The sequence below is a fragment of the Pseudomonas sp. Sample_11 genome, assembly GCF_004307505.1.
Lineage (GTDB): Bacteria > Pseudomonadota > Gammaproteobacteria > Pseudomonadales > Pseudomonadaceae > Aquipseudomonas > Aquipseudomonas atacamensis.
Genome location: NZ_RCOD01000081.1, coordinates 1 through 43,090, shown reverse-complemented (window position 1 = coordinate 43,090; position 43,090 = coordinate 1). Strand labels below are relative to the sequence as shown.

Sequence of the window (43,090 nt, the reverse complement as noted above, 5' to 3'; positions counted from 1 at the left end):
GCAATTCAGCGACCAAAGCAATCCGTTTGCTCTTGGCTCCCGATTGGGAGGGTCACGAAGGAAACACTTCGTGACGAGGGCACTCAACAAAAACAAGAAGCCCGAATCAATAATAAAAAGAGCACGCAACTACTTCTTGGGGAGCTTCGGCTCCCCTTGTAGTTTCTCCCTTCCGTGAAATCCCCCCGTTTTCCTCGCTCGACCCTTGTAGCTTGGGGCTTGCAGCTCATATCTGCCGCGTCCTACACCATCCCCCGACTAAATGCTAGAATCTGCGCCCATCATGCGGTCATTCTTTTGGTATGGCCGAACATTCCTTCAAACAGTGCATCCCATGCTGAAGAAGCTGTTCCAGTCATTCCGAACTCCCGTGCGTCGTACGCAACACATCCGCAGCACCCCTGAAGTGCTCAACAGCGGCCAACATTCGCTGCAGAAAACGCAGTTCAGCCGCTATGCGGTGAATATCGTCGAACGCCTGCAAGGTGCCGGTTACCAGGCTTATCTGGTCGGTGGTTGCGTGCGTGACATGCTGCTGGGCATCACGCCCAAGGACTTCGACGTCGCCACCAGTGCCACCCCCGAGCAGGTGCGTGCCGAATTCCGCAATGCGCGGATCATCGGCCGCCGGTTCAAGCTGGTGCACATCCATTTCGGTCGCGAAATCATTGAAGTCGCGACCTTCCGCGCCAATCACCCGGTCAACGAAGACGACGAAGACAGCAACCAGTCTTCGCGCAACGAGAGCGGGCGCATTCTGCGCGACAACGTCTACGGCACCCTGGAAGAGGACGCGCAACGTCGCGACTTCACCATCAACGCCCTGTATTACGACCCGGTCAGCGAGCGCATTCTCGATTACGCCAATGGCGTGCACGACATCCGCAATCACCTGATCCGCCTGATCGGCGACCCCAAGCAGCGTTACCAGGAAGACCCGGTGCGCATGCTGCGGGCCGTGCGTTTCGCCGCCAAGCTCAATTTCGGCATCGAGAAGCACACCGTGCAGCCGATCCGCGAACTGGCGCCGATGCTGCGCGAGATACCGTCGGCGCGGCTGTTCGAAGAAGTGCTCAAGCTGTTCCTCTCCGGCCACGGCGCGATCACCTTCGAAATGCTGGTCGACCTGCAACTGTTCGCGCCACTGTTCCCGGCCAGTGCCGAGGCGCTGGAATACAACCCCGAATATACGCACACGCTGATCAGCGAAGCACTGACCAACACCGACCTGCGCATCAAGCAGAACAAACCGGTAACTCCGGCGTTCCTCTTTGCCGCCCTGCTCTGGCCGGCGCTGCCGGCGCGCGTGTTGCGTCTGCAGGAACGTGGCATGCCGCCGATTCCGGCGATGCAGGAAGCCGCTCACGAACTGATTGCCGAGCAGTGCCAGCGCATCGCGATTCCGAAGCGCTTCACCATGCCGATCCGCGAAATCTGGGACATGCAGGAACGCCTGCCACGGCGCAGCGGCAAACGCGCCGATCTGTTGCTGGACAACCCGCGCTTCCGTGCCGGTTACGATTTCCTCCTGCTGCGTGAAAGCGCCGGCGAGGAGACCGATGGCCTCGGCGAATGGTGGACCGATTATCAGGACGCCAACGACAGCGAGCGTCGCGACATGATCCGCGACCTCAGCGGCAAGGGTGACGATGCCAGCGGTGCGCCACGCAAACGTCGCCGCAGCGGCGGTTCCAAGCGCAAGCGCGCCGGTGCTTCGAGCGCGACGGGCGAGTAAGCGATGGAACGCATCTACATCGGCCTGGGCAGCAACCTCGCTGACCCGGCCGACCAGTTGCGCAGCGCCATCGCGGCGCTGGGCCAATTGCCGCAGACACGTCTTGCCGGCGTTTCAGCCTTTTATCAAAGCGATTCGCTGCTGCCGGGCCAGCCGCGTTACACCAATGCCGTCGCCGCCCTCGACAGTTCGCTCGCACCGATCGAGCTGCTCGACGCTTTGCAAGCGATCGAAAACGCTCAGGGCCGCGAGCGTCTTGAGCGCTGGGGGCCTCGCACGCTGGATCTGGATATTCTGCTGTTCGGCGATCGCCTGATCGATGAGCCACGGCTGAAGGTCCCGCATTACCAGATTCAGGAGCGGGCGTTCGTTCTTTATCCCCTCGCTGAACTGGCACCGCAGGATCTGCGTCTCGCCGATGGCCGCACGCTGACAGACCTGCTGGCTGCCTGCGCGTTCGTCGGCCTTGAACGCCTCTCCCAGCCCTGACAAAAATCTTCTGTGAAATGTGGCTGTGTGGCGAGGGGATTTATCCCCGTTGGGTCGCGGAGCGGCCCCATGTTGTGTACAGCTTGGTCAGATTTAAGCCTGCTTCGCAGTCCAACGGGGATAAATCCCCTCGCCACAGGTCACCTGCCAATTTCCAGTTTTTGTCAGACAAAAATCCCCCGAATCAGGCCCGCCGCGCCGCTGAATCGCATCAGTAACGCCGGTAACACCGCCCGCGTAACAATGCGGTAACACACGCAATTGACTTCCTGTTGGCTCATCACGACTATAGGCGTCCCGCTGCCGCCAACCCGGCATGAACGGGCGCAATCCAGGCCTTTCAAAGCACGACACAAGACCGTGCGCCTGAGTAGATGAAGAATCACGCGCGTGACTCGCAGCAGTTTCCAGAGCGCCTGAACGAGGATTTTTTACATGCCAGCCATCACCCTGACCACGCTCCAGAGCCTCAAGCAGAAAGGTGAAAAAATCACCATGCTGACCTGCTATGACGCGACCTTCGCCCACGCCTGCAACGAGGCCGGTGTCGAAGTGCTGCTGGTCGGCGACTCCCTCGGCATGGTTCTGCAGGGTCATGACAGCACCCTGCCGGTGACCACGGCGGAAATGGCCTATCACGTCGCCAGCGTCAAGCGTGGCAATGGCGATGCCCTGATCCTCGCCGACCTGCCGTTCATGGCCAACGCCACCCTCGAACAGACTATGACCAACAGCGCCATGCTGATGCAGGCCGGCGCGCACATGGTCAAGGTCGAAGGTCAGCTGTGGCTGGCGGAGTCGATCCGTCTGCTCGCCGAGCGCGGTGTGCCGGTGTGTGCGCACATGGGCCTGACGCCGCAAGCGGTGAACATTCTCGGTGGCTATAAAGTGCAGGGCCGCAATGAGAACCAGGCGCGGCAGATGCGTGCCGATGCGATCGCGCTGGAGCAGGCCGGTGCGGCCATGCTGTTGCTTGAGTGCGTGCCGAGCGAACTGGCGGCAGAAATCAGCCAGGCCGTGGGCATTCCGGTGATCGGTATCGGTGCCGGCAACGCCACCGACGGCCAGGTACTGGTATTGCACGACATGCTCGGCCTGTCGATCACCGGCCGCGTACCCAAGTTCGTCAAGAACTTCATGCAAGGTCAGGACAGCATCCAGTCCGCGCTGAAGGCTTACGTCAGCGAAGTCAAAGCCACCACGTTTCCCGGCATCGAACACGGATTCTCTGCATGAACACCGTCAAAACCGTACGCGAACTGCGTGCCGCCGTCGCCCGCGCGCGCAGTGAAGGCAAGCGCATCGGCTTCGTGCCGACCATGGGCAACCTGCACAGCGGCCACGTCGCACTGATCACCAAAGCTACCCAGCGAGTCGATTTCGTGGTTGCGAGTATTTTCGTCAACCCGCTGCAATTCGGCGCCGGCGAAGACCTCGACAAATACCCGCGCACCCTCGCCGCCGATCAGGAAAAGCTCCTCGAAGCCGGTTGCGACCTGCTGTTTGCGCCGACGGTTGAAGAGATGTACCCGGACGGCATGGCCGGGCAAACCCGGGTCAGCGTGCCGCAATTGTCCGAAGGCCTGTGTGGCGCCAGCCGTCCGGGGCACTTCGAAGGTGTGGCGACGGTGGTCAGCAAGCTGTTCAACATGGTCCAGCCGGACCTGGCGATCTTCGGCCAGAAGGATTACCAGCAACTGGCGGTGATCCGCGCACTGGTGCATGACCTGAACATGCCGATCCAGATCATCGGCGAGCCGACCGTACGTGCTGCGGACGGCCTGGCGTTGTCATCGCGCAACGGCTTCCTCAATGAAGATCAGCGCGCCGTGGCGCCGGTGGTCTACCGCGTGCTGAGCACTATCGCCGAAGCGATCAAGCAAGGTGAGCGTGATTACCCGGCGTTGATCACTGCACAGTTGCAGGTGCTGGAAGCGGCGGGGCTGCGTCCGGACTATCTTGAAATCCGTCATGGCCTGACCTTGCGTCCGGCGACGGCGGAGGATCGCGATCTGGTGATTCTGGCAGCGGCGTTCCTCGGCACCACGCGGCTGATCGACAATCTGCACCTGAATCTCGATAGCCCGATTTAAGCAGCAACGAATTTTCCCTGTGGGAGCGAGCCTGCTCGCCAAGGCGGTGTATCAGCGACTTGTAAGTTGCCTGACACCACGCCTTCGCGAGCAGGCTCGCTCCCACAGGTGTTTTCGGCGCATGACGGTTGGGCGAAAGTGTTCCGGGCACCTCCGTTTGTCGGCCAGATTCCTCTGCGGATGTTAAAAAAGTACAGGGATCTGGTCAGACAAAGTCAAGACAGAACGCAGCGCGAGGTTTACTGTATTCGCCCTGTGTCCAGATCTCGTGTCGACGCAGTTGATCCCATGCGCTAAAAACCCGTGGTTGATCTGTACCGTGTTCAAAAGGCCGTTCAAGTAAAAAGGAAAACCGCAGCGATGGCGTACTACCGCACTCCTCACGACGTTACCGCTCTGCCCGCCTGGCAAGCGTTGAAAGATCACCGCCAAGCCATGCAGGATTTCAGCATGCGCGAAGCCTTCAACGCCGATCCGCAGCGTTTCAATCAGTTCACCCTCAGCAGCTGCGGTCTGTTTCTCGATTATTCGAAGAATTTGATCAACGCCGAGACCCGCAACCTGCTCGTGGGCCTGGCCAACGAAGTCGATCTGAAGGGCGCGATCAAAGCGCTGTTCGACGGCGAAATCGTCAACGCCTCCGAAGGCCGCCCGGCACTGCACACCGCCCTGCGCCGCCCGGTCGGCGACAAATTGTCGGTCAACGGCGTCAACGTGATGCCGGAAGTGCACAAGGTGCTGAACCAGATCACCGATCTGGTCGGCCGCATCCACGATGGCTTGTGGCGCGGTTACACCGAGAAGCCAATCACTGACGTGGTCAACATCGGCATCGGTGGTTCGTTCCTCGGTCCTGAGCTGGTCTCCGAAGCACTGCTGTCCTACGCGCAGAAAGGCGTACGTTGCCACTATCTGGCAAACATCGACGGCAGCGAATTCCACGAGCTGACGCAGAAACTGCGCGCCGAGACCACGTTGTTCATCGTTTCGTCGAAATCGTTCAACACCCTCGAAACCCTGAAGAACGCGCAGGCCGCCCGCGCCTGGTACCTGGCGCAGGGCGGCTCGGAAGCCGAGCTGTATCGCCACTTCATCGCTGTGTCAAGCAACAACGCCGCCGCTGTGGCTTTCGGGATTCGCGAAGAAAACATCTTCCCGATGTGGGACTGGGTCGGCGGGCGCTACTCGCTGTGGTCGGCGATCGGTTTGCCGATTGCGCTGGCCATCGGCATGTCCAACTTCAAGGAACTGCTGTCCGGTGCCTACACCATGGACCAGCATTTCCAGACCGCGCCGTTCGAACAGAACATGCCGGTGCTGCTGGCTCTGCTGGGCGTGTGGTACGGCAACTTCTGGGGTGCGCAGAGCCACGCGATCCTGCCGTACGACCACTACCTGCGCAACATCACCAAGCACTTGCAACAGCTGGACATGGAGTCCAATGGCAAGAGCGTGCGTCAGGACGGCACCTCGGTGTCGACCGATACCGGCCCGGTGATCTGGGGCGGCGTCGGCTGCAACGGTCAGCACGCTTATCACCAGTTGCTGCACCAGGGCACCCAACTGATCCCGGCCGACTTCATCGTGCCGATCGTCAGCTTCAACCCGGTTTCCGACCACCACCAGTGGCTGTACGCCAACTGCCTGTCGCAGAGCCAGGCGCTGATGCTCGGCAAGACCCTGCCGGAAGCTGAAGCCGAACTGCGCGACAAAGGCATCGGCGAAGACGACGTGCGCAAACTTGCGCCGCACAAGGTGATCCCGGGCAATCGTCCGAGCAACACCCTGGTGGTCGAACGCATCAGCCCGCGTCGCCTCGGCGCGCTGGTTGCGATGTATGAGCACAAAGTGTTCGTGCAAAGCGTGGTCTGGGGCATCAACGCCTTCGACCAGTGGGGTGTGGAACTGGGCAAGGAATTGGGCAAAGGCGTCTACAATCGCCTGGTCGGCAGCGACGAGACCGTGGCTGACGATGCCTCGACTCAAGGCCTGATCAACTACTTCCGTGGGCGTCATCGCGGCTGATAAAAGCCTTCGGGCACAACGCTGTTCCCCTGTGGGAGCGAGCCTGCTCGCGAAATCGGTGCGTCATTCAACACTGTGTTGACTGATCCGCCGCCTTCGCGAGCAAGCTCGCTCCCACAGTTGTTTTGGCGCATGACTTGAACCTGTGCAGCGCTCGGCGCATCTTTATTCGTGTCGCACCACAAGAATAAGGAACCGTCATGTTCGATATCAGCACGTTCCCCAAAGCCGATGCCGTGCGCCAGGCCGCTCAGTTGAGCCAGGACGAGTATCGGCGCCTGTACCGCGAATCGATTGAACACCCCAGCGCCTTCTGGGCCGAGCAGGCCACGCGTTTCCTCGATTGGAGCACGCCGTGGCAGACCGTTCAGCGCTATGACCTGAAGACCGGTGAAGCGGCCTGGTTTGCCGGCGGCAAGCTCAACGTCAGCTACAACTGCATCGACCGTCACCTCAAGCTCCGTGGCGAGCAGACCGCCCTGCTCTGGGAAGGCGACGATCCTGCCGAATCGGCGCAGATCACTTACAACAAACTCCATCACCACGTCTGCCGTCTGGCCAACGTACTGAAAAGCCGTGGCGTGAAGAAAGGCGATCGGGTGTGCATCTACATGCCGATGATCCCCGAAGCCGCCTACGCCATGCTCGCCTGCGCGCGAATCGGTGCGATCCATTCGGTAGTGTTTGGCGGATTTTCCCCGGATTCCTTGCGTGATCGAATCCTCGACGCCGACTGCCGTACCGTGATCACGGCCGATGAAGGCGTGCGCGGCGGCCGCTTCGTGCCGCTGAAAAACAACGTCGACAAAGCCCTGCAAAGTTGCCCGAACGTCAGCACCGTGGTGGTGGTCGAGCGCACTCAGGGCCAGGTCGATTGGGTCGAGGGCCGCGACCTGTGGTATCACCACGCGGTGCGCGAGGTCAGAGACGACTGCCCGCCGGAACCGATGGACGCTGAAGACCCGCTGTTCATCCTCTACACCTCCGGCAGCACCGGCAAACCCAAAGGCGTGCTGCACACCACCGGCGGCTATCTGCTGCAAGCAGCAATGACCTTCAAGTACGTGCTGGATTACCGCGACGGCGAAGTGTTCTGGTGCACCGCCGACGTCGGCTGGGTCACCGGCCACAGTTACATCGTCTACGGGCCGCTGGCCAACGGTGCGACCACACTGATGTTCGAAGGCGTGCCGAGCTACCCGAGCAGTTCGCGCTTCTGGCAGGTCATCGACAAGCACAAGGTCAACATTTTCTACACCGCACCGACCGCCCTGCGCGCGCTGATGCGCGAAGGTACCGGACCATTGAAGGAAACGTCGCGCGCCAGCCTCAGATTGCTCGGCAGCGTCGGTGAGCCGATCAACCCGGAAGCGTGGGAATGGTATTTTAATGCTGTCGGTGAACAGCGCTGCCCGATCGTCGACACCTGGTGGCAGACCGAAACCGGCGGCATCATGCTCAGCCCGCTGGTCAGCGCGCAACGGATCAAACCCGGCTGCGCGACGCAACCGATGTTTGGCGTGCAACCGGTGTTGCTTGACGAAGCCGGCAAGGAAATCAAAGGCGCCGGCAGTGGCGTGCTGGCGATCAAATCGAGCTGGCCGGCGCAGATTCGCAGCGTCTACGGCGATCCGCAGCGGATGATCGACACCTACTTCAAACCCTATCCCGGCTACTACTTCACCGGCGACGGCGCCCGCCGCGACGAGGACGGCGATTACTGGATCACCGGACGCATCGACGACGTGATCAACGTCTCCGGCCACCGCATCGGCACCGCCGAAGTGGAAAGCGCCCTGGTGCTGCACGACAGCATCGCCGAGGCCGCCGTGGTCGGTTATCCCCACGACGTCAAAGGCCAGGGCATCTACGCGTTCGTCACGCCAATGAACGGCACCGAGGCCAACGAAGAGCTGAAGAAAGACCTGCTGGCGCATGTCAGCAAGGAGATCGGCAGCTTCGCCAAACCGGACCTGATCCAGTGGGCGCCGGCATTGCCGAAGACCCGTTCGGGCAAGATCATGCGGCGGATTTTGCGCAAGATTGCCTGCAATGAGCTCGACAGCCTCGGCGATACTTCGACCCTGGCTGATCCGAGTGTGGTGCAGGACCTCGTCGACAAGCGGCTCAATACTTGAGAGCTACAAGTTTCTAGCTACAAGCTGCAAGCTAAAGCGGTCTGCGCAGCTTTTCGCTTTTAGCTTGCAGCTAGAAACTTGCCGCTTGTAGCGCCCCGACTGCTAAGCTTCGCGTTTTTTCAGCAAGGCGCCCGCATGTCTTCCTTGAATCAGGCGCTGCGCGCCGCCCTCGATCAACGCCAGGACCTGCTCGCTGCGCTGCACAGCCAGGGCACCGATTGCTATCGGCTGTTCCACGGTAGCCAGGAAGGTGCCGGCGGCCTGACCATCGACCGCTACGGCCCGCAACTGCTGGTGCAGAGTTTTCATCAGACGCTCGAACGTGATGATCTGCTGCAACTGCACGCCATGGTCAACCAGACCCTGGGCTTCGACAGCCTGCTGGTCTACAACGACCGCTCCCGTGGCAACTCGCGGATCGATCGCGAGGACAGCGTCTATAAAGCCGATGACGCCGCACTGGCGGATCTGGTCGGGCATGAATGGGGCCTGAACTACCGCGTGCGTGGGCGTCATGCCGGGCAGGATCCGCTGCTGTTCCTCGACCTGCGCAACACCCGTGGCTGGGTCAAGGATCATGCGCAAGGCAAAAGCGTGCTCAACCTGTTTGCCTACACCTGCGGCGTTGGCCTCAGTGCGGCGGCCGGCGGTGCACGTGAGGTGTGCAACCTCGATTTTGCCGAGGGCAATCTGGCGGTCGGTCGCGAGAATGGTTTGCTCAACCCGCAACTGCCGCCGATGCAATTCATTCAGTCCGATTACTTCCCGGCGATCCGTCAGCTTGCTGGCCTGCCGATCAGCGTGCGGCGCGGGCAGAAGTTGCCGAGCTATCAGCGCCTCGAACAGCGCCAATACGATCTGGTCCTGCTCGATCCGCCGGCGTGGGCCAAAAGTGCGTTCGGCACCGTCGATTTGCTGCGCGATTATCAGAGCCTGCTCAAACCGGCCCTGCTGACCACGGCTGACAACGGCGTGCTGATCTGCTGCAACAACCTGGCGAAAGTCAGCATGGACGACTGGCGCGAACAAGTGCTGCGCTGCGCTGAAAAGGCCGGCCGCCCGGTGCGCGAATGGAGCGTGATGACCCCGGGTGCCGACTTCCCCTCGCGGGACCAGCAGCCACCGTTGAAGACGCTGATCTTGCAGCTGTGATCCCTCCGGCATGAGCGATTACATTCCCCTGTGCGAGCGAGCCTGCTCGCGAAGGCGCAGTGTCAGTCGACTTGTTTTTCACTGAACCAGCGCATTCGCGAGCAGGCTCGCTCCCACAAGGGAGATCTGTTCCTACAGAAATTTCTGAACAATCCTGTCCCACATCAAGCACTTCGGAACCAGAATCGCGTGCCATACTCCAAGGCACTCCGATTCAGACAGATGAAGCCGCACATGCCCAAAGGATTGATTCGCGCGATTGGCGCACTGCTGACAGCCCTGGCCCTCTACAGCCTGCTGGGGTTTCTGATCCTGCCGGGCATTGCCTTGCGCGTGGCCAACCAGCAACTGGCCAACTACGCCACGGTGCCGGCGCATCTGCAGCGTATCGAACTCAACCCCTTCAGCCTTGAGGTCACCCTGTGGGGCCTGATCATCGGCGAACCGGGCAAGGAGCAGGTCGGCTTCGATCGCCTCTATGCCAACCTGCAAATCGACAGCCTGTGGACCAAAGCGCTGCATCTGTCCGACATCGAACTGGACAAACCCAAAAGCGAAATCCTCTTCGCCAAGGACGGCAAGCTCAACCTGCTCGGCCTGTTCAACCTGCCGCCGAGCGAGCCGACACCCGCCGATCTCGACGCCAAGCCATTCCCGCTGCGTATCGACAACATCAAACTGGCCGGCGGCGTGGTGCATTTCGAGGATATGCGGCCCAGTGAGCCGATCGAATTTCTTTACGACGACCTCAGTTTCGAGCTGAAAAACCTCAGCACCCTGCCCGAGGACAGCGCCGACATGACCCTCGTCGCCATCGGCCCCGCTGGCGGGCGGATCGACTGGACCGGCAATTTCAGCCTGATCCCGTTCACCTCCGAAGGCACTCTGAAAGTCACCGATGGCCAGATGAAATCCTTCTGGCCCTACGTGCGCGACGCCGTGCCGCTGGTGCTGGAAAACGGCGTGGTCAGCCTCAGCACCGAGTACAAACTCAACCTGTCGAAACAGACCGAACTGCTGCTGAACAACGTCGCGGTGAGCATTGCGCCATTCGCCATCAAGGCTCCGGACGGACGTCCGCTGGCCAGGCTCGAACGCCTCGACGTCAGCGACACCTCGCTGGACCTGGCCAAGCAGCAAGTGGTGGTCGGCAAGATCCGCAGCAACAAACTGGAAACTTGGGCGGCGCTGGAAGCCGACGGCCAACTGGACTGGCAGAAGCTGTTCGCCAGCCAACCGTCGAAACCGGCGGCCAAAGCCGCTGCCGAACCTACGGATACACCGGCCGCCGCCGACTCGCCGAAACCTGAGCCAAGCGCCCCGAGCAAGCCATGGCAGGTGCTGGTCAAGGATGTGCAACTGCGCAACTACACGGTCCATCTCGCCGACCGCTCGGCGCAACCGGCGGTGGCGCTGGACATCACCCCGCTGAACGTCGACCTGCAGGATTTCGACAGCCTCAACGGCTCGCCTTTCAAGCTCAAGCTCGACAGCGGTCTGGGCAAGCAAGGCAAGATCAGCGCAGACGGCACGGTCAATCTGGCCCCGGTCAACGCGCAGCTCAACGTGAAAACCGAGGACGTCGACCTGCGTGTCGCGCAGTCCTACATCAACCCGTTCATTCGCCTGGAACTGCGCAGCGGCATGCTCGGCAGTGACCTCAAGGTCAACCTGAAGAGCACCGAGCCACTGGCCCTCAGCGTCACCGGCCGCGCGCAGATCGATCAACTGCACACCCTCGATACGCTGAAGACCCGCGACTTCCTCAAATGGCAGCAAGTCGTGGTCGACGGCATCAATTATCAGCACGGCGACAGCCTGTCGATCGACAAGGTCAACCTGTTGCAGCCGTATGTGCGCTTCATGATCAACGACGATCGCACCACCAACGTCGACGACCTGCTGATCCCGCAACCGGCCGACAGCGGTGCAAAAAGCACCGCAGCCAAACCGGCCGGCAAGGACAAACCACTGGGCATTCACATCGGTGCGATTGCGATCAACGACGGCTCGGCCAACTTCGCCGACTTCAGCCTGACACCGAATTTCGCCACCGCCGTGCAGCAGCTCAACGGTCAGATCGGCACCATCGACAGCCGTCAGGCAAAACCGGCCAGCGTCGACATCAAAGGCAAGGTCGACCGTTATGCGCCGGTGACCATCAAGGGGGCGGTCAATCCGTTCGACCCGAGGGCCAGCCTCGACATCGCCACCAGTTTCAAGCGCGTCGAGCTAACCACCCTGACGCCCTACTCCGGCAAGTTCGCCGGCTACCGCATCCGCAAGGGCCGGCTCAACCTTGATCTGCACTACCTGATCACCAAAGGCCAACTGAAAGCCGAGAACAAAGTCGTCGTCGAGCAGCTGCAACTGGGCGAGAAGGTCGACAGCCCTGATGCAGTAAGTTTGCCGCTGAAACTGGCGATCGCCCTGCTCAAGGACGTCGACGGCAAGATTTCCATCGAATTGCCAGTGACCGGCGACCTGAATAATCCACAGTTCAGCGTGATGCCGATCGTCTGGCAGACCCTGCGCAATTTGATCGTCAAAGCGGCCGCCGCACCGTTCAAGATGATCGGCGGGCTGGTCAGTGGCGGCGGCTCCGAAGACCTCGGCACGGTGTCCTTCGCGCCGGGCTCCAGCGATCTGAGCAAAGACGCCGAAGCGGCGCTGGTGAAACTGTCGCAGGCACTCAAGGAACGTCCGGCGCTGCGCCTGGAAATCGAAGGCACTGCCGCGAAGAGCAGTGATGGGCCACTGCTCGCCGAGCAACGTCTGGAACGCGAATATCAGTACAACTACTACAAGATGCTCCAGCGCCGTGGCGACAAGGTCCCGGCCCAGGCCTCGCTGCTGCAAGTGCCCGAAGGCGAGAAAGGCGCGTTGCTCGAAGGCATCTACCGCACCCGCCTGAAAACCCAGCCACCGGCAGAATGGAAAGACCTCGGCAAGGAAGAACGCACGGCGAAAATGCGCCAGGGCGTGATCGCGTTCTGGAGTGGCAGCGAGGTGCTGTTGCGCCAGTTGGGCCAGGATCGCGCCAGCAACATCAAGGATTACCTGGTCGACAAGGGCAAGCTCGAGGATGACCGCGTGTATTTCATCGACGCCAACCTCGGCGAGGCCGAAAGCGATGGCCGCGTGGTCACGCAAATGCACCTGGATGCAGAATGACCGTGCGTAACTGGCTGGCTGTGCTCGCGCTGACGTGCGCCGCCGGCCACGCGTCGGCTTCGGATACATTGCGCTGCGGCAGCCAGTTGATCAGCCTCGGCGACCGCGCCAGCGAAGTGCTGCAAAAATGTGGCGAGCCGGTCAGTCGCGATGTGCTCGGCTACAAGCGCAGCGCCAATCGCCGCGAAGAGTTTCAGGTCGAGGAATGGACCTACGGCCCGAACAACGGCATGTACCAGTACCTGCGCTTCGAAGGTAATCGCCTGCGGCAGATCAACAGCAAACGCGGTAACTGAGAAGAGCAAAAGATCGCAGCCTTCGGCAGCTCCTACATTTGGAATGCATTTCCCTGTAGGAGCTGCCGAAGGCTGCGATCTTTTGATTCTCCAAATAGAACAGGCCCCGACACAAGTGCCGGGGCCTGTAATGGTCACATCCGTGTGACCGTTCGCATGAACTCTAAAGTTGCGGCAGACGTATTGCTCGGCCCGTCTGTCGCGTCTTCTCCCGGTTCAGGCGAGAAGTCTTGCCTTACTCGGCTTTCAGGCCGTCAGCGGAGACCGCTTTAACGCCTTTGATTTTCTTGGCAATGCCTACGGCGACTTCTTTCTGCGACTCGGTTACCGCAGTGGTCGACGACAGGGAAACTACACCCTTGTTGGTTTCAACTTTGATGTCGGTGCCTGGAATGCCTTTTTCGGTAACCAGGTCAGCTTTGACCTTGGTGGTGATCCAGGTGTCGCTGGTATCTTGTTTCATTTCGGTAACTTCACCGGCAGCCAGAACCATTGGCGCTTGGGTAGCCTGAGCGGACTGGGCGAAAGCGCCACCAGCCATGGTCAGGGTCAGAGCGGTAGCAGCGGCAGTGATAGCGAACTTCTTCATACGAGTAACTCCTGTTTTTACTGGAAGTCTGCTGTAACGCTTGTCAGCAGGGTTACCGGAGATATTGCGAACGCTGTGCCAACTTTTTCTGGCATGCAAATTCGTTTAAAAACAACGAGTTAAGAAAACAGGCTATTTTCGTTTTCATGCAAAATGCATGACGTGCGTGAAAATCACATGCAAGTTGCGGTTTTTTGGAAAGTTCATAAGCTGCTGAAATTATTGGAGCTTTTAAAAACCGTTGCGTAATAAAAAGCTCCGCAATTGCGGAGCTTTTTAAGTTGCAGGTGCGTGTCAAACGCCCGGGCAGCTCGTAGTTGTATATTCTTTCGAGCCGGAGAACTTACAGGTCCAGCCAGTGGTAGGACTGCGTGTCAGCGTTACGGTCTGGCCGAGAACAGGCGCTGGAGCGTTGAGCAGCGTACAAGTAATAGTACCCGTCCCATCGGCGACTTTTCCGGATGCCGCCAACGTGCAATTCTGCGTGGCCGCTGTGCCGCCGTTCACGTTGGTAATGCTCGGGTCAGTCGATCCGGCATTGATCACGTCTTCAAAATTGACCTTAAGAGCTGATGCTTCCGCAATCCCAGCGGTCACCTTCGACCGCGCCTGATACTTCGAATACTGAGGCAGGGCGATAGTCGCCAGAATGCCGATGATCGCCACGACGATCAGCAGCTCGATCAATGTGAAACCTTGTTGTTTTTTCATAGACACGCTCCATGCATGAGTCGAAATCTCATGATCTGAACAAGGCTCAGCACAGCCCATGCCAACGCCTTTCAGGCCCCGCCTGCTGGGCGCGCGCAATTTTCTGCGCCGTTTCCTACAACCCGCAACCGCACTATCTGACACTTTTTGTCACCTGCACCGGCCGTGTTTGGCGCTGTCACTTGACTAGGCTATAAGTCATGAACGGCAAGCGTGCGGAATCCCCATGAATGACATCGCTCTGAGCGGTCTGGCCAAGCAATTGGTCCAGGCCGAACTGCTCACGGAAACAAGTGCCCGGCAATCCTGGGCGCAGGCCCAGCGCAATCGCGTCTCGCTGGTCAATTACCTGGTACACAACAAACTGGTCAACAGCCGGCAGATCGCCGAGATCGCTTCCGAACATTTCGGCATGGCCCTGCTCGATCTGCATTGCCTCGACAAGGAGACTCAGCCCAAGGGGCTGGTCAGTGAAAAACTGGTTCGTCAGCACTGCGCCCTGCCCTTGTGGCGGCGCGGTAACAAATTGTTCGTGGGCCTTTCCGACCCGAGCAATCAGCAGGCGATCAGCGACATCCAGTTCAGCACCGGCCTGAGCACCGAAGCGATTCTGGTCGAGGACGACAAACTCAGCGACGCCATCGACAAGTTCTTCGACAGCCACGCCTCGGGTCTGGAAGAAATGGCCGATGTCGATCTCGACGGCCTCGACGTCGAGTCCATTGATGACAACAAACAGGACGTGATCGGCGGCCTCGATGCCGACGATGCCCCGGTCGTGCGCTTCGTGCACAAGATGCTGCTCGATGCGATCAAGAGTGGCTCTTCCGACCTGCATTTCGAGCCGTACGAAAAAAACTACCGGGTGCGCATGCGCACCGACGGCATGCTGCGCGAGGTGGCCAAGCCGCCGATCCAGTTGGCCGGGCGTATTGCCGCACGTTTGAAGGTCATGGCCAGTCTGGATATTTCCGAACGACGCAAACCCCAGGACGGGCGGATCAAGATGCGCCTGTCGAAAAGCAAATCCATCGATTTTCGCGTCAACACCTTGCCGACCCTGTGGGGCGAAAAAGTGGTGATCCGGATCCTCGACCCGTCCAGTGCGCAGATGGGCATCGATGCGCTGGGCTACGAGGCCGAACAAAAAGCCTTGTACCTCGCCGCGCTGAAACAGCCGCAAGGGATGATTCTGGTCACCGGCCCCACCGGCTCCGGTAAAACCGTGTCGCTGTACACCGGGCTGAACATCCTCAACACCGTCGACATCAATATTTCCACCGCCGAAGACCCGGTGGAAATCAACATGGAAGGCATCAATCAGGTCAACGTCAATCCCCGCCAAGGGCTGGACTTTGCCCAGGCGCTGCGCTCGTTTCTGCGTCAGGACCCGGACGTCATCATGGTCGGCGAGATCCGCGATCTGGAAACCGCCGAGATCGCGATCAAGGCCGCGCAGACCGGCCACCTGGTGCTGTCGACCCTGCACACCAACAGCGCGGCGGAAACCCTCACGCGCCTGCACAACATGGGCATTCCCGGTTTCAACATTGCCACCTCGGTCAGCCTGATCATCGCCCAGCGTCTGGCGCGCAAATTGTGCGCGCACTGCAAGCGGCCGCTGGAAATCCCGCACGAAACCTTGCTCAAGGAAGGCTTCCCCGAGGAACGCATCGGCCATTTCACGATCTACGAGCCGGTCGGTTGCGATCACTGCAACGGCGGTTACAAAGGACGCGTGGGGATTTATGAAGTGGTAAAGAACACACCGGACCTGCAACGGTTGATCATGGCCGAAGGCAATTCGCTGGAAATCGACATTCAGATGCGCCGCGACGGTTTCGCCGATCTGCGCACCTCCGGGCTGCACAAGGCCATGCAAGGCATCACCAGCCTTGAGGAAATCAACCGGGTCACCAAGGATTGAACATGGCGGTCAAGGCAGCGAAAGTCAGCGTTTACGCCTGGGAAGGCACGGACCGCAAAGGCAGTAAAGTCAGCGGCGAGTTGAGCGGGCAGAACCCCGCACTGATCAAGGCGCAGCTGCGCAAACAAGGGATCAACCCGGGCAAGGTGCGCAAGAAATCCGCGTCCCTGCTGAGCTGGGGCAAACGCATCAAACCGCAGGACATCGCCCTGTTCACCCGGCAGATGGCAACGATGATGAAGGCCGGCGTGCCGCTGTTGCAGTCCTTCGACATCATCGGCGAGGGCTTCGAAAACCCGGCCATGCGCAAGCTGGTCGACGAGGTCAAACAGGAGGTCGCCGCCGGTAACAGCTTCGCCACGGCCCTGCGCAAGAAGCCGCAATACTTCGACGAGTTGTACTGCAACCTGGTCGACGCCGGCGAACAGTCTGGTGCCCTCGACACTTTGCTCGAACGGGTCGCGACCTATAAGGAAAAAAGCGAAGCGCTCAAGGCCAAGATCAAGAAGGCCATGACCTACCCCACCGCCGTGGTGCTGGTGGCGGCGGTGGTGACCGGCATTCTGCTGGTCAAGGTGGTGCCGCAGTTCCAGTCGGTATTCTCCGGGTTCGGCGCCGAACTGCCGGGCTTCACCCTGATGATCATCAGCCTGTCGGAATTCATGCAGCAGTGGTGGTGGGCGATTCTGTTTGCACTGGTGGCAGCGTTTTTCGGCACTCGTCACGCGCTGAAGACCTCGCAGGCCCTGCGCGACCGGCGCGATGCCTGGCTGCTGAAGCTGCCGCTGGTAGGCACCTTGATGTACAAGTCCGCCGTCGCCCGCTTTGCCCGCACCCTGTCGACCACTTTCGCCGCCGGGGTGCCATTGGTGGAAGCGCTGGATTCGGTCGCCGGCGCCACCGGCAACGTGGTGTTCAAGCGCGCGGTGCTGCGCGTGCGGCAGGACGTCTCGACCGGCATGCAGCTCAATTTCTCCATGCGCAGCACCGGTGTGTTTCCCAATATGGCGGTGCAGATGACCGCCATCGGCGAGGAATCGGGCGCGCTGGATGACATGCTCGACAAGGTCGCCGGTTTTTATGAAGCGGAAGTCGATAACATGGTCGACAACCTCACCAGCCTGATGGAGCCGTTCATCATGGTGGTGCTGGGGGTCATCGTCGGTGGACTGGTGGTGGCCATGTACCTGCCGATCTTCCAACTCGGCTCAGCGATCTGACATGCCTATCGATGAACTGTTTGCCGTGTATCCGCTGGCCTTTGTGGTCAGCGCGCTGCTGCTCGGGCTGGTGGTCGGCAGCTTCCTCAATGTTGTGGTGTGGCGCCTGCCGAAGATGCTTGAGCGTGACTGGCGCCAGCAAGCCCATGATGTGCTCGGCCTGCCCACTGAAACGCCCGTGCCGACCTACAACCTGATGCTGCCGCACTCCGCGTGCCCGCATTGCGGACACCGGATCCGCCCGTGGGAAAACATTCCGCTGCTCAGTTATCTGCTGCTGCGCGGGCGCTGCTCGGCCTGTTCGGCGCCGATCAGTAAACGCTACCCGCTGACCGAACTGGCCTGCGGCCTGCTGTCGGCATTCATCGCCTGGCATCTGGGCTTCGGCTGGCCGGCGGGCTTGCTGATTTTGCTGACGTGGGGCTTGCTGGCGATGAGTCTGATCGACTGCGAACATCAGTTGCTGCCCGATGTGCTGGTGCTGCCGCTGCTGTGGCTGGGGCTGATCGTCAACAGCTTCGGCGTGTTCGTGGCGTTGCCCGATGCATTGTGGGGCGCAGTCGCGGGTTATCTGGCGCTGTGGTCGGTGTTCTGGCTGTTCAAACTGCTCACCGGCAAGGACGGCATCGGTCACGGCGATTTCAAACTATTGGCCTTGCTTGGCGCTTGGGGTGGCTGGCAGATTCTGCCGCTGACGATTCTTCTATCGTCCTTGGTGGGGGCGATTTTGGGCGTTGTCATGCTGCGTCTGCGCGCCCAGGCAACCTCGACGCCGATCCCCTTCGGGCCCTTTCTGGCAATTGCCGGCTGGATTGCCTTGCTCTGGGGTGGTCAAATAACCGACTTCTATTGGCAGTCTGTCGGTTTGAAATGAATACCCCTGTGGAAAAACCCTGGATCCTCGGCCTGACCGGCGGCATCGGCAGCGGCAAAAGCGCGGCGGCGCAGCACTTCATCGACCTCGGCGTGCATGTGGTGGATGCCGATCATGCGGCGCGCTGGGTAGTCGAGCCGGGGCGTCCGGCGCTGGCGAAAATCGCCGAGCATTTCGGTTCCGGCGTGTTGCAGGCCGATGGCACGCTGGACCGTGCCGCCCTGCGCAAACTGATTTTTGAAGACCCCGAACAGCGACGTTGGCTCGAAGCGCTGCTGCATCCGTTGATCGGCGAGGAAATCGCTCATCATCTGGCGCAGGCAAAATCGCCGTACGCGATTCTGGTGTCACCGTTGCTGATCGAGTCCGGGCAATACGCGATGACCCAGCGCATTCTGGTCATCGATGCGCCGCAACAACTGCAGATCGAACGCACCTTGCAGCGTGACCAGACCAGCGAACAACAAGTGCAGGCGATCCTCAAGGCGCAATCGAGCCGTGAAGACCGCGTGAGCCGTGCCGACGATGTGATCGTCAACGACCGCGACCTCGCCTGGCTGCACAGCGAGGTCGAGCGTCTGCATCACTTTTATCTGACTTTATCCGGAGGCCAAGCATGAGCCAGATTCCAACCGTTGAATGCCCAACCTGCGGCGCCCCCGTCGAATTCACCCCGGCGAACAAATTCCGTCCGTTCTGCTCCGATCGCTGCAAACTGATCGACCTGGGCGCCTGGGCCTCGGAAGAGCACAAGATTCCGGTCGCCCCGGATGCCGAAGACGAGCTGTTTTCCGGCGATTTCGATCCGCGTCACTGATCGCTGATCAGGGCCGCATAAAGCCGTAGTCCTGACTGTCGTCGAGGTTCTCCGCGAGAAAGCGCAACTCGTCGGCCAGGTCTTCGACATTGCGCACTGCCTTGCTCTGCTGCACCACGGCGCTGAGCAGGGCGCGCAAACTCAGGCCCGGGTCAAAGCCCACCTCCTGCGCCAGCTCCAGACTCTGCCGGGTTTCCTGCCGCGCCCATTCGTACACGCCCATGCCACTGCTCCTGAAGGGATTTGCGTGAGCATGAAATCTCTGCGGCATGGCCGGTTTGATGTGGATCAAGACTTCGGATCGTCGTCCTTCCACGGCGCTGAAAGGTAACGGGTGCGGTTGAAGGTCTCCAACCATTCCGGGCAGAACACCACCAACGCGCTGACAACCATGCCGTTGATAAAGGCCTCGGGAAACAGCAGCAACCACAGGTAGCCGACGAAATCTTCCAGCCATTCCGGCATGGCGAAGAGGCCGTCGTACCACAGCAGCGTCAGGCTCAGAATCAGGCACAACAGGCCGGATAACGCAGCGGCGAAGAAACCGGAACAGAAGATGTAAACGAATGGATTGCGTGGCTGCGCACGCTCGACCAGAATCGCCACGCACTCGGTGATCAGCACTGGCAGCAGAATCAGCAACGCGCCATTGACGCCCACCGCCGCCAGGTCCTGACGCCCCAGCAGCACCAGCCCCATCTGCGCAACCAGCCCGCCGACGATCGCCAGCGGCCAATCAAGCAGCAGCGTCACCGCGGTCATGCCGATGAAGTGATAAGACACGCCGGTGTCGAAATCCCTGCGCACCAGCCACAGCAGAAACAGCGCGAACACCGTGCCGAACAGCAAGTGCTGCCGGCGACTGTCGCTGAACAGCTCGACCCATGGCGCACGCATGATCGCCCAGAGCAGCACCGGCAGATAAATCAGCCAGCCGAGCGTCAGGCTTGCCGAGGATAGCAGTTCAGTTCCAATCATGACCCTTCACCTTTCCAACGACACGTCCTCTGTAGGAGCTGCCGAAGGCTGCGATCTTCTGGCTTTGAAAGAACAAGAGCAAAAGATCGCAGCCTTCGGCAGCTCCTACAAGGGCGAAATTGCACGACGTTTCTATGTGGGCCGATGCAAAGCTATCTGCTTGTCGCATTTGGACGCTAAGCTTGGGCTTATGGATGATTCAGATTATTTACGCCTGCTGACCATCGCGGCCGAGCAGGCCAATGCGTTCCTGTCCAATGCCCGCAAATGGGAGCGTGAGCGTTGGGTCTGCCAGCGCCTGCTGCAAGGTCTGAACATCCCCTACCGCGCCGACGAATTCGCCCCGGCCGGTGAGCCGCCGGACGTGTTGTTCCGCGATGCCAATTTCGAAGTTTTTTTCGTCCTCGACGAAGGCCGCCGTCTCAATGATGAATGGCGCGACGAGTTGCAGCGTCGGCGCAGTGCGTTCTCCCTGAGCCAACTGGTGCGCCGCGAAGCCAAGCCCAAACGCATCCCGGCCAATGAATTTCTCCTGCGTCTGGCGCCAACGCTGCGCAAGAAGGCGCACAACTACAAGGAACGCGGCATGGATCTGGGTGAGCTGGACATCATCGCCTTCGCCAGCCTCAAACGCGAAGTGCTGGATCTCAACAGTCACTTCCCGCCACCGACCGAATATCTGCGTCAGGGCTGGCGCTCGCTGTCGCTGGTCGGCCCGACATTCGCCCGTGTGCTGTTCGCCCACCCCGACGCACCAGACTTTCTGCGCAGCAACCTCGGCCGCAGCATTGTGTTCGACGTGGGCATAAGCCTGTGACGCCGCTGCAGCAGTTGATCGCCGAGGTTCCGCAAACCGGTCGTGTGCGCTGGATCGGTGTGCGTCCAGAATCCCGTGGGCCGATGCTTGAGCTGGACGCGGTCGAGGCGCGGCTGGAAGCGGGGCTCACCGGCGACCACGCCCGCCCGGGCGTTCGCAATGCGCGACAGGTGACGCTGATTCAGTGGGAGCACCTGGCGGTGATCAACGCACTGATGGGCCGCCCCGCTGACCAGCCGGTCCGGCCTGAAGATCTGCGGCGCAATCTCGTTATAAGCGGAATCAATTTGTTTAGCCTGAAGGGGCGGCGCTTTCGCATCGGGCAAGCGATACTCGAAACCACTGGCTGGTGTCAGCCCTGCGCACGCTTGCAGAACAACCTCGGCCCGGGCACTTTTCAAGCCGTGCGCGGGCATGGCGGGATCACCGCCCGGGTGTTACAAAGCGGCATCATTCGCCTCGACGATAGCGTGTGCGTCGAACCGGTTCCGGACAGTGGCTACGCTGCGTTCAATCCGGGCTGAAAACCGCTGTAGCCTGTGCTCATTCAGTAACGTCTACCTGACGAGGCAAATATGACCAGCCGCCTGAACCCCGAAGACCAAAAGCATGTCGAAGAGTACCTGCAACTGTCCCAACACCGTGTCGAGCGCCGGCCTTTCCGGCCTTGGATGCTCCTGGTGCTGGTGCTGGCAGTGACCATTGGTCTGGGCCTGTTGAGCCGATTTATCAGTTACCTGACGTTATGAGCTGCCTTGCGCTCCCTCGGGTAACCGCACCGATTTCCTTTAAAAACCTTGCGAGTTATCCCTATGTCCCATCGTATTGTCATTGTCGGCGGCGGCGCCGGCGGTCTGGAGTTGGCTACCCGTCTGGGTAAGACTCTGGGCAAGCGCGGCACGGCCAGCGTGATGCTGGTCGACGCGAACCTGACCCACATCTGGAAACCGCTGCTGCACGAAGTGGCCGCCGGTTCCCTGAACTCTTCCGAAGACGAACTCAACTATGTCGCCCAGGCGAAATGGAACCACTTCGAGTTCCAGCTCGGGCGCATGAGCGGGCTCGATCGCGCGCAGAAGAAAATCCAGTTGGCCGCGACCTATGACGAAAACGGCGTCGAGCTGGTACCGGCGCGTGAAGTGGCTTATGACTCGCTGGTGATCAGCGTCGGCAGCACCACCAACGATTTCGGCACCCAGGGCGCGGCGCAGCATTGTCTGTTCCTCGATACGCGCAAACAGGCCGAGCGCTTTCATCAACAATTGCTCAATCACTATCTGCGCGCCCACGCCGGGCAGACCGATGTGGTCGAGCAGATCAGCGTGGCCATCGTCGGCGCTGGCGCTACTGGCGTCGAACTGGCGGCAGAGCTGCACAACGCCGCCCATGAATTGGCCGCGTATGGTCTGGACCGGATCAAACCGGAAAACATGCACATCACGCTGATCGAAGCCGGCCCACGAGTGCTGCCTGCCCTGCCGGAGCGCATCAGCGGGCCGGTGCACAAAACCCTGGAGAAGCTCGGGGTCAATGTGATGACCAACGCAGCAGTCAGCGAAGTGACTGCCGACAGCCTGATCACCGCCGATGGCAACGAGATCAAGGCCAGCCTGAAAGTCTGGGCTGCCGGCATTCGCGCACCGGGCTTCCTCAAGGACATCGACGGTCTGGAAACCAACCGCATCAATCAGCTGCAAGTGCTGCCGACTCTGCAAACCACGCGCGACGAAAACATCTTTGCCTTCGGCGACTGTGCGGCCTGTCCGCAACCGGGCACTGATCGCAACGTCCCACCACGGGCACAAGCGGCGCATCAACAGGCGTCGCTGCTGGCCAAGTCGCTGAAACTGCGCATCGAAGGCAAGACCCTGCCGGAGTACAAATACACCGACTACGGCTCGCTGATCTCGCTGTCGCGTTTTTCTGCTGTGGGTAACTTGATGGGTAACCTGACCGGCAGCGTGATGCTCGAAGGCTGGCTGGCGCGGATGTTCTATGTGTCGCTGTACCGTATGCACCAGATGGCGCTGTACGGGCCGTTCCGCACGGCGATGCTGATGCTGGGCAGCAAGATTGGTCGTGGCACCGAGCCGCGTCTGAAACTGCACTAGGGCCAACTTCTGTGGGAGCTGGCTTGCCAGCGATGGCGCCGGGTCAGTTGATATTTCTGTTGCCTGACCCACCGCTATCGCGGGCAAGCCCGGCTCCCACAGGTTTTCGTACTGCTCGAAGATCCGGCGCATTCGCGAGCAGCCTCGCTCCCACCTTTGATCTTTATTCCAAGCCCCGCATCGCGCGGGGCTTTTTATTGGCTGTCGATCACAGCTGGAAGCGCCGCACCATGCCCTGTAGCGCATTGGCCAGTTGCGACAGTTCGTGGCTCGATGCGCTGGTCTGATCAGCCCCCGCAGCCGAACGCACCGACAGGTCGCGAATGTTCACCAGATTGCGATCCACTTCCCGCGCCACCTGCGCCTGCTCCTCGGCAGCGCTGGCGATCACCAGGTTGCGCTCGTGAATCTCGTGCACCGACGCCGTGATCGTCACCAACGCCTCACCCGCCCGCTCTGCCAGAACCAGCGTGCTCGCCGCACGAGATGCGCTGGCCTGCATTGATTCCAGCGCCTGGCTCGAACCGCTGCGCATGCCTTGCACCATCTGTTCGATTTCCTGCGTCGATTGCTGGGTGCGATACGCCAGCGCGCGCACCTCATCGGCTACCACCGCAAAGCCGCGACCGCTTTCGCCCGCACGCGCTGCTTCGATGGCAGCGTTGAGCGCCAGCAGATTGGTCTGCTCGGCGATGGCGCGAATCACGTCCAGAACCTTACCGATGTCTTGCGATTGATTGGCCAGCGACTGCACCAGTTCACCGGTGTTCTGCACATCACTGGCCAGCGCATTGATCGCGCTGGCGGTTTCGCTGACGCGCTCCTGGCCCAATTGCGCCGACTGACTGGACTGGCGCGTGGCATCGGACGTCGACACCGCGTTGCGCGCGACCTCCTCCACCGCAGCGGTCATCTGGTTGACCGCAGTGGCGGCCTGTTCGATTTCGTTGTTCTGCTCTTGCAGGCCTTGGGTGCTGTCGACGGTAACGGCGCTCAGTTCATCCGCGGCGGTGGCCAGTTGCGTAGCTGAGCCGCTGATACCTTGCAGGGTCTCGCGCAGGTTCTGTTGCATCGTCGCCAAGGCGTTGAGCAAGCGGCTGACTTCGTCATTGCCATGGGTTTCGATCGGTCGGGTTAGATCGCCCTTAGCGACACTTTCAGCGGCATCCACGGCGCTGCTCAGCGGGCGCACGATACTGCGCGTGAGCAACATCGCCAGCGCCACCGTGGCCAGCGCTGCCAAGGCAATGAAAAGAGTAACGATGGTGCGCGAGGTTTCATAATGCGCGGCGGACTTCTCGCTTTCGGCAGCGACCTGGCGGGCGAACAGATCGGCGAGATCATTGAGCTGTTTGCCGGAGCCGTCGACCACGGTCTTCATGTCAACCAGCAGCAATTTGGTCAGCTCGTCACGCTTGCCTTGCTCGGCAAGGGTGAATGACTGGGCAATGCCAGTGCGATAGGCGGCGAAGGTTTTCTTGAACTGGTCATACAGCTGCTGACCTTCGGCAGTGTCGACCAGTTTGTCGTAGGCGGCGATCTTCTCGCTCAGTTCATTGTCGCGGGTGTCCATCTGGCCGCGATAGGTGGCGATATTGGCCGGATCCTGATCGAGCGCCATGCGCAGGGAGATGGTGCGGATGCGCAGCATCAGTTCGCGGATCTCGTCGCCGCCACGGATGCTCGGCAACCAACGGTTCTCCACCGCCACCTCACTGTCGCGAATGCTCGACATCTGTCCCAGCGCAAACACGCCGAGCAAGGCCACCAACACCGCGATCAGGGCAAATCCCAGGGCAGCCCGGGGAGCAATATTCAACTGACGAAGCAACATGACGAACGCCCTTATTCTTGTAATGGCCAGATCAAGGGGCGAAGCGTTGGCAGTCCCCTCGTGTTAGCGGGCTATCGGCAGGTTGTATGACGACTTGAAGGGATTCAGCTTTCGGCAGGCAAAAAAAATCCCCGTATCTTTCGATACGAGGATTTTCAATATGGTCGGGGTAAGGGGATTCGAACTCCTGACATCCTGCTCCCAAAGCAGGCGCGCTACCGGACTGCGCTATACCCCGGTAAAAAAAAGGCGACCTTTCAAAGATCGCCTTCTTCGATCAGCGCTTTTGGCCTCTGATCTTAAGATTCGATCCCAGCGCAAACTGGTTTCAAAAATGGTGGGTCGTGTGGGATTCGAACCTACGACCAATTGGTTAAAAGCCAACTGCTCTACCAACTGAGCTAACGACCCAAATATGGTCGGGGTAAGGGGATTCGAACTCCTGACATCCTGCTCCCAAAGCAGGCGCGCTACCGGACTGCGCTATACCCCGGTTTGAAATTGGCTCCGTGACCAGGACTCGAACCTGGGACCCAATGATTAACAGTCATTTGCTCTACCGACTGAGCTATCACGGAACTACATATTTCAATTTACAACGGTGAAGCTTTGTTGCATCTCGCCACCCGTTCGCATCGCTGCGTTCGTGTGTCTGAGGCGCGCTATTCTACAACCTAGAACACCTCTGTCAACCCCCTAAATTGCTTTCAAGTTAATGATTTGCAACTTATTTCAGATTCCAACCCGGTGGGTTGAAACGCTGCCGGTGACTGACTGCGGGGCGCACTTTACAAGCCTTTTCCTTTGAGTTCAACAGCCTGGCGAAAAAAAGGCCTCGCAATGCGAGGCCTTCCCGGTTTCATTGCCGCTGAGGCTTAGCCGAAAACGATTTCGTCGTTCTCGACCTTGCCGGTGGCGGTGTCGCCAGGCATGAAATGCCCCGACAGGATCAACTGTGCCAGCGGGTTTTCGATCCAGCGCTGGATCGCCCGTTTCAAAGGACGTGCGCCATACACCGGGTCGTAACCGACGGCGATCAGCTTGTCCATCGCCTCCGGGCTCAGCTCCAGCTTCAGCTCGCGCTCGGCCAGGCGGCTGCGCAGGCGGCCCAACTGGATCTCGGTAATCCCGGCGATCTGATCCCGCGCCAACGGCTCGAAGATCACCACCTCGTCGACCCGGTTGATGAACTCAGGACGGAAGTGCGAGGTCAGCGCGTCCATCACAGCAGCACGCTGCGCCTCACGATCACCGACCAGCTCCTGGATCTGCATCGACCCGAGGTTGGACGTCATCACGATCACCGTGTTGCGGAAGTCCACCGTACGCCCGTGACTGTCGGTCAGCCGGCCATCCTCAAGCACTTGCAGAAGGATGTTGAACACATCCGGATGGGCCTTCTCGACTTCGTCCATGAGGATCACCGAGTACGGCTTGCGACGCACCGCTTCGGTCAGATAACCGCCCTCTTCGTAGCCGACGTAGCCCGGTGGCGCACCGATCAGACGAGCCACGGAATGTTTCTCCATGAACTCGGACATGTCGATCCGCACCATCGCCTCTTCGGTATCGAAGAGGAACTCGGCCAAGGCCTTGCACAGCTCGGTTTTACCAACACCGGTCGGGCCGAGGAACATGAACGAGCCGCTCGGACGATTCGGGTCGGACAGCCCGGCGCGGGAACGCCGCACGGCGTTGGCCACAGCCACGACCGCTTCTTCCTGACCGATGACCCGTTTGTGCAACAGGCTCTCCATCTTCATCAGCTTGTCGCGCTCGCCTTCGAGCATCTTCGACACCGGGATGCCGGTCCACTTCGACACGACTTCGGCAATCTCTTCTTCAGTCACCTTGCTGCGCAGCAACTGGTTTTCGCTCTTGCCGTGCTGGTCGACCATTTGCAGGCTGCGCTCCAGATCGGGGATCACCCCGTACTGCAACTCCGCCATGCGATTCAGGTCGCCTTTGCGGCGTGCGGCTTCCAGTTCCTGGCGCGACTGTTCGATCTTCTGCTGGATCTGCGCAGAACCCTGCACCTCGGCTTTTTCCGAGTTCCAGATTTCTTCCAGATCCGAATACTCACGTTCGTGACGCTCGATTTCTTCCTGGAGTTTTTCCAGGCGTTTCTTCGCTGCGTCGTCGCTTTCTTTCTTCAGCGCTTGGGATTCCACCTTCAGCTGAATCAGGCGCCGCTCCAGACGATCAAGCACTTCCGGCTTGGAGTCGATTTCCATGCGGATACGGCTGGCGGCCTCGTCGATCAGATCGATGGCCTTGTCCGGCAACTGCCGGTCCGTGATGTAGCGATGGCTGAGTTTCGCCGCGGCAATGATCGCGCCGTCGGTGATCGCCACCTTGTGGTGGACCTCGTAACGCTCCTTGAGGCCACGCAGAATGGCGATGGTGTCTTCTTCGCTCGGCTCGTCCACCAGGACTTTCTGGAAACGCCGCTCGAGCGCCGCGTCCTTCTCTATATATTGGCGATACTCGTTGAGCGTGGTCGCGCCGACGCAGTGCAACTCGCCGCGAGCCAGCGCAGGCTTGAGCATGTTGCCGGCATCCATCGAGCCTTCGCCCTTACCAGCGCCGACCATGGTGTGCAGTTCGTCGATGAACAGAATGATCTGCCCTTCCTGCTTCGACAGTTCGTTGAGCAACGATTTCAGGCGCTCTTCGAACTCACCGCGATACTTGGCGCCGGCAATCAGCGCGCCCATGTCCAGCGACAGCAGGCGCTTGCCTTTAAGGCCATCCGGCACTTCGCCGTTGATGATGCGCTGCGCCAGCCCTTCGGCGATCGCGGTTTTACCCACGCCAGGCTCACCGATCAGCACCGGGTTGTTCTTGGTGCGGCGTTGCAGAACCTGAATGGTGCGGCGGATCTCGTCGTCACGGCCGATCACCGGATCAAGCTTGCCGTCTTCGGCGCGCTTGGTCAGGTCGACGGTGTATTTGTCCAAGGCCTGACGCGATTCTTCGTGGTTGGCGTCATTTACCGCTTCGCCACCACGCAGGTTGTTGATCGCGTTTTCCAGGGCTTTTTTGCTCACGCCTTGGCCGAGCAGCAACTTGCCAAGCTTGCTGTTCTCGTCCATCGCGGCGAGCAGCACCAGTTCGCTGGAAATGAACTGGTCGCCCTTCTGCTGAGCCAGACGGTCGGCCTGATTGAGCAGGCGCGCCAGATCCTGCGACATGTTGACGTCGCCGGTCGGATTCTGGATTTTCGGTAGTTGATCGAGCTCTTTGGTCAGCTCTTTACGCAAGCTGTTGACGTCGAAGCCTACTTGCATCAGCAACGGCTTGATCGAACCGCCCTGCTGTTCAAGCATGGCCTGCATCAAATGCGACGGCTCGATGGCCGGATGATCGTGGCCAACCGCCAACGACTGGGCGTCGGACAGGGCCAACTGTAATTTACTGGTTAAACGGTCAATACGCATGGGTCACCTTCCTTTTGAGCAGGCCGGACCTAAGAAACCATCCTGAATAAAGAAACCTGCCAGATACCACTGTAGATGCGGTCGATTCTGGGAGATTCAAGCGTCGGAGAGTTGATGCAGATCAGAGAGTTTAGCGGGTGAGCCAAACAAGGGAGGCGAAACGACCGGTGCGCGACGCACGGCGGTAAGAGAAGAAGCGCGGGTCGGTCACGGTGCAGAAACCGCCACCATAAACAGCCGTGACACCCCGTTCAGCCAGACGCAGGCGCGCCAGCAGATAGATATCAGCCATGAACTTGCCGGCATTGTTGCTCGGTACGAACGCTTCTGCTGCTTCAGGCAGTTGATTGATGAAGACTTCGCGAACTTCCGGACCGACCTCGAAAGCCTTTGGGCCAATCGCCGGGCCGAGCCAGACCAGAATCTCTTCAGGCGCAACATTGAGGCTATCGAGGGTCGCTTCAAGCACCCCCGCCGCCAAACCACGCCAACCGGCATGGGCCGCCGCTACGCGAGTGCCCGCACGATCGCAGAACAACGCCGGCAGGCAGTCCGCCGTCATCGCTGCGCAGGCAATACCCGGCGTTGCGGTCCAGCTGGCATCTGCAGTCGCAACGATGCCCGGATCAGCATGGGCAACGGTGATCCCGTGCACTTGCTGCAACCAGGCAGGCTGTATAGAGAAGTGCTCGGTCAGACGCCGACGGTTCTCGGCGACGGCTTCAGGACGATCATCAACGTGATCGCCCAGATTCAGGCTGTCGAACGGCGCCTCGCTGACACCACCCTCGCGGGTGGTGACACAGGCCCTGACGCTGGCCGGCGCAGGCCAGTCCGGCGTCAGCCAGTTCATCCGACGAAGGCCTCGCGATCCTGCTTGAGCAGGGTCAGCAGCCAGACGAAATCTTCCGGCAGCGGCGATTCCCAGCTCATGCGCTCACCGCTCGTCGGGTGATCGAGTTCAAGGAAGCGCGCGTGCAGCGCCTGACGCGGGAAGTGCTTGAGCGATTCCACCATGGTCGGGTTGGCCGCAGGCGGAATGCGGAAACGCCCGCCGTAGGCCGGATCGCCGACCAACGGGAAGTTGATGTGCGCCATGTGCACGCGGATCTGGTGGGTCCGACCGGTTTCCAGCTTCACTCGCACATGAGTGTGGGAACGGAAACGCTCGAGCACGCGGTAATGGCTGACGGCAGGCTTGCCGCCTTCCATCACTGCCATGCGCTGGCGTTGCTGGCCGTGACGACCGATCGGCGCATTGATCTTGCCACCGGCGGTGACCACGCCGATCACAATGCACTCGTAGATACGGCTGACGCTGCGGCTCTGCAATTGTGCGACCAGCTTAGTCTGCGCCTGAATGGTCTTGGCCACCACCATCAGACCGGTGGTGTCCTTGTCCAGACGATGCACGATGCCGGCGCGCGGGACATTGATGATGTCCGGCACATGGTGCAACAAAGCGTTGAGCAGGGTGCCATCGGCATGACCGGCAGCCGGGTGCACCACCAGGCCCGCAGGCTTGTTGATCACCAGGATGTCGTCGTCTTCATAGACGATGTCGAGCTCGATGTCCTGGGCGATCCACTCGCCCTGGGCTTCCTGCTCGGCAGTCAGCTCAAGGACGGCACCGCCATGCACAATGTCGCGCGGGCGGATCACCGCCCCGTCCACAGTCAGGCGACCTTCTTTGATCCAGGCGGAAAGGCGCGAGCGTGAGTGCTCAGCGAAGAGTTGGGCGGCGACTTGATCGAGGCGTTGGCCGCCCAATTCGGACGGCACCTCTGCGCGAAGTTCAATTTTATCGGACATGCTCGGACTGGGCGTCGGCACAGCCTTTGGTTTCGGCTGCGCGCTTGTGGTTAAATACGGCGTCTTTTGCCCCGAGGCTTTTCAACGGGGCGCTCATCATAACAGGACGGCCCCGCCCAAGACAGCGGCCGTCATAGGGACGCAAGCCGCCATGCAAGTGAAACACCTGCTGCTGATCGCCATCCTCGCATTGACCGCTGCTTGCTCATCGAAGGAAGTCGTAGACGAAAACCTCAGCGAAGCCGAGCTGTATCAGCAGGCTCAGACTGACCTGGACAACAACAGCTACACCAGCGCCACAGCCAAACTGAAGGCTCTGGAGTCGCGTTATCCGTTCGGTCGCTACGCCGATCAGGCTCAGCTGGAGTTGATCTACGCCAACTACAAGAACGCCGAGCCGGAAGCTGCAAAGTCTGCCGCCGAGCGTTTCATTCGTTTGCATCCGCAGCATCCGAACGTGGATTACGCGTACTACCTCAAGGGTCTGACCTCGTTCGACCAGGACGTCGGCCTGCTGGCGCGCTTCCTGCCGCTGGACATGACCAAGCGTGACCCGGGCGCCGCCCGCGACTCGTACAACGAGTTCGCGCAGCTGACCAGCCGCTACCCGAACAGCCGCTACGCGCCGGACGCCAAGCAGCGCATGATCTATCTGCGCAACCTGCTGGCGGCCTACGAGATTCACGTCGCCGACTACTACCTGACCCGTCAGGCTTATGTAGCCGCTGCCAACCGTGGCAAGTACGTCGTGGAAAACTTCCAGGAAACCCCATCGGTCGGCGACGGCCTGGCGGTGATGACCGAGGCTTACCAGCGTCTGCATCTCGACGATCTGGCCGCCACCAGCCTGGAAACCCTGAAGCTCAACTACCCGGATCACCCGAGCCTGCAAGATGGCCAGTTCGTGCCACGCGTAGCCGAGGCCGACAACCGTTCGTTCCTGAGCAAGGCGACTTTGGGCCTGATCGAATCGCGTCCACCGCTGCCGCCGGGCGAAACCCGCGCCAACCAGGACGTGCAGAAGCAGTTCCAGGACGCGAAAGATGCGATTCCGAACGAGCTCAAGCCTAAGGACGAAAACGGCGACGTGATCGAAGAGCCAGAGCCGGAATCCAGCGACACCGATCGCTCGTGGTTCAGCTACATGACCTTCGGCGTGTTCGACTGATCACACCGGCTGTACGAAAAAAGGGAGATCTGCGGATCTCCCTTTTTTATTGCCGCACTTTAATAGGCTGTGCGCTGATCGGGTCCTTGGCTAAACTGCCGGATCATCAGTCGAAAAGCCGCTCATCATGCTTCGTTTATTGTTCTGGATTGCCCTGATCTTCGCCGCCATCTGGCTCTGGCGCAAATTCAAGGCCCCCGCCTCGTCCACCCGATCGCCGCGCGAACAGGATGCGCCGCCGATGGTGCGCTGCGCCCACTGCGGCGTGCACCTGCCGCGCGACCGCGCGCTGGGCAACCAGCAACTGTGGTATTGCAGCCAGGCTCATCTCGAGCAAGGCCCGGGCGCCAGTGGTCGCTGAGGCCGCCAACGCCGACCAGAAACAGGCGCAGCGTCTGCTGCGCCTTTATCACCTGTACCGTTTAAGTGTCGGCATCACTCTGGTGCTGCTGATCTCCAGCAACATGGACAACCGCCTGCTGACGTCGGCCAACGACGATCTGCTGCGCGGCGGCAGCTGGCTGTACCTGATCATCAACATGCTGCTGGTGGTGTTCCTCGAAAATACCCGGCGCCCGGCGCAGTTGTTCACCCTGGCGCTTGTCGATGTGCTGCTGTTGTGCGGCCTGTTCTACGCAGCGGGCGGCGTGGCCAGTGCGCTGGGCAATCTGCTGGTGGTCTCGGTGGCGATCAGCAATACCCTGCTGCGCCGACGCATCGGCCTGCTGATTGCCGCCATTGCGGCGATCGGCATTGTCGGCCTGAGCTTTCTGCTGGGGCTCAGCCGCCCCTTGAGCGCCAACGCCTACTTGCAAGCCGGCACCCTCGGTGCGCTGTGCTTTGCCGCCTCGCTGCTGGTGCAAGGGTTGATCCGCCGCCTCGAAGTCAGCGAGACCCTGGCCGAACAGCGCGCCAGCGAAGTGGTCAGCCTGGAGGCGCTGAACGCGTTGATCCTGCAACGCATGCGCACGGGTATTCTGGTGCTCGACGAGCAACGTCGGGTGCAACTGGCCAATCACAGCGCGCAGAGTCTGCTCGGCCACAGTCACCTGCAAGGTCATATGATCGACGAATATTCCCCAGCACTGGTCGAGCGTCTGCAACTGTGGCGCAACAACCCGACCTTGCGCCCGCAGAGCCTGAAAATCCCCGGCAATGGCCTTGAGCTGCAGCCCAGTTTCATCGCCCTTGAGCAGAGCCCGAACCAGCAGACGCTGGTGTTTCTCGAAGACCTGGCGCAAATCACCCAACAGGCGCAGCAACTCAAGCTCGCTGCGCTCGGGCGTTTGACCGCCGGCATCTCCCATGAAATTCGCAATCCACTGGGCGCGATCAGTCATGCCGCGCAGCTGTTGGCCGAGTCCGAGGAACTCGATAGCGCAGATCGGCGTCTGACGCAGATTATTCAAGACCACTCCCAGCGCATGAACCGAGTCATCGAAAACGTCCTGCAACTGTCCCGCCGCCAGCAAAGCGCGCCGCAACGGCTGGACCTCAAGCCGTGGCTGGAAGACTTCGTCGGCGAAATCCGCGAGCAGGCCAATGAGCGCCAGCACATTCATCTGCGGATCAATTCCGGCGATTTCACCACGCTGATGGATCCCAACCAATTGCGGCAGATTCTCGACAATCTGATACGCAATGCCTGGCGTCACAGTGCGCAACTGCACGAGCAGGCCGACGTCTGGCTGGCACTGTTCGTCGACCCCGAAAGCCAATTGGCAGTGCTCGAAGTGCAGGACAACGGCCCCGGCGTGTCGGCCGATGAACAGGCGCATCTGTTTGAGCCGTTCTTCACTACCAGCAGCCAGGGCACCGGTCTTGGCCTTTATCTGTCCCGTGAGCTGTGCGAAAGCAACCAGGCACGCCTAGACTTCAAATCACGCCAAGGCGGCGGCTGCTTTTGCATCACTTTTGCTCACGGACGGAAACAAAGTTGAATACAAGCCCACGGCAAAAAATTCTAATCGTCGACGACGAACCGGATATCCGCGAGCTCCTGGAAATCACCCTGGGACGGATGAAACTCGAGACCTTCAGCGCCCGCAATCTGGGCGAAGCTCAGGCGCTGTTGCAGCGCGAGCACTTTGACCTGTGCCTGACCGACATGCGCCTGCCCGACGGCACCGGGCTGGAGCTGGTGCAACACATTCAGCAACGCGATCCACACCTGCCGGTGGCGATGATCACGGCGTACGGAAGCCTGGAAACTGCGATCAATGCGCTGAAGGCCGGGGCGTTCGACTTCCTCACCAAACCGGTGGAACTGCCGCGCTTGCGCGAACTGGTCAGCTCGGCGCTGCGCCTGCCGACAGCGGGCGGCTTGAGCACGGCAATCGAGCGACGGTTGCTGGGCGATTCGCCGCCGATGGCTAATCTGCGCAAGCAGATCGACAAGCTCGCACGCAGTCAGGCACCGGTGTACATCAGTGGTGAATCCGGCAGCGGCAAAGAACTGGTCGCGCGTCTGATCCACGAACAAGGTCCGCGCGCCAGCCAACCCTTTGTGCCGGTGAACTGCGGGGCAATTCCATCGGAACTGATGGAAAGCGAATTTTTCGGCCACCGCAAAGGCAGTTTCACTGGAGCCGTCGAAGACAAGCCGGGGCTGTTTCAAGCGGCCCATGGCGGCACTCTGTTTCTCGATGAAGTCGCCGATTTGCCACTGTCGATGCAAGTGAAACTGCTGCGGGCGATCCAGGAAAAAGCCGTGCGCAGCGTCGGCGGCCAGCAGGAAACGGTGGTCGACGTACGCATCCTTTGCGCAACGCACAAAGACCTTGAAGCCGAAGTTTCGGCCGAACGCTTCCGCCAGGATCTGTATTACCGGCTCAACGTCATCGAACTGCGTGTGCCGTCCCTGCGCGAACGCCGTGACGACATCGAGGCGCTTGCCATGCACGTGCTCAAGCGCCTGGCCAAAGACACCGGACAACCCGAAGCGCGCCTGCACCCGCAAGCGCTGGAGGCGCTGAAGAACTATCGCTTTCCCGGCAATGTGCGCGAACTGGAGAACGTCCTCGAACGCGCGCACACCCTGTGTGAAAACCGCACGATCGAGGCGCAGGATCTGCGTTTGAGCGAAGGCAATTGCACGGCGGACGGGGCGATGGCCGATCTGACGCAGGTCGACAATCTTGAGGATTATCTGGAGAGCGTCGAGAGGAAGCTGATTTTGCAGGCGCTGGAGGAAACCCGCTGGAACCGCACGGCGGCGGCGCAGCGGTTGAGTCTGTCGTTTCGGTCGATGCGCTATCGGCTGAAGAAATTGGGCTTGGATTAGATCGCAAAGATCGCAGCCTTCGGCAGCTCCTACAGGGAACGCATTTCATTGTAGGAGCTGCCGAAGGCTGCGATCTTTTGACCTTGCTCTACAGGCGGCCCTCAGGCGCATACGGCGCCGGATCAATAATCGGCGCCCGCCCCAGCATCACGTCAGCAAATAGCTGACACGATGCCGGCGCCAGCACCAGCCCGTTGCGGTAATGCCCGCAGTTCAGCCACAACCCCTCGAACCCCGGCACCCGGCCAATAAACGGAATGCCCTCCGGCGACCCTGGCCGCAGCCCCGCCCAGTGCCCGACCACTTCGGCATCCGCCAGCGCCGGCAACAATTCGATCGCCGAGGCCTTGAGGCTTTGCAGCGCTATGTCGGTCGGGGTCTTGTCGTAGCCTTCGTGCTCCAGCGTGCTGCCAATCAGAATGTGACCGTCGCGACGCGGGATCGCATAACGCCCCTTGGCCAGCACCATGCTTGGCAGGAAATCAGCCGCGCACTTGTAGAGAATCATCTGGCCTTTGACCGGTTCGACCGGCAGCGTCAGGTTCAGCGTCTTGAGCAGATCACCGCTCCACGCTCCCGCTGTCAGCACAATCTGATCGCCGTTGATCACGCCCGTCGGAGTCTGCACGCCGACCACGCGCTCGCCCTCGCGGACGAAGCCACTGACTTCGCATTGCTCATGAATCGTCACATTCGGCAGCGCCAGCAGCGCGGCTTTCAGCGATTTGACCAGCCGTGGATTGCGCACGTTGGCGACATCGGCCATGTAGATCGCCCGGCTGAAACCGCTGCCGAGCACCGGCACCGCGTCATGTGCCGCCGAGATATCCACAGCCCGCAGCGGCCGATTTTCCCGCTCGGCCCAGGCCAGGGCTGCGGTTTCATCGTCCAGATCCAGCCAATACAGGCCAGTGGTGTGCACCTCAGGATCAACCCCCGTGTCAGCAAACAAGCGTTGGCCGAGCTGTGGATAAAAGTCCTGCGACCAATGCGCCAGCGCGGTGACTGCCGGACTGTAGCGCCACGGGTATAACGGCGAGACGATGCCGCCGCCAGCCCAGGACGATTCCTGGCCGACATTCGAGCGATCCAGCAGCACCACGCTGCGCACTTCGGAGGCGAGATTGTAGGCAGTGAGCAGGCCAATCACCCCGCCGCCGACAATCACCACTTGCTGTTGCCTGGTCATGTTTGATCCAACCGTAAAAAGACAGTGGACGCAAAAGGCGCCCGAAAAAGAATGCGTCAGCGGCCCCAGCAATCCTTGGCGGTCACTCCGGTGGTCGCGTTGTTCATGCTTCGCACGCCGGTGTTGGTCAGGGTGAAATCCCCGCACTTGTCGGTGGCCATGGCCGAGCCGGTTTTACGCGTCGCGGTCAGCACAAAGGTCTGGTCGGTCAGCGTCGGGGTGATGGTGTAGAAATCATTGCCCGCGCTCAGTCCGGTGACGCCGGTGTAGACATTGTTGCGGGTGTAGAAGCGTTCGAGGGTCTGCGCCTGCTCCGAGAGCAGCGAGACCACTTCGGCGCGACGGCCCTTCTTCACGTATTCGTTGTAGCTGGGGATGCTGATGGTGAGGATGATCCCGATAATCGCGATGACGATCATGATCTCGATCAGGGTAAAACCTCGGCTGGTTCTGCGCATGCCTCAAATTCTCGCTTACTGGATTTGTCGCCACATGATACGACGGCTGCCGCCGCCACCCTTTTCCACAATGACCGTGACCGCGCCGCTGGTGTCAGTGGTGCCCTTGCGCTCGCCGTTAGCGGAGATGAAGTTCAGGGTCGGAATGCCGCCGGTAAAAATCACGCCGCTGGATATCGTATCGTTGCTGTCGACCAAACGGTCGCCGGTGGTGTCGATCACGGCGTAGTTGAGCATCTTACCGTTGAACGCATCCAGTTCGACCAGTCTGCCCGTACCAAAGCTCGAACACGGGTCGGTGGTATCGACGCTGGCAGTAGTGAAAACAACTCGCCCCAACACAAGACTGGCCTGATTGATTACGCGCTCGCCGGTCAGCACGTTGTTATACACCAGCGGCAGATACCAGCCTTTTTCTCCCGGATAGGTCGTTTCATTCTGGCTGGTGGTCAGGAACTGCCCGGAACTGCCGGAGAACGAACCGGTTATCGCCTGTGCTTGCAAACTGCTGACGGTGATTTGTCCGGCCCCACCCTCTGCATCCCAGATTGAATAGAACGCCTGCAGATCCTTGTTGGTCTTGTCGGCAGTCTCGTTGAACTTGCCGGAGCCAAAGAACACCTGCTTGCCGCCCTGTGGGTTGTCCGCCAGCAGCGGTTGCGCGGTGATCGGCTGCGTTGCCCCGCCCGGGGCGGTGAACAATGGCTTGCCGGCAAACGCCACGCCCCAGCTTTCTGCCCCGGGTGCGCTCAAGTCGAATTTCCACATACGCCCCTTCAGGTCACCAGCGTAGGCAGCCTGCACTACGTTCGAAGAGTTGACCCTGAGTTTTACCGAAGACAGACCGTTGCTGGTTTCCGTGCTGTCGATGACGATTTTCCTGATCAGCGAACCATCCATTGCATCCAGTACATACAAAGCCGCAACCCCCGAATTGCTGCCGTAGCCGTTGGCGATGAATGTCGCCCAGCGACCATTGGCCAGGCGTGCCACTTCCGGACGGGCGTAGGCGTAACCCAGATCATTGAAAGCATTCGACGCATTGGCCATAGCCGGTGCACTGACTTCCCACAGTGCCTTGATCACGTTGCCTGCCGAGGCATCGAACAGTTGCAGTCCGTAGAAGGTTTTGCCACCGGCCCCCGTTCCGCCAATGGCCAGCGTTCTCCAGGTGGTGCCGGCCTGCGCATCGAACACGCCGACCTGACCGTCCACGAGAAACTTGTGGCTGACGCCGTTGACGTAATTGGTATCCGCAATCAGCCGCAACGAAGGCAGCACGCTGGAGGGCATGTAGGCATAACGGCGGGTGCCGTTCGTCGAATTGATCACATTGACGAAACCGTCGTTGGCGTTCACTACCAGACTGGTATTCATGTTCGCAGCCTTGGTGGTCAGGTAGTTGGTGTAACTGCTGTCACCCGTCAAGTCGGATGCGGTCTTGTCCGAAGGCGACGCGAGTACCAGCGGCGAATTGATGATGTCGCCCAGCAGCGCAGTGCGCACTTTGAGCCCGGCCCTGTTGGTCCCTTTGCTCCACTCCACCAGTTCAGTGCCGCTGATACCGGTGGGCAGGCCCTGATTCAACGTGTTCTGCTGGGCCGGGGAAAAGCTGCCGAATGCCAGCGCAATGGGCGTGTTGCTCAAGGTGTTCCATGACTGGAAAGTCGCCGCTGTGGCAGAGGGCACGATGGTGGTGTCGGTCGACCATTGCGCCGCCGAGGTATTTACCGTGCCGGTCGAGGTAAAGCCGAACGACCTGATCGTGCCGCGCCAATCCTTGGGATCGTAGGTTGTCTGGTAAAAACTGCTGCCACTGGTCAACGTACTGCTGCTGGCAACACCGGCACCACCGGAGCCGGCCTTGGAAGTGATATCGCTGAGTGCCGACGATAACGCCGCATTGAGCCCGGAGCTGTCGGTCGCCTGGTAATACCTGCCCTGCCCGTAACTGGCGGCGTCGGACAACATATCGTTATCCGCCGCGAAACCCACGGTGTAGGTGTTCATGTTCTGCCGGGGAAAATCCACCGCGTTCCAGCTCTTGCCGGCGGCATCGGTGCCGGTCGAGCGCATGTCGATGTCGAAGGCGAATTTGGCAATGTCATCCAGATAGAGTGTGTCGCCCTCACCGTCACCGTTGAGGTTGTCGCCATCGTTATTCACGCCATCCCAGTTCGGTAAGCGACTGCCTCCCAGCGGATCGTTGGTCGGGAAGGTACGGTCATAGGTCGGCAAGCCATCGGTAATCACCACGCCGTAGTTTTTCTGGCAGCGGTATTGAATCGGACTGGTATAGGTAGCCGGCGTGCCGTTGTAGTAAGGCGCCAAGCCACGCATGTAGCGCGTGACTTCGTAATAGCTCTCGGCCAATGGCGTGTTGGCCACGGCGTTCAAGCCGTTGATCGATGAAATCAGCGCGTTGTAGTTGGTGTCTGCCTGGGCCTGGGTGACGCTGCCCGCGACGGGTGACAAATCGGTGATCGAGCGAGCGATGAAACCGCCGTTGCCCGGGTTGCTGCTCGTCGCCGGATTGAATGTCGACAGGCCCATGCGCAAGGTGCGGTTGCTGCTCACCAGTGCGGTGGAAACGTTGCGCGCCACGTTCATCCGGTAATCGTTGGGAATCGCCCCCGTGGTGAAGTCGCGGGTGCCGTTGCTGTTGGCGAGGCTGACTATGTAGGAAATGTAATCGGCGGAATACCGAGTGTTCTCATTACCTACGGGGTCGGGCAGTTTCAGGCACAAGGGCGCCACGCTGTTGTTGTAGAACGCATAGGCGCCTCCCGAGCAACCGGAAGTCGGCAGGCTCGATAGAAACACCGTGTCGCCGGTAATCTGCGGCGCATTGAGTGCAGAGCACAAGCCGAGGAAGGCATTGCACTGCCGGGCGGGAGTGCGGTTGACGTTCGGGTCGAATCCGGCGGCGTAAATGATGCTGTTCATACTCCCCGAATCATCGATCAGCAGCATCACGTTCGGCGCCACCGCTGCCGCGCTCAGCAATGGCGAATCGGAAGGCGTGAAAGCCCAGGCCGGTGCCGCCAGGTAGCTACTCAGCAGCATGCCGATCAGCAGCGACAGGCCGCGCTCAATACTTCGCATAGACACTCTCCACCACGCTACGCGAATTGCCGGCGATGCCGACCGCAGTGACTCGATACAACGTCGCCGAAGTGTTACTTGGTACGTTCACCGCCGTCAGGGTCGTGCCGATGTTCTGCACGCCATAAAAGCCATTACCGGCAGCGATCCAGGTCACCCCGGAGGTCGAATTGAAGCCGGCCGAGCTGACCGATGACGATTCCGCCGGCGGCAGACATTGGCTCGTGCCGCTGCACACCGCCAACGAGTAACTGTCCAGTTGCACTGCGCTTTCGCCGACACGCAATGCCGCTTCGGCCGCCTGAAATGATTGATTGCGCAGGCTGACGCTGCCGGCCATTTTCTCTTGCAGGTTGGCGCTCTGCATCGAGGACAAACCGATCAATGTGAGCAACAGCAGAAACACCAGACTGACCAACAAGACCATGCCGCGCTGTGCCTGACGTTGTTGCAAGGAAATCCTCATCGCCGCCCCCTCATGGCAAGCGGTTGCGCAATGCCGCAACCACGTTGAAGGTTTGATTGCGCACCCGATTGTTCGGGTCGGTGAGGGTCAGGCTCAGGCGCACGCTGCGGATGCGCGCCGGATCGCCAGGGTTGCTGCTGTAGGTCGAGGCTGCGACGTCGGTCGCCGAACTGGCCAGACCGAATGTGACGTTGAAGGCGCTGACATTGTTGACCAGCACTTGCTGCACCGGATTGCCGCTGCCAGTGCCCATGAGGATCTGGTTATTGCTGAAGCTGTAGATCAGGCGCCGGATCGGGAACGCAATCTGCCCCGTGGTCGGGCTGCGCAATCCGCTGTAGGCGACCGCGCTGTTGCGACAATCGGAAATCACCGTCCAGGTCGGCGTTCCCCCGCCGCTGCCGACATCGGCGGTGACCATGGTCAGCTTGAGACTGGCGTTATCCCAGCTGATCGGGATGAGTTGCGCAGTGTTGAAATCCCCTGCAGAACTGGAGTCGACGATGGTGCCGAGGCAGCCGAACATGCCGACCATACGAATTTCCTGAATCATTTTGCTGAGAACGAAGCGCGCGTCTTCCTGCATCGCTGCGGCGCTGTTCTGACTGACGTAGGTGTTTTTTGCGGCGATGAAAATCTGTACCACGCCGAGCACGACGATCAGCCCCAAAGCCAGGGCAATCAGCAACTCGATCAGGCCGAAACCACGGCTGGCACGCTTCATGGTGTGGCCACCGGATCGACCGCCGCACGGCTGCTCAGGACGAAACTGCGCTGGGCACTGGCAGCGTTCGCCGCGCGCGCATCGCTCCAGGTAATGGTGATGGTGTAGACCCGTTGATTGAGGGTGATGCTGCCCGTCGCGGTCGGACCGCCGAAGTTGGCGATGTTGGTGGTGAAATCGTAGAGGTCCTGGTCCCGCGCATTACTGAGATTGCCCGAGGTCGGTGGCGTGACGGTGTAGTTGGCGCCGGAATTGGCGCGGATGCGATCCATCATGTCATAGGCGATGAAACTGGCCTGACTGGTCATCCGCGAACTGTCGGTGTACTTCAGCGCATTGAGTTGCACCGCCGCTGCGCCCAACAGCCCGACGGTCAGAATCAGCAACGCGACCAGCACTTCGATCAGCGTCATGCCCTCCTGTGCGTTTTTGCTCCCTGCCCTCATCCGCAATTTCCACCCAGTTGAATGCGTCCGTTCAAACACACGTTCAGCGTCCTGCTTTGCGTGCCCAGCGTGTAACCGATGACTAACGCCGTCGACGGTGCCGCCAGACCACCAAGATTGTTGAAATCCAGTGCGGTCACTCCTGAGGGTAGCGTCAGAGTCGCGCCGCTGCTCATCGCTGGAACAACCCGCAACACATTGGCCGGATTGCCAGTGCTGTCGTAGACCGCCAGCTCACCGGTCCACACACTGCCGCCGGCGGTCGGACGCAGACGCGTGGTCACGCCGCGATTGATTGCCTCGAGGCGAGCGAAATTGATCGCGCGCTGCAAGTCGCCGACTTCGGTATCCGCCCTGCTGCTCTGGATCGTACGGGTAAAGGCCGGCACCGCCAGCGTGATCAGTATCAGGAACACCGCGATGGCGACCAGCAACTCGACCAGCGTGAAACCTTTTGTACGAAGATCCATCGGTGCCCTCCGTTGCCGTCGGCTATACCTGCTTTTACACGCTAGAACATTCGCTCGGCACGCGCCGACTGATTTGCCCTGCGCGGCGCACGGATTGCGCTGCTCATACCATTCCACGGAGGGATTTTTCATGCCGCAACACGGTTTCAGCCTGATTGAACTGCTAATGGGACTGGCGATTGGCGCAATTGTTCTGCTGCTGGTCAGCCCGGCGTTCGCTGCACTCAAACAGGCGACTCAGCGCGACCACGCGGCGCAGTCGCTGCTCGAAGGTATCCGCCACGCTCGCACCCTGGCTATGACCCACAATCAAAGTGTGGTGATCCATGGCATTGACGGCGACTGGAGTCAGGGTTGGCGGATCATTCTGGATAGAAGCGGCAAGGGGCCGGAGGACAGCAGCAATCCGCTGCTGGTGGAGCGCGCCAGTGAGGCGAAGGTGGCGATTGTCGGCAATTGGTGGGTGAGCCGCTACGTGCGGTTCAGTCATCTGGGACAGCCGCTGATGCCGGGACGGCGATTTCAGGCGGGGACAATACACATCTGCTCGCCGCGCGAACCGGTCAGCCAGCGGCAGATCGTGCTGGCGGCGACCGGTCGCGTGCGCCTGGGCAGTCAGGAGACTGAACAGGCGCTGTGCGACAAAGGCAGAAGCGTCAGATCGAACGGACGCGCAGCTCTTTCGGCATCGAGAACGTGATGTTTTCCTCACGGCCAGCCAGCTCATCGGCACCGGTCGCGCCCCAGGCCTGCAATTGCTGGATCACGCCCCGGACCAGCACTTCCGGTGCCGAGGCGCCAGCGGTAATGCCGATGCGCTCGACGCCGTCGAACCAGCTCTGTTGCAGGTCCTCGGCACCGTCGATCAGGTACGCCGGAGTCGCCATACGCTCAGCCAATTCGCGCAGGCGATTGGAGTTGGAGCTGTTCGGGCTGCCGACCACCAGTACCACGTCGCATTCGTCGGCCAGTTGCTTGACGGCGTCCTGGCGGTTTTGTGTGGCGTAGCAGATGTCGTCCTTGCGCGGGCCACCGATGGCCGGGAAGCGCGTGCGCAGGGCATCGATGACGCGGCTGGTATCGTCCATCGACAAGGTTGTCTGGGTGACGAAGGCGAGTCTTTCCGGATCACGCACTTGCAATGCGGCCACGTCCTTTTCGTCTTCAACGAGGTAGATCGCGCCGCCATTGCTGGCGTCGTACTGGCCCATGGTGCCTTCGACTTCCGGGTGACCGGCGTGGCCGATCAGGATGCACTCGCGACCGTCGCGGCTGTATTTGGCGACTTCGATGTGCACCTTGGTCACCAGCGGGCAGGTTGCATCGAAGACTTTCAGGCCACGACCGGCGGCTTCGTTGCGTACGGCTTGGGAAACACCGTGGGCACTGAAGATGACGATGACGTCATCGGGTACCTGATCGAGCTCTTCGACGAAAATCGCGCCACGGCTGCGCAGGTCTTCGACGACGAACTTGTTGTGCACCACTTCGTGACGCACATAGATCGGCGGCCCGAAGACTTCCAGGGCGCGGTTGACGATTTCGATCG

The 43,090-nt window shown here is 60.4% G+C and carries 39 protein-coding genes and 4 tRNA genes; 23 read left to right on the top strand and 20 right to left on the bottom strand.

Going from position 1 to position 43,090, the window contains the following annotated elements; all coding sequences use genetic code 11:
- Positions 1-334: 334 nt before the first annotated feature.
- The 9 genes from D8U60_RS22440 (at position 335) to D8U60_RS22400 (ending at position 13,102) form a co-directional block, all read left to right on the top strand.
- Positions 335-1,735 carry a polynucleotide adenylyltransferase PcnB gene (locus tag D8U60_RS22440; RefSeq protein WP_016773164.1) on the top strand — a complete coding sequence of 467 codons (1,401 nt, stop codon included), beginning with the start codon at positions 335-337 and terminating at the stop codon, positions 1,733-1,735.
- Positions 1,736-1,738: 3 nt separating this feature from the next.
- On the top strand, positions 1,739-2,224 hold the full coding sequence (gene folK / locus D8U60_RS22435) for a 2-amino-4-hydroxy-6-hydroxymethyldihydropteridine diphosphokinase (RefSeq protein ID WP_122881699.1): 486 nt from the start codon (positions 1,739-1,741) through the stop codon (positions 2,222-2,224).
- A gap of 435 nt (positions 2,225-2,659) precedes the next feature.
- A complete protein-coding gene (panB, locus tag D8U60_RS22430) occupies positions 2,660-3,460 on the top strand; it encodes a 3-methyl-2-oxobutanoate hydroxymethyltransferase (RefSeq protein WP_016773162.1) in 801 nt (266 codons plus the stop codon).
- Positions 3,457-4,317: a pantoate--beta-alanine ligase gene (panC, locus tag D8U60_RS22425; RefSeq protein ID WP_130900971.1), complete on the top strand. Its 861-nt coding sequence runs from the start codon at positions 3,457-3,459 to the stop codon at positions 4,315-4,317. The genes panB and panC overlap by 4 nt, the downstream gene beginning before the upstream one ends.
- Positions 4,318-4,677: 360 nt before the next feature.
- A complete protein-coding gene (pgi, locus tag D8U60_RS22420; protein ID WP_130900970.1) occupies positions 4,678-6,342 on the top strand; it encodes a glucose-6-phosphate isomerase in 1,665 nt (554 codons plus the stop codon).
- Between the two features lie 200 nt (positions 6,343-6,542).
- Entirely contained in the window at positions 6,543-8,480 is a 1,938-nt protein-coding gene (acs, locus tag D8U60_RS22415; protein ID WP_130900969.1) for an acetate--CoA ligase, read from the top strand.
- A 135-nt stretch (positions 8,481-8,615) separates the two neighbouring features.
- Positions 8,616-9,632, top strand: coding sequence for a class I SAM-dependent methyltransferase (locus D8U60_RS22410; RefSeq protein WP_110603185.1), 1,017 nt, complete (start codon positions 8,616-8,618; stop codon positions 9,630-9,632).
- A gap of 222 nt (positions 9,633-9,854) precedes the next feature.
- Positions 9,855-12,806 (top strand): DUF748 domain-containing protein, encoded by a 2,952-nt coding sequence (locus D8U60_RS22405; protein WP_130900968.1) that lies wholly within the window; start codon positions 9,855-9,857, stop codon positions 12,804-12,806.
- Positions 12,803-13,102 (top strand): DUF2845 domain-containing protein, encoded by a 300-nt coding sequence (locus tag D8U60_RS22400; RefSeq protein ID WP_039761633.1) that lies wholly within the window; start codon positions 12,803-12,805, stop codon positions 13,100-13,102. The genes D8U60_RS22405 and D8U60_RS22400 overlap by 4 nt, the downstream gene beginning before the upstream one ends.
- A gap of 235 nt (positions 13,103-13,337) precedes the next feature.
- On the opposite strand, the gene D8U60_RS22395 is transcribed toward D8U60_RS22400, so the two are convergent.
- Together D8U60_RS22395 and D8U60_RS22390 are read right to left on the bottom strand one after the other, a co-directional pair.
- Positions 13,338-13,691, bottom strand: a complete 354-nt coding sequence (locus D8U60_RS22395) for a BON domain-containing protein (protein WP_016773155.1) — start codon at positions 13,689-13,691, stop codon at positions 13,338-13,340.
- Between the two features lie 294 nt (positions 13,692-13,985).
- The gene (locus D8U60_RS22390; protein ID WP_056790436.1) at positions 13,986-14,402 is read right to left on the bottom strand and encodes a pilin; all 417 of its coding nucleotides are present in this window, start codon (positions 14,400-14,402) and stop codon (positions 13,986-13,988) included.
- Positions 14,403-14,628: 226 nt separating this feature from the next.
- Between D8U60_RS22390 and pilB the strand changes: the two genes are divergently transcribed.
- The 5 genes from pilB to yacG are packed head-to-tail and all read left to right on the top strand — an operon-like array spanning position 14,629 to position 19,240.
- Positions 14,629-16,329 (top strand): type IV-A pilus assembly ATPase PilB, encoded by a 1,701-nt coding sequence (gene pilB / locus D8U60_RS22385; RefSeq protein ID WP_056790439.1) that lies wholly within the window; start codon positions 14,629-14,631, stop codon positions 16,327-16,329.
- A 2-nt stretch (positions 16,330-16,331) separates the two neighbouring features.
- Positions 16,332-17,549, top strand: a complete 1,218-nt coding sequence (locus D8U60_RS22380; RefSeq protein WP_130900967.1) for a type II secretion system F family protein — start codon at positions 16,332-16,334, stop codon at positions 17,547-17,549.
- A gap of 1 nt (position 17,550) precedes the next feature.
- Positions 17,551-18,423 (top strand): A24 family peptidase, encoded by an 873-nt coding sequence (locus D8U60_RS22375; protein WP_130900966.1) that lies wholly within the window; start codon positions 17,551-17,553, stop codon positions 18,421-18,423.
- Positions 18,420-19,043, top strand: a complete 624-nt coding sequence (gene coaE, locus D8U60_RS22370; protein WP_130887103.1) for a dephospho-CoA kinase — start codon at positions 18,420-18,422, stop codon at positions 19,041-19,043. Before D8U60_RS22375 ends, coaE begins: the two co-directional genes overlap by 4 nt.
- A complete protein-coding gene (gene yacG / locus D8U60_RS22365; RefSeq protein ID WP_016773149.1) occupies positions 19,040-19,240 on the top strand; it encodes a DNA gyrase inhibitor YacG in 201 nt (66 codons plus the stop codon). Before coaE ends, yacG begins: the two co-directional genes overlap by 4 nt.
- Positions 19,241-19,247: 7 nt before the next feature.
- Here the strand turns inward: yacG and D8U60_RS22360 are convergent, their stop codons facing one another.
- Together D8U60_RS22360 and D8U60_RS22355 are read right to left on the bottom strand one after the other, a co-directional pair.
- Positions 19,248-19,463, bottom strand: a complete 216-nt coding sequence (locus tag D8U60_RS22360) for a hypothetical protein (RefSeq protein ID WP_056790451.1) — start codon at positions 19,461-19,463, stop codon at positions 19,248-19,250.
- 65 nt (positions 19,464-19,528) lie between these two features.
- On the bottom strand, positions 19,529-20,218 hold the full coding sequence (locus tag D8U60_RS22355; RefSeq protein ID WP_125925985.1) for an energy-coupling factor ABC transporter permease: 690 nt from the start codon (positions 20,216-20,218) through the stop codon (positions 19,529-19,531).
- Positions 20,219-20,408: 190 nt separating this feature from the next.
- Here D8U60_RS22355 and D8U60_RS22350 point away from each other — a divergent pair, with 190 nt between their 5' ends.
- From D8U60_RS22350 to D8U60_RS22335, 4 genes are all read left to right on the top strand, one after another.
- Complete coding sequence (locus D8U60_RS22350) at positions 20,409-21,035, top strand: DUF1780 domain-containing protein (RefSeq protein ID WP_007909887.1); 627 nt, start codon at positions 20,409-20,411, stop codon at positions 21,033-21,035.
- On the top strand, positions 21,032-21,559 hold the full coding sequence (locus tag D8U60_RS22345; RefSeq protein WP_016773146.1) for an MOSC domain-containing protein: 528 nt from the start codon (positions 21,032-21,034) through the stop codon (positions 21,557-21,559). Before D8U60_RS22350 ends, D8U60_RS22345 begins: the two co-directional genes overlap by 4 nt.
- A 51-nt stretch (positions 21,560-21,610) precedes the next feature.
- Positions 21,611-21,784 (top strand): DUF3094 domain-containing protein, encoded by a 174-nt coding sequence (locus D8U60_RS22340; RefSeq protein ID WP_007909875.1) that lies wholly within the window; start codon positions 21,611-21,613, stop codon positions 21,782-21,784.
- 63 nt (positions 21,785-21,847) lie between these two features.
- Entirely contained in the window at positions 21,848-23,146 is a 1,299-nt protein-coding gene (locus tag D8U60_RS22335; RefSeq protein WP_016773144.1) for an NAD(P)/FAD-dependent oxidoreductase, read from the top strand.
- Positions 23,147-23,354: 208 nt separating this feature from the next.
- Here D8U60_RS22335 and D8U60_RS22330 read toward each other — a convergent pair whose 3' ends face one another.
- The 8 genes from D8U60_RS22330 to rluD form a co-directional block, all read right to left on the bottom strand.
- Positions 23,355-24,980: a methyl-accepting chemotaxis protein gene (locus D8U60_RS22330; RefSeq protein WP_130900965.1), complete on the bottom strand. Its 1,626-nt coding sequence runs from the start codon at positions 24,978-24,980 to the stop codon at positions 23,355-23,357.
- Positions 24,981-25,141: 161 nt separating this feature from the next.
- Positions 25,142-25,218: transfer RNA gene (locus D8U60_RS22325), tRNA-Pro, on the bottom strand.
- Positions 25,219-25,315: 97 nt separating this feature from the next.
- Positions 25,316-25,391, bottom strand: a tRNA-Lys gene (locus tag D8U60_RS22320).
- Between the two features lie 5 nt (positions 25,392-25,396).
- A tRNA-Pro gene (locus D8U60_RS22315) sits at positions 25,397-25,473 on the bottom strand.
- Positions 25,474-25,482: 9 nt separating this feature from the next.
- Positions 25,483-25,558, bottom strand: a tRNA-Asn gene (locus D8U60_RS22310).
- Positions 25,559-25,855: 297 nt separating this feature from the next.
- Positions 25,856-28,420, bottom strand: a complete 2,565-nt coding sequence (gene clpB, locus D8U60_RS22305) for an ATP-dependent chaperone ClpB (protein WP_130900964.1) — start codon at positions 28,418-28,420, stop codon at positions 25,856-25,858.
- Positions 28,421-28,550: 130 nt separating this feature from the next.
- Positions 28,551-29,273: a peptidoglycan editing factor PgeF gene (gene pgeF / locus D8U60_RS22300; protein WP_130900963.1), complete on the bottom strand. Its 723-nt coding sequence runs from the start codon at positions 29,271-29,273 to the stop codon at positions 28,551-28,553.
- Positions 29,270-30,232, bottom strand: a complete 963-nt coding sequence (gene rluD / locus D8U60_RS22295; RefSeq protein WP_016773140.1) for a 23S rRNA pseudouridine(1911/1915/1917) synthase RluD — start codon at positions 30,230-30,232, stop codon at positions 29,270-29,272. The genes pgeF and rluD overlap by 4 nt, the downstream gene beginning before the upstream one ends.
- A gap of 151 nt (positions 30,233-30,383) precedes the next feature.
- Here rluD and D8U60_RS22290 point away from each other — a divergent pair, with 151 nt between their 5' ends.
- The 4 genes from D8U60_RS22290 to D8U60_RS22275 all read left to right on the top strand — a co-directional run bounded on the left by D8U60_RS22290 (position 30,384) and on the right by D8U60_RS22275 (position 34,683).
- Positions 30,384-31,400 (top strand): outer membrane protein assembly factor BamD, encoded by a 1,017-nt coding sequence (locus D8U60_RS22290; RefSeq protein WP_016773139.1) that lies wholly within the window; start codon positions 30,384-30,386, stop codon positions 31,398-31,400.
- A 127-nt stretch (positions 31,401-31,527) separates the two neighbouring features.
- On the top strand, positions 31,528-31,761 hold the full coding sequence (locus D8U60_RS22285) for a PP0621 family protein (protein WP_016773138.1): 234 nt from the start codon (positions 31,528-31,530) through the stop codon (positions 31,759-31,761).
- Positions 31,751-33,340: an ATP-binding protein gene (locus D8U60_RS22280; RefSeq protein ID WP_122698540.1), complete on the top strand. Its 1,590-nt coding sequence runs from the start codon at positions 31,751-31,753 to the stop codon at positions 33,338-33,340. The genes D8U60_RS22285 and D8U60_RS22280 overlap by 11 nt, the downstream gene beginning before the upstream one ends.
- Positions 33,337-34,683 carry a sigma-54 dependent transcriptional regulator gene (locus D8U60_RS22275; RefSeq protein WP_024014351.1) on the top strand — a complete coding sequence of 449 codons (1,347 nt, stop codon included), beginning with the start codon at positions 33,337-33,339 and terminating at the stop codon, positions 34,681-34,683. The genes D8U60_RS22280 and D8U60_RS22275 overlap by 4 nt, the downstream gene beginning before the upstream one ends.
- A gap of 88 nt (positions 34,684-34,771) precedes the next feature.
- Here D8U60_RS22275 and thiO read toward each other — a convergent pair whose 3' ends face one another.
- The 7 genes from thiO to D8U60_RS22240 are packed head-to-tail and all read right to left on the bottom strand — an operon-like array spanning position 34,772 to position 41,541.
- The gene (gene thiO, locus D8U60_RS22270; RefSeq protein WP_130900962.1) at positions 34,772-35,872 is read right to left on the bottom strand and encodes a glycine oxidase ThiO; all 1,101 of its coding nucleotides are present in this window, start codon (positions 35,870-35,872) and stop codon (positions 34,772-34,774) included.
- Between the two features lie 56 nt (positions 35,873-35,928).
- Positions 35,929-36,330: a type IV pilin protein gene (locus tag D8U60_RS22265; protein ID WP_016773135.1), complete on the bottom strand. Its 402-nt coding sequence runs from the start codon at positions 36,328-36,330 to the stop codon at positions 35,929-35,931.
- 15 nt (positions 36,331-36,345) lie between these two features.
- Positions 36,346-39,435, bottom strand: a complete 3,090-nt coding sequence (locus D8U60_RS22260; protein WP_130900961.1) for a PilC/PilY family type IV pilus protein — start codon at positions 39,433-39,435, stop codon at positions 36,346-36,348.
- A complete protein-coding gene (locus D8U60_RS22255) occupies positions 39,422-39,901 on the bottom strand; it encodes a PilX N-terminal domain-containing pilus assembly protein (RefSeq protein WP_016773134.1) in 480 nt (159 codons plus the stop codon). Before D8U60_RS22255 ends, D8U60_RS22260 begins: the two co-directional genes overlap by 14 nt.
- A gap of 10 nt (positions 39,902-39,911) precedes the next feature.
- Positions 39,912-40,625: a prepilin-type N-terminal cleavage/methylation domain-containing protein gene (locus D8U60_RS22250; RefSeq protein ID WP_122698537.1), complete on the bottom strand. Its 714-nt coding sequence runs from the start codon at positions 40,623-40,625 to the stop codon at positions 39,912-39,914.
- Positions 40,622-41,071 (bottom strand): type IV pilus modification protein PilV, encoded by a 450-nt coding sequence (gene pilV, locus D8U60_RS22245; protein ID WP_071173641.1) that lies wholly within the window; start codon positions 41,069-41,071, stop codon positions 40,622-40,624. Before pilV ends, D8U60_RS22250 begins: the two co-directional genes overlap by 4 nt.
- Positions 41,068-41,541: a GspH/FimT family pseudopilin gene (locus D8U60_RS22240; RefSeq protein WP_130900960.1), complete on the bottom strand. Its 474-nt coding sequence runs from the start codon at positions 41,539-41,541 to the stop codon at positions 41,068-41,070. Before D8U60_RS22240 ends, pilV begins: the two co-directional genes overlap by 4 nt.
- A gap of 130 nt (positions 41,542-41,671) precedes the next feature.
- Between D8U60_RS22240 and D8U60_RS22235 the strand changes: the two genes are divergently transcribed.
- Positions 41,672-42,241, top strand: coding sequence for a GspH/FimT family protein (locus tag D8U60_RS22235; RefSeq protein ID WP_016773130.1), 570 nt, complete (start codon positions 41,672-41,674; stop codon positions 42,239-42,241).
- Here the strand turns inward: D8U60_RS22235 and ispH are convergent.
- Positions 42,198-43,088 carry a 4-hydroxy-3-methylbut-2-enyl diphosphate reductase gene (gene ispH / locus D8U60_RS22230; RefSeq protein ID WP_241663569.1) on the bottom strand — a complete coding sequence of 297 codons (891 nt, stop codon included), beginning with the start codon at positions 43,086-43,088 and terminating at the stop codon, positions 42,198-42,200. The two genes, D8U60_RS22235 and ispH, sit on opposite strands and share 44 nt — an antisense overlap.
- Between the last annotated feature and the right edge of the window lie 2 nt (positions 43,089-43,090).

Excerpts from the sequence above, each read along its gene's own strand:
- D8U60_RS22360 (WP_056790451.1), bottom strand. The coding sequence starts at position 19,463 with ATGGGCGTGTACGAATGGGCGCGGCAGGAAACCCGGCAGAGTCTGGAG.
- D8U60_RS22400 (WP_039761633.1), top strand. The coding sequence starts at position 12,803 with ATGACCGTGCGTAACTGGCTGGCTGTGCTCGCGCTGACGTGCGCCGCC.
- D8U60_RS22380 (WP_130900967.1), top strand. The coding sequence starts at position 16,332 with ATGGCGGTCAAGGCAGCGAAAGTCAGCGTTTACGCCTGGGAAGGCACG.
- D8U60_RS22355 (WP_125925985.1), bottom strand. The coding sequence starts at position 20,218 with ATGATTGGAACTGAACTGCTATCCTCGGCAAGCCTGACGCTCGGCTGG.
- D8U60_RS22255 (WP_016773134.1), bottom strand. The coding sequence starts at position 39,901 with ATGAGGATTTCCTTGCAACAACGTCAGGCACAGCGCGGCATGGTCTTG.
- D8U60_RS22330 (WP_130900965.1), bottom strand. The coding sequence starts at position 24,980 with ATGTTGCTTCGTCAGTTGAATATTGCTCCCCGGGCTGCCCTGGGATTT.
- panC (WP_130900971.1), top strand. The coding sequence starts at position 3,457 with ATGAACACCGTCAAAACCGTACGCGAACTGCGTGCCGCCGTCGCCCGC.
- D8U60_RS22240 (WP_130900960.1), bottom strand. The coding sequence starts at position 41,541 with ATGGATCTTCGTACAAAAGGTTTCACGCTGGTCGAGTTGCTGGTCGCC.
- acs (WP_130900969.1), top strand. The coding sequence starts at position 6,543 with ATGTTCGATATCAGCACGTTCCCCAAAGCCGATGCCGTGCGCCAGGCC.
- D8U60_RS22390 (WP_056790436.1), bottom strand. The coding sequence starts at position 14,402 with ATGAAAAAACAACAAGGTTTCACATTGATCGAGCTGCTGATCGTCGTG.
- D8U60_RS22335 (WP_016773144.1), top strand. The coding sequence starts at position 21,848 with ATGTCCCATCGTATTGTCATTGTCGGCGGCGGCGCCGGCGGTCTGGAG.
- pgeF (WP_130900963.1), bottom strand. The coding sequence starts at position 29,273 with ATGAACTGGCTGACGCCGGACTGGCCTGCGCCGGCCAGCGTCAGGGCC.
- D8U60_RS22250 (WP_122698537.1), bottom strand. The coding sequence starts at position 40,625 with ATGAAGCGTGCCAGCCGTGGTTTCGGCCTGATCGAGTTGCTGATTGCC.
- rluD (WP_016773140.1), bottom strand. The coding sequence starts at position 30,232 with ATGTCCGATAAAATTGAACTTCGCGCAGAGGTGCCGTCCGAATTGGGC.
- coaE (WP_130887103.1), top strand. The coding sequence starts at position 18,420 with ATGAATACCCCTGTGGAAAAACCCTGGATCCTCGGCCTGACCGGCGGC.
- D8U60_RS22375 (WP_130900966.1), top strand. The coding sequence starts at position 17,551 with ATGCCTATCGATGAACTGTTTGCCGTGTATCCGCTGGCCTTTGTGGTC.
- D8U60_RS22340 (WP_007909875.1), top strand. The coding sequence starts at position 21,611 with ATGACCAGCCGCCTGAACCCCGAAGACCAAAAGCATGTCGAAGAGTAC.
- D8U60_RS22350 (WP_007909887.1), top strand. The coding sequence starts at position 20,409 with ATGGATGATTCAGATTATTTACGCCTGCTGACCATCGCGGCCGAGCAG.
- clpB (WP_130900964.1), bottom strand. The coding sequence starts at position 28,420 with ATGCGTATTGACCGTTTAACCAGTAAATTACAGTTGGCCCTGTCCGAC.
- D8U60_RS22260 (WP_130900961.1), bottom strand. The coding sequence starts at position 39,435 with ATGCGAAGTATTGAGCGCGGCCTGTCGCTGCTGATCGGCATGCTGCTG.
- D8U60_RS22410 (WP_110603185.1), top strand. The coding sequence starts at position 8,616 with ATGTCTTCCTTGAATCAGGCGCTGCGCGCCGCCCTCGATCAACGCCAG.
- folK (WP_122881699.1), top strand. The coding sequence starts at position 1,739 with ATGGAACGCATCTACATCGGCCTGGGCAGCAACCTCGCTGACCCGGCC.
- yacG (WP_016773149.1), top strand. The coding sequence starts at position 19,040 with ATGAGCCAGATTCCAACCGTTGAATGCCCAACCTGCGGCGCCCCCGTC.
- D8U60_RS22235 (WP_016773130.1), top strand. The coding sequence starts at position 41,672 with ATGCCGCAACACGGTTTCAGCCTGATTGAACTGCTAATGGGACTGGCG.
- thiO (WP_130900962.1), bottom strand. The coding sequence starts at position 35,872 with ATGACCAGGCAACAGCAAGTGGTGATTGTCGGCGGCGGGGTGATTGGC.
- D8U60_RS22285 (WP_016773138.1), top strand. The coding sequence starts at position 31,528 with ATGCTTCGTTTATTGTTCTGGATTGCCCTGATCTTCGCCGCCATCTGG.
- pilV (WP_071173641.1), bottom strand. The coding sequence starts at position 41,071 with ATGAGGGCAGGGAGCAAAAACGCACAGGAGGGCATGACGCTGATCGAA.
- D8U60_RS22395 (WP_016773155.1), bottom strand. The coding sequence starts at position 13,691 with ATGAAGAAGTTCGCTATCACTGCCGCTGCTACCGCTCTGACCCTGACC.
- pgi (WP_130900970.1), top strand. The coding sequence starts at position 4,678 with ATGGCGTACTACCGCACTCCTCACGACGTTACCGCTCTGCCCGCCTGG.
- pilB (WP_056790439.1), top strand. The coding sequence starts at position 14,629 with ATGAATGACATCGCTCTGAGCGGTCTGGCCAAGCAATTGGTCCAGGCC.
- D8U60_RS22265 (WP_016773135.1), bottom strand. The coding sequence starts at position 36,330 with ATGCGCAGAACCAGCCGAGGTTTTACCCTGATCGAGATCATGATCGTC.
- panB (WP_016773162.1), top strand. The coding sequence starts at position 2,660 with ATGCCAGCCATCACCCTGACCACGCTCCAGAGCCTCAAGCAGAAAGGT.
- D8U60_RS22405 (WP_130900968.1), top strand. The coding sequence starts at position 9,855 with ATGAAGCCGCACATGCCCAAAGGATTGATTCGCGCGATTGGCGCACTG.
- D8U60_RS22440 (WP_016773164.1), top strand. The coding sequence starts at position 335 with ATGCTGAAGAAGCTGTTCCAGTCATTCCGAACTCCCGTGCGTCGTACG.
- D8U60_RS22290 (WP_016773139.1), top strand. The coding sequence starts at position 30,384 with ATGCAAGTGAAACACCTGCTGCTGATCGCCATCCTCGCATTGACCGCT.